Below are 57,671 nucleotides of genomic sequence, written 5' to 3'. Positions count from 1 at the left end.
AATTCATGGGACGAAAAGTCGAAGCAAGAGAAATGAAAATTGCTGCTATCATCGCTTTGTTCCATCCATTCCTGATACTGGTAGGTACCGCATTATCTGCCTACTTCGCAACACACCATCCACAGCTCGCATGGTCCGTTCAACCGGCCAACTGGTTCAACAATCCATCTAATCATGGATTCTCCGAGATGCTGTATGAATATACTTCTTCCTCTGCCAATAACGGCTCCGGCTTTGAAGGTTTAGCAGACAACAATATCTTCTGGAATATTACAACGGGTATAGTAATGATACTCGGTCGTTTTATCCCTATTATCGGACCAGTAGCCATCGCCGGTATACTGGCCAAAAAGAAATATATCCCTGAGTCCGCGGGGACTTTGCAGACAGACACCACCACATTCGGTATCATGACTTACGCAGTCATCATGATCGTTGCGGCACTGGCTTTCTTCCCTGCACTGACGCTCGGTCCTATCGCAGAATATTTCCAGTCATATTGACGCCCTCAGTTATTATCCTATAGCACTATTGAGATTGAAAGTGCCTATCCTGTGAAAACCTTGTTTCGTAAAACTTTGAATTATCATGTCTGAAAATAATCATCAAACTAAACTACTCGAACCCGCTCTGGTAAGCGGCGCCCTGAAACAGGCATTCGTGAAATTGTCTCCGAAGAGCATGTTTCGCAATCCGGTGATGTTCACCGTAGAGATAGGCACCGCTATCATGTTGGCCGTTACGCTATATACTGCTTTTACCGGCGATACTAAGCAAGGTTCTTTCGGATACAATCTGGCAGTATTTATCATCCTGCTGCTGACCCTTCTCTTTGCCAACTTTGCAGAAGCCATCGCGGAAGCGAGAGGTAAGGCACAGGCAGAAAGTCTGCGTAAAACAAGAGAAGAAACACCGGCTAAAAAAGTATTGGCCATCGGTGAGGTATATACCAATGAAATCAAAATTGTTCCCTCTTCACAACTCCGCAAAGGGGACTTCTTTATCTGCGAAGCAGGTGATATGATCCCGATGGATGGAGAGATTATACAGGGGCTGGCTACGATCGATGAATCTGCTATTACCGGTGAATCTGCCCCGGTGATCCGGGAATCTGGTGGAGATAAATCATCTGTCACCGGCGGTACAAAAGTACTGAGCGACAAGATCAAAGTACGTGTAACAACCGATCCCGGCGAAAGCTTTCTGGATAAAATGATCGCACTGGTAGAAGGTGCCAGTCGCCAGAAAACGCCCAACGAAATTGCTTTGACTATCTTACTGGCAAGTTTCACACTGGTCTTCACCATCGTTTGCGTAACCTTAAAGCCCTTTGGTGACTATGCCAACACACCGATCACCATTGCTGCATTTGTGTCATTATTCGTGTGCTTAATACCTACAACTATCGGTGGTCTGCTCAGTGCGATCGGTATCGCCGGAATGGACCGCGCACTGAGAGCCAACGTGATCACCAAAAGTGGTAAAGCTGTAGAAACAGCCGGTGATATCGACACCCTGCTGCTTGACAAAACAGGTACCATCACTATCGGTAACCGTAAGGCGACTCACTTCTGGCCGGCTTATGCAATCGGCAAAAAAGAATTCTTTGAAGCCTGTGCATTAGCTTCTCTGGCAGATGAAACACCCGAGGGCAAATCCATCATCGAACTGGCCGCTGAAAAAGGTATTAAGGCCAATCAGCTGCAAAGCGAAAATGCGACCTTCATCGAGTTTACCGCAGAAACCCGCAGTAGTGGTATCAACCTCGATGGTATCCGTATCCGTAAAGGCGCTTTTGATGCCATCCGTAACATCGTCAGCAAAGCAGGCCACACATTCCCACAGGAAATGGAAGAGAAAGTAAAAGAAATTTCTTCTAATGGTGGTACCCCGCTGGTAGTGAGTCGTAACGAAGAAGTAATCGGTGTGATCGAACTACAGGACATCATCAAACCCGGTATCCGCGAACGCTTCGAGCGCCTGCGCCGTATGGGTGTAAAAACAGTGATGGTAACAGGTGATAACCCACTGACTGCAAAATATATTGCTGAAAAGGCAGGTGTAGATGACTTCATCGCGGAAGCAAAACCGGAGGATAAAATGATCTATATCCGCAAAGAACAGGAAGGCGGTAAACTGGTCGCCATGATGGGTGATGGTACCAATGACGCACCAGCACTGGCACAGGCAGACGTAGGTGTTGCGATGAACAGTGGTACGCAGGCAGCAAAAGAAGCCGGTAACATGGTGGACCTTGACAATGACCCTACCAAACTGATTGAGATCGTGGAAATCGGTAAACAGTTGCTGATGACCCGTGGTACACTCACCACCTTTTCTATCGCAAACGACGTGGCAAAATACTTCGCCATCGTACCAGCGCTCTTCGTAACCGCTATTCCGGCTCTGCAGGGTCTGAACATCATGCACCTTGCTTCTCCGGAAAGTGCTATTCTTTCCGCTGTGATCTTTAATGCAATCATTATTCCTGCATTGATCCCACTGGCACTGAAAGGCGTCGCTTACAAACCTATCGGTGCGAGCGCCCTGTTACGCAGGAACCTGCTGATCTATGGTTTTGGCGGTGTGCTTATACCATTTATCGGTATCAAGATCATCGATCTGTTCCTGTCTCTTTTTATGTAAAATAAGTTCAAAATAATTACCATGAAAAAGTATATCTGGCCTTCTGTAAAACTTTCCATTTTTATGATACTTGTACTCGCCGTACTGTATCCGTCACTGATCGCAGCCATATCCAAAGCAGCACCGGGACAGGGAAAGGGAAAAACAATCTCTGTAAATGGAAAAGTGGTTGGCTATGAAAACATCGGACAAAAATTCACTGATGACAAATACTTTAACGGTCGCCCTTCTGCCGTTGATTATAACGCTGCCGGATCTGCAGGCTCTAACAAAGCGGCCTCTAATCCGGACTACCAGCAACTGGTGCAGGACCGTATCGATACCTTCCTGATACACAATCCGGGTATCAACAAAGAAGACATCCCTGCCGAACTGGTAACAGCTTCAGGTAGTGGCCTTGATCCGGACATCTCTCCTGCCGCTGCAATGATTCAGGTAAAACGTGTCGCAGCAGCACGTCACCTCTCAGAAAACAAGGTCATTACCCTTGTATCTGACCATATCCGCGGCCCATGGCTGGGCATAGCAGGACCAGCAAAAGTAAACGTACTCAAACTTAATATCGCACTCGATACATTAAAATAAACCAACCCGAAATGGACAACGATAGAGTAATAGTCAGAAAGGCGGTGCTCTCCGACTGTAAATACGCCGCTATGATCACGGCAGAAATGGAAGCATCCGCCAAAGTAAGAGGTACCGGCATCAGCAAACGTTCCGTATCCGCTATTATGAAAAAGATAAGGGAGGGAAAAGCCGTTATCGCACTGACAGTAAATAAGATCTGGGTAGGATTCTCTTATATAGAGAGCTGGAGCAACGGCGCATTTGTATCCAACTCAGGTATGATCGTTAATCCGACATTCCGCGGACAGGGAATCGCCTCCCGTATCAAAAGGAGGATATTTCAGTTGTCACGTGAAAAATATCCGGAGGCTAAATTATTCAGCATTACAAGTGGACTGGCCATCATGCGCATGAACAGCAAATTAGGTTTTTTACCAGTCACCTTTAATGAAATAACCCGGGACCCGGAATTCTGGAAAGGATGCAAGAGTTGTGTTAACTTTAATATCCTGCAAAGAAAGGGTGCCAGAACTGCCTCTGTACGGCAATGCTTTATACGCCTCCTGCCGTACAAAAAGAAGAAGAAAAAGAAGGTCTGCTGTTAGCAGCAGGTGCTTACTAAACTTCTTACATGATTGATCTCACCTCTTCCGTACCAGGTATCGGGACACTTTTCTCATGATGAGAAGACACGCCCGGGCCCGGACGGAAAGTGAGTTTTTGAATAATACAGCCAATGAGCGACAAAGACAATAACGCCCAACACTTCCTCGACCTGATCCGTCAATCCAGAAGAGGGAAGTTTAAAATATACATCGGGATGAGCGCCGGTGTAGGCAAGACCTACCGCATGTTGCAGGAGGCCAGAACATTGTTACGCAATGGCGTCGATATCAAAATCGCCTATATCGAAACGCACAACCGTACTGAAACACACGCCCTGCTGGACGGATTACCCCTCATTCCCCGCAGGGAACTTTTCTACAAAGGCAAGGCACTGGAAGAACTGGATATGCAGGCCGTCCTCAATCTCCACCCGGAAGTGGTTGTTATAGACGAACTTGCCCATACCAATATCGAAGGTAGCAAAAACGAAAAACGCTGGCAGGATGTGATGGAAATACTGGAAGCCGGCATCAACGTGATCAGCGCCGTCAATATACAGCATATTGAAGGGCTACAAGAGGAGGTAAAGCACATCACCGGTGTCGATGTGGCTGAACGTATTCCCGATCTCGTGCTGCAACAGGCAGATGAAGTCGTGAATATCGATCTGACGGCAGATGAACTGGTTACCCGGCTCAAAGAAGGTAAGATCTATACCGCGGACAAGATCGCCGTAGCCATGAAAAACTTCTTTCAGCCGGAAAGGATATTACAACTCAGAGAACTGGCCCTGAAAGAAGTAGCCACACAGGTAGAACGTAAAATTGAATCCTCCCTCCCCCGGACCGCACATCCCCGCAATGAACGTTTTCTCGCCTGCGTCAGCAGCAATCATGTAATAGCTAAAAAGGTGATCCGTAAAACCGCCAGACTGGCTGCCTACTATCAGTCCAAATGGTACGTACTCTACGTCCAGACACCCAAAGAAGACGGCGACAAGATCGGTCTTGCAGCACAAAGACACCTGATCAATAACTTCAAACTCGCGATGGAACTGGGTGGAGAAGTCATAAAAGTAAAAAACAGTAATATTGCTAAAAGTATTATGCAGACCGCCGATGAGAAAAAGGTCACTACGATCTGCCTCGGCAAACCTCATTTGAATGTAATGGGTATGCTGCTGAATACAGCCGTTTTCTCCCAGCTGTTAGGTAAGCTGTCAGAATCGGATATTGACATTATAATTCTTTCCTGACATGCGCCTCAAGACGAAATTAAGTATAGGCATCGGATTCTTATTTATAGCAATTCTTATCTCCGGCATACTGGGTATCTACTCCATACACCAGCTGAAAAAAGACGCGCGCCTTATATTAGAAGACAACTACGAAACGCTCGTTTACAGTAACAACATGCTGTCACTGATGGATCGTGTGCCTTTTGATTCAGCGGTACTGCGTGAGTTTAACGACAATCTTGTTAAACAGGAAGCCAATATCACCGAACAGGGAGAAGCCGCGGCCACTGCAGCTGTCAGAAATATCTTCGAACAACTGAAACACGATCCTGATAACGACTCTTTACAAAGTATTATCCGCCGGAAAATATACCAGATCAATACCGCCAATCAGCAAGCCATCTTTCGTAAAAACACCCTTGCCGAAAGTAATGCCAGACGTTTCAGCAATTTCACCATGATCATCTTTGGCTTTCTGGCGCTGATTGCTTTTACGCTGGCTGTGAACTTCCCCGGTATCATCAGCGAGCCGGTAAAGGCGCTTGCTGACGGTATAAAGGCGATTGTAAACAAAGACTATTCTAAAAGGATCCGTATCTCCCAGCACGATGAATTCGGAGAACTGGCACAGGCATTTAACAGCATGGCCGAAAAACTGGATGAATACGAACATAGTAATCTGGCGAAGATAAAATTTGAGAAAAGCCGTATTGATACTATCATTAATCAGATGAATGATGGCATCATCGGACTGGATGAAAACAGGAATCTGCTTTTTCTGAACAAGGTTGCGGAGAAACTACTCGGGCTTCGCGAAGTTGAGATCATGGGGCAATATGCACCTGATATCGCGGTCAACAATGACCTGATGCGTAGTCTCCTGAAAACGGATAGTCCGGCGAAAGAACTAAAGATCTTTGCTGATCAGAAAGAAAGCTATTTTCACCTCGATATACTGAATGTTACCAATAATGAAAAAGTGATCGGTCAGGTGATCGTATTGCGGAATATCACCCCATTCCACGAACTCAATGAAGCGAAAACCAATTTCATTGCCACTATTTCACATGAACTGAAAACACCGATCGCTTCCATCAAAATGAGCGCCCAGCTGCTAACCGATACCCGCGTGGGAGCCGTGAACAGAGAGCAGGAAGAACTGGTAAAAAGTATTACTGATGATGCCAACCGCCTGCTGAAGATCACCAGTGAGTTACTGAATATCAGTCAGGTGGAAACAGGACATATACAATTAAAAATTGAACCCGTATCCCCTGATATCATTATCGACAATGCCACCAATACGGTCAGTGCACTGGCGCAACAAAAGAATATCGCCTTACGCATCCATAATAACACCCACGCATACAAGATCATGACCGATCCGGAGAAAACAGCGTGGGTACTGACTAATTTCCTTACCAATGCTGTCAAATATTCACCTGAGGATGGTGAAATAGAACTGACAACCACTATCCGGAATAACAGCGTTGAATTTTCCGTGGCAGATCATGGCCGGGGTATTGAAGAAAAATACCTGTCAAGGATCTTCGACAGATATTTCAAAGTACCCGGCACACCGGAGAAAGTAGGAACCGGATTAGGGCTATCTATCTCCCGTGAATTTATCGAAGCACAGGGAGGAAATATCTGGGTGGACAGCACACTGGGAGAAGGCAGTACGTTTGGATTTACATTGCCCCTGTTTACTGCAGAATGAAAATAAAGAAGCCACCTCTCCTGAAGAAAGATGGCGCTATAAAAATCCCGGACCGCTTTCGCCATCCGGGAATATAATTGTAGCAAAACCTTCTATTTCAGTGTTGCGATGTCCAGTTTAGGTGCATCTTTCACTTTCTCCGCCATTTCAGCCGGCAGATAGGGTCTGCCACCGGTAGCGGCCACACAGGTACCTGTGAATACGGCGCTTGTCATCACTTTACCATTCATGATAATGGACTGTTTGAAATGCAGTCTTGGCTGACCACCGGCATCTGCATGCAGTTCGCAGGTGACAGTGAATTCGTCATCCTTTTTCAGGGAACGTAAAAACTTCAGGGTATACTGAGACAATACCATGTGCACACCTTTCGCCGCTTCTTCAGCAAAATCAAAACCCAGTACTTCTTTAATATAGTCGTGACGGCACCACTCCATGTAAAAAGGATAGTATAAACCATCCATGATACCCTGCACGTCAATATGTTCCTCTTTTACCTTATAGTTTTTTGAATACTCCATGACTTACTACCGTTTTTATGTGGCCGCAAATATAAGTACTGATCCGTTGATTTCATTCATACTGCCAATCCCCGAAAACGGGGATAGTCGCCTTTACCCTATCAAAATCAATAAAAGCCTTCTCAAAACGAGACGGTTTTGAGGATTGGCATAGCATGTAAAATAAATACAAAACAATAATAACCAATGCTTTAAGAAGAAAGGGACAGCTCAGGCATTTCGTTTGGCTACAGAGGTCCGAACAAAACATCATAACCTTTTGTATGAAAAAGCATGTATTTACGACTGCCTTCATTTGTGCGTCAGCAATGGCAATGGCTCAGGACACCGTTCAACCCGCTTCGAAAGTTCCTTTTGAGGGCATGAATCTGACCTGGGTCAACGGACAAAACAGGCAGTCATCTTCTCCGTTACAACTGAAAGATAAAGACGGAGAAGTTATTCTCACCGGAACAGTACTGACAGACGCGTATTTTAACTACAACTTTGCACGCCCAAAGGACAACACACAAACTATTTCTGCCGCCACCGGCCGTGCCAATGAATTTTCCATTAATCAGGCGAGCATTGGTATAGAAAGTAATTATAAAAATGTGATTGGCCGTCTCTGGTTACAGACCGGCGGTATGACACACATTGTACAGGAGGCCGATGGCTCCGTGACAAGGGGTCGTAATACCGGTACAGGTAACCTGAAATTTATCCGCGAAGCCGCAGCCGGTTACCATTTCAACTACAAGTACGGACTGAATATCGAGGCAGGTATCTTTATGAGTTATATCGGACTGGAAAGCTATGTGCTGCAGGAAAACTGGAGCTATCAGCGTAGTATGGTCTGCGATTTCACACCCTTCTATTTTCAGGGAGCAAGGGTACAATTTTATCCTACCAAAAAATATAAAGTTGAACTGTGGTTGCTGAATGGCTGGCAAACCTATAACAGCTGGAGTAAAAACATCGGATTCGGTAACTCTAACTATTACCGTCCTTCCGAAAACGTACAGCTGGTTGCCAACTTCTACTATGGTAACGATACCCATGTAGCTGGTTCGACATCATTGTCTAAAGTACGTCGCTTCCATCACGACAACAGTATCGTGGCTCGTTACTTTAAAAACCCCGGTTCGAAAGGAATATCGCAGGCTGCATTTAGTCTGAACACCCACTATGGCTTCCAGTCTGGTGATGGTGTAAAGGCAAAAGACAACTATATGACCGGTAGTTCTCTGACCAACCGCATATGGTTCAACAAAAACAAATTAGCGTTGACGATGAGAGGTGACTTTGTGACCAACCCCGGCGGTTATCTGGCATTCGTTCCTGCTGCACCAAGTGCAACACCTAATGCTTATGATCAGGCAATTGCTTCCGGTAAGGATCTCAAAATGACACAACTGAGTGCCACCTTCGACATCATGCCGAACGATTTCGTAACATTCCGTTTCGAATTTGCCCACAGAAATGCCAACGTGCCTTACTTCGCAGGTCACGGTGGTACCACCTCACAGACTGGTTTCACTTCAGATCCGGTAGATCCGACATGGTTACCTGACCTTGTGAAAACAGAAAATCGCCTGATCATGGCTGTAAATTTCAGATTATAATACGTAGCGTTTGCTGTTCTTAAGTGTTAGCTAATCGGCCGGAGTACTTTGTACTTCGGCCTTTCATTTTATGAACCTTACCCATCATCATGTCTAGCTATACAGAGAAAGTGCCTGTCTTTGCTGCACCAGCAGTTTAAGGTTTTTCAATTCCTGTCCGAAGGGATTCATGATCATATGTCTCGTTGACGAAGACGAAGGTGAGAGTATTTTGGTAAGCAGATGATTACAACTGCCCGAAGGGCTACAATCCACATAAAAACAAGGGCCGCTTTCTTCCAGCTGATTCACGGCTGCTGTAAAACGGATCGGTTCCCGCACCGCATCCCAGAAATAAGTGGCATCTACTTTGGAGATTTGTCTGGCCTGCACACCCGAAAAGAAAGTAATAAGGGGCTGTGCAAAACCAACATGACGTAAAGTATTCAGAAACTGATCCCGGGCACTGTCCAATAAAAGGTTATGAAAAGGATACTTTACGGGAAGTACACTATAGGGCAATCCTTTACCATCCAGATATGCCTGTATGGCAATAAGTGCCCCCTGACTCGCTGACAAGGTGAAATGCCCTTCATAGTTAACAGCAATGATCGCTGCATTATCCCGCAACAGAGGAATGCTATCATACATTGCAGGATCGCCAAGAATGGTGATCATCCCACCTTTACAACATTGTTGTTCAATAATACGCGCCTGTTCGATCAGTGCATAAAGCATATCTACAGGACGCACAGCACCACTTACTGCGGCAGCAACTGTTTCTCCGAGATTGCTACCTAATACGCAGTCCGGCCGCATATGCATCTCTTCCTGCAGGTATCTGGCCATGGCATACTGCACCATGAAAATAGCGGGGTTAGTGAATCTGATATCATCAAAGGTGTCTTCACGATGATGGTATTTGTCATAAATATATTCGACAACAGAAGCGCCCATCATTTTACGCACTTCTTTATCAAGGGTTAACAGGGTGTTGCGGAAATGCACATTGGTATTGAACAGTTCAGCGCCCATGTTGTAATACTGGCAACCCTGTCCGGCAAACAGGAAAACAATAGCAGGCATAGTGGGAAATTTGAGCTTTTAAATAGGGCACATAAAATTTTGTGTCTGGCTGCTGATATCCGGGGTTTCCATTTAAGCAATTTTATGGGTTATCAATCACCGGGTTACAAATCTCTTAAGTTATTTCATTGCTTTAAACTGAGGATATCAACTGAAACTAAATTTAATATAATAAAATCAAACAAACAAGTAACTGCGGCGGAATGACGGGTAAATTAACAGCAGGTATTTTAAAACTGCACACTTTTAAATAAAATTGTTTTCATCATGAAAAATGACCGCACTTCACACGTATTTATCTAATGTTGAAAAGTAGCTATTGAGAATGTAAGTGTTAACATTCAGTTAATCTACGAAGGTTATCTTTAACACTCAATGTAATAGTATGATTTTGTCCTTGAGCCCCGCCAAGAGAAAAGAGTTCAACGCTATTTACCATGCCACTCATGGAAGACTATACAATACATTTTTAAAGTTGACCAAAGATGAGACACTTGTAAAAGATATTCTCCAGCAATGTTACCTGAAGCTCTGGGAAAACTGGGAGCAGATTGCCGACAAAACAGACGTATACCCATTACTTTTCACCTATTCGCGTAACATCTTTATTGACGAGTTACGTAAAATAAAAGCCAGAAAGACCTTGTTGCAGCACATCGGGGCAACGGGAGAAAGCAGTGCCAGTTCTGAAGACCATTATATGCTGAAAGAATGTCTGGCTACCGTCAATACTGCGGTAAAACATATGCCGGCAAGAAGAAGAGAAGTATATAAACTGGCCTTGGAAGAAGGCATGAGCAGAAGGAATATTGCCGACCTGTTGTCACTGTCCCCCAATACAATTGACTGTCATTTACAGGAAGCCATGAAGACCATTCGCACCATTGTGAACAGCTAACCAGAGGAAGATCCCTATATTATTATTTTTCTTATTCCATTGCAGGTAGTTTATTACCTGTAGTCCTATTATTTTTCTGCTAAAAAATATTAAATTTGCGTAACAGCTTATAGCCAAATGCTGTGATAAATACGCAAAGAAATGCCGCTACCAGGAATAGCGGCATTTTTTATTCGTTATAGTTAACAGAAGATGAAGGCTTACAATCGTTTTTAAATATAAAAAACAATGCCGCTCTCAGTACCAGCGGCATTGTTATGCTCTTTATCATAAAGCAGGGATAGGTTGCGTTTGCTATCGCTTCAGACCGATCAGTGGTTCAGCACTGATGAAAGTCTGCGATTCGCCACCGGCATTATAAATCTTCATCAGATAGACATTGTTCTCGTCAAACGGGAATATCATGTTTCCCGCGTAGCTATCCACCGGAAGTATGATCTCTCCGGTGCTATGATCAGCAACTTCGAGGAAAAAGATGCCTGCATCCGGCACTTTCAACTCGATGTAATCAGAAGGATTCAGATACTGAACACCTTTCAATTCGCCTAACTGTTTAAAAGACCCGTCATTAAGATCGATATCATAAAAGCGGATGTCAATGACACGTCCTTTCATGGCGCCGGTTGTATCAATATTCAACAGTGCATATTTCCGTGTACCTTCAGCAGGGGCCGTTGTTTCAAGATCAGATCCGGAAAGTATCAATGGTTTGGAATCTCCACCCAGGTCAATTAAAGTAAATTCAACACCGGGACGATCAATATTGATAAGCGTGTCGATCACATAATCTTTCTTTCCTGCTTCCTTTATTTTCAATGCCTGCTTTCCGGTCACTACATATCGGGACAATGCGCTGGCCGAACTGAGACTATCTTCCAGCACACTATCTCCAACTGTGATTTCGTAGAAATGTTCCACGCTGGAAGAAGTAAGTCTGAAAGTAGCATAAGACGGCAGTTCAGGAAGATCGCCACGTTTCTGACAGGCAGAAAAGAAAGCAATTGCCAATAAAAGGAAGAAGATCTTTTTCATTTATTCGTTCATTTAATTTTAAAAACAGGTGCTGCCGTAGCAGCACCTGTAACCTGTATAGTCAATACGTTTACATCAAATAATTAATAAGTAGATGCGTTAGGATGGTAAGAAGCCCAGTTGTCATCCCAACGTGCAGTACCTGCTGCACCGAATGCACCTTTACCAGCACTGGCAGAACCAGCTGTGTAACGGAAATCAGGCGCAGTTAAGTTAAATGGCAGTACCAGACTGATGAAGCTGTTAGCTGTAGCTGCGATGCTGGTTGTGTTACCAGTCCATCCTACCCATGCACCAGTCGGGGTTGGAGATACACCAGCGATAAAGCTGTGTACAAGGCTGTTGCTGAATATGCCATCACCTGCAGTTGAGATGTGGGTAACAGCACCAGCGCCATCAAAGATCACACCTGCTTCATCGTAACCAGCGATTACTGAGTTAGTCAGGTTGAATGAAGAGTTTCTTCTCCAGCGTGCACCGTAGAGCAGGCTGTCTCTTTTTGTGTTGGCACCCAGGATGGTGAAGTTAGACAGTGTAGGACGGGTGATAGGAGTTGCACCTGTACCGCCTGCGTTGTTGTCAGACTCGATACCATTAGGATCTGCAGTTAAAGGAACACCAGGGTGTCTCAGAGACACTGCGTACTGGATGTTACCTACATAACCCAGGTCAAAATCGAATTCATCATCGTTGTTAGCGAATGCCACCAGGTGTTTAGCGTTAACTGTACCTCCGAAAAATTCGAAAGCATCATCAGCGCCAAAAGATACCTGAATGCTGTCCAGTACAGTACCGCTACCAACACCGCCTAAAGTCAGACCGTTGATTTCGTTACCGTTACCCAGGTCACGGCCTGCATACTCGATACGTACGCATTTCAGTGTACCACCATTGTGAGATGAATTAGCACCACCGTAAGTGATAGAATAACCAGCAGGAATTTCAGCTGCCAGGATACCTTCGATCTGAGAACCGTTAGCGTTGGTTGGAGCATCACCCAGGATAATGATACCGCCCCAGTCGCCTGGTTTACGTTGACCAGCTGGTTTGTCAGATGTGAAAACAATAGATGTTGTTGCGTCACCATCCGCGATCAGTTTACCACCTTTGGTAACGATCAGGTAGGAAGTACCGCGTGTAGAATTAGATTTTCCCTTGATGAGGGTGTTTGGCTGTATCAGCAATGTGGCGCCACTCTGTACATAGGTAGGACCGTCAAGGATCCATACTCTGTCATTGGTCAGCGTGAATGTACCGCTGGCAATGGTAGAAGGAATAGTGGCCGGAGGGAAGGTAGTAGGCCATACACGGGTATCAGCGCCTACACCTGCGTTTACTGAACGATCAAACTGACCTTCTTTCTGGTCAATTGCACCTTCCTTTTTGCAGGAAGTAAAGATAGCCGAAGCAGCGATAGCTGCAATAAATACGCGTTTTAACATGAGGTTCCTTTTAAATAATGGTTAATAAACAATCTATATCGAGCTAAACAGGTTTTCAATAATTAAACTCAGAAAGTATAACTGGCGCTTACCGTAAAGTTCCTTCCGTACCAGAACTTACGTCTCAGTTCATCATAGCGGCTGTCATATCTTTTGCCGCTGGGGTCTTCCGGAATGATCAGGTTTCCATACTGGTCAAACTGACCGGGAACTCCTGAAGCGTCGGGCCTCCATATATTCTTGTGGTTATTGTAGTATCTTATTACCGGCTGATTCAGCATGTCTGCCGCATTCAGCTTGATCTCCGCTTTGTTGTTCTTCATAAACCGGTAGCTCAGCTGCAGATCCACTACATCTCTCGCCTTCTCATATTCATTATACTCGTCCAGTTCTGAACCATAGATGATACGCTCCCCTACCCTGTTGTATACCAGATTAAATCCAAGATGACTGCCGGTATAGATCAAACCACCATTGATGATGTAAGGCGCCTGACCAAACAACGGACGATTACGCTTGGCGGGTTGTATAATCTCTTTGTTGTCGTCAACACGTATCCTCACTTCCGCATCATACTCCACCTTTGCATTCAGATATGAGAAGTTACCGGACACATACAGGTTTTTCAGGAACTCAGATGTCTCATTAATGAAGCCTGCCGACTTGCGGAAATTCAGTTCGAAACCCAGATCGGTTGCTGACTTCATATTTACATACTGCATAGCCAGTACGTGGGACGGTATCATAGCTGCTTCCAGCTGTAACTCTATCGGATCCTTGAATTTTTTATAGAATGCGGAGAACGAGATCAGTTCCTGTGGAGATGGATAGAACTCTACGCGCAGGTCCACATTTCTGATAGCCGTCGGATGCAGATCATCACCACTGATCCACGTGTCTTCTTCCGGCTTATAGTATTCAAAGAATGATAATTCTCTCAGGTCAGGTCTTGCTACTGAATGATAATAAGAAGCCCTTACATTGAATTTCGGGGTGATCTCATAAATCAGGTTGACAGACGGTAACCAATCAGTTTTGTCTATTGTCACTACAGTATCTGTCAGACTGATCGTACCATCTCGCTTCGCACGGGTATCCAGTGTCAGAGAACTCATGTAATTCTTTTCTACACGCAGACCACCAGCGAAACGTAACTTTTTAGCGAGATGGCCATCCAACATCAGGTAACCTGCATGCAGACGCTGATATGCATCATAACCATTCGCACGTCCACGATCCTGATTCTCAGAAGCCAGCATGGAAAAATAGATCAGCTTATCATATCCGAAATTTTCTCTGGAATACACATTGTAATAAGGGAGGCCTACCAGCTTCCCCTGCAGGTCAACAGCCCCTGCATCTGGTCTTATGCTAAATTGTTCTGCCTCAAAATCAGCCTTCCTGTAGGTACCCTGATAACCCGCTTTCACTGTTTGCTGCAAACCACCTAATGTAAAGGGTTGAGAACCTTCAGCGCTCCAGGTATATCTGCGCTCTTTCAGGTCAGAGAAGTAAGTACTGGTACGTAGCTGGTTGGCATCATTATACACATATCCGAAGATATCTGCTCCCTGTGCCCTTTCCCCCATCACACGTTTATTATCCGGCTCCTTCCTGTTGGTAAGGGAAATGCTCCATTCCAATTAAACTTGAAACCTTTCTTTCCTGGCGTATGTTCTCCTTCCAGCTTGCTCTGGAAGATGGTATTGTATAATGGAAAATTGGAAAAGGCATCGATATCTGTACCTGAATAAAGGTTTTGTCCTTTGTATAATCTTGTTCTTTCCGTAAACTTCTGGGTGAAGATGCTCTTCATGCCCAATTTGTGTTTGCCAAAAGAATAACCCAGATTCAGCAAACCACTGAGGTTATTTTCGAAGAGATATTCTTTCCCTTCATAATAATGGATCTGAATAGGCGCATGATCGATATAGTCCTGTGCCGTCTGCTGGTTTCTGTAGGTAATAGCAAAGATGCCACCGAAGCGCTTACCATCCTTCAACTGTTTTACCCTGCCGATGTTCAGTTCATAGTCCTGTACAGGTCTTCCGCTAAAACGATACATGGTAAATCTGTTCGGGAATTCCGCACTGATAGCGCCATACTTTTTACGGCTTTCGTCATTACCTCCATAATAACCCTCTGTGATCAGCTTTGCATATTCGCCCGCCTTATAACTAACAGGCAATTTGCGGGAACCATCATCAAAACCCAGATAATCATATTTACCTCTTTCCGGTCCGTAAAAATCTTTACCGGTAGTTTTCGTATTAAAGCCTGTGCCCAGCTTAATACGTACAAAGTTCTCCACCGGAATATCTCTTGTCGTCATATCCACTACCCCACCGGAGAATTCGCCCGGCAAATCAGGTGTAGCCGTTTTATATACCACCACATTATCAATCAAAGCACTAGGTATCACATCAAATGCAAAGTTGCGGGCATTCGGCTCTGTACTTGGTAACAGCGAGCCATTCAGCTGCACGTTATTATAACGATCGCTCAGTCCGCGTACAATCACAAAACGGTTATCCTGTACATTCAATCCGCTTACACGATTCAGCACCTGCGCCACATTATTATCCGGCGTCCGCAGGATCTGCTCTCTCACAATACCGTCAATCGTAGCGGCGCTACTCTTCTGACGGGCGAACATACCTTCAATAGAAGCCTTTCTGTAATCTGCCGTGATCACGACCTCATTCAGTGACTTTGAGGAAGGTTTCATAGATATATCCAGCGGCGTGTTTTCACCAGCTTTTACAGTGATACCCGTAATGCGACGGCTCAGATATGAGATGAAACGAACTTCCATGGTGTATGTACCAGCCGGTATTTCTATATTATAGGTACCGTCCACACTACTCTGCATGCCTTTATTCACTTCGATGATGTGAATAGTAGCTCCCGGCAGCATCTCTCCTTTTTCGTCTATCACACGGCCACTGATCAATCCCGGTTTAGGCTGTGCTACCGCCTGACGGGGAGTCATGCTTATTCTTACCGAGATCTGTCTGTCATCTACATCATATACCAGCGTTGCCTGTTGTTGCAGATCCGTCAGCACTTTACCAAGCGGCTGTTTATTAAATACAGCATGCCTGATACTCGTATTGGCAGCAGCATGTTTATCGTAAGAGAATGTATATCTCGTTTGTTTACCTATTGCCAGCAATACTTCGTCGAGCGTGGCACGTTCCATATTGCAGGTGATCGCATCCCTCAATGCACTGACTCCCTGCTGGGCATAGGTAAATGGCAGGCATAAGGAAATAAATAAGACAGTTAAAAAGAATTTCTTTTTTGTTGTTTCAGATGCGACTTTCAAAGTAAGGAACATAGTTTCGTTTAATTTACCCTTTGGACAATACACTACAGTTAAGGTGCACGAGGTGCCCTTTTTATCTATAAATACCGGAATGTGTTTTTTATGGCCTGATGATATACTTTCCTGCTTTTTCTTCCAGGTGCAGGCCGTGTACAAATAAAATTTTTCTTAACAGCTCAGCCGGCGGTTTCCGCATATAGGTGCCGGTGAGCCTCTTTCCATTCAGGATTGCCGGTTGCCGGCAAACAATATCTACTTTATAGGTTGTAGCTACTCTTTTTAAAACATCTTCCAGTGGCAGATCATTAAATACTATCTGACCGCTAAGCCACTCTTTTGTTGAACCGATATCCGTACTACGTACCTCCATGGAATGCTTCTCAACATCATAACTCATCAGCTGACCGGGTGAAAGAATGTATTTTTCCTTGTCTGCCGATATCTCCACCTTCCCCTGTACAAGTGTGACGCGTATATCATGCTCGTTTTCGTAGTGTTCGATATTGAATGCGGTACCCAATACCACTGTTGTAACATTCCCCGTCTTTACCCGGAAAGGCCGGCCCGGATCTCCTGCTACGTCAAAGAAGGCCTCCCCTGTTACCGTCACCTCACGTTCCCTGTCATTATAGGCGCTTTCATTATAAGAAAGTGCCGCCCGTGCATTCAGCCAGATACTGGTACCGTCCGGCATGCTGACTTTCTTTACTTCCTGTCCGTCGTTGCGCAGCGAAATCCATGCATCCTGTTCCTGTTCTTTCAGTTTCGGTCTGGAGGACCAGAAAGCAATACCGGACACTGCGATCAGGATCGTAATACCTGCGGCTACCTGCCAGCGTTTGATCTTCGACACCATTCCTTTTCTGCTACGGGCATTGATACTACTATGAATATTTTCCAACAGCGACTCACTCACCCTATCCGGCACGTGGCTATCCACCGTCTCTTCCAGTGAGAGGATATGCCTGTGTACTTCCGCTTCATTTCCTTGTTCCAGGTACTTTAAAACCTCATTTTCTTCCTCCGGTGTACACTGTCCATCCAGATATTTTTTTAACAGGTCGCTGTTCATTGATGATGTTTATACATATTAACTACGGATGAGAAAAACAGTTTTACTAGTCCGGACTATCTTTTTTTTATAATTGGAGGAAAAAACCGGCTTCTCGCTTCCGAAGAAGTAAACGAAGGGCGGCCGGGCAATACTTTTCCGGCTATTCTTCCTCCTGCTTTTTCCAGTGCCTGTTCAATCAATACGTCATTTTCATCTCCCAACGCCCGTAATGGCAACCGGGAAAACTCATCCGCCAGTATTCCGGGCGTCAATCCGGCACTGTAATCTCCCTTGCCTGCCGCATTATATAGTTTAAATACCAGCGGATAAAGGGTATAATTGACCTTCGGTGCAGGACGCTGGTCGCTGATGGCAAAACTGGCCATGTCTTTTCCCATGGTCTTCCCACCTATCTGAATGACGGTCATATAAGGTGACAGATTATTCACCAGTAATTCCGCCGCTGAAGCCGTACTGGCAGTTGTCAGGATGATCAGTTTCTCAAGGTTCAGCCGGTACGGCAACAATGCATCAAACGTATATCGCTGGTAAGGAGCGTCATCAAGCGCATCCTGAAAGGTATTTTGAATGATACCACCGTTCCGGTTGGCTTTATAAGTGACGAATTGTTCGTCCGCCTGTACCGGTGCCACTACAGCTCCTATCAGGGCTGCAGACGAGACGTCTCCTCCCGGATTATAACGCAGGTCCAGTATCAGATTACGTATTCCTGCCTGTTTGAGTTTATACAGGGAGTCCAGCAACTGCTGATCAAAACGACCATCAAAGTAATTATAAAAGAGGTATCCGGTATTTGAGGCCTCTGTTGTAAATACCTTTGCCAGATACACCGGCTGCTCCGTAAAATGGGTAGGCGGCAACATAATACCGGCTACTTCCTGTAAAGTCCCGTTTTCGATACGAACAGTCTTCAGGGTCACTCCTTTCCCTTCTTTCAATAGCTGGTGTAAGGCATCGGCAGAAGATGGTGTCAGCTCCCGTCCATTGACAGCGGTAAACATATCTCCTCTTTTCAGCCCCTGTGCAGCAGCAGATCCTCCCGGTACGGCAAGGGTGACAATGCCCACCCAGCGGTCCCCGGCTTCTTTCACCTGCGTAAAGGCATATTCCAGACCGTAATAGGCAAACGAAGAATAGGCCGTTAAAGGATGATCAGGATCCAGCAGATAGGAGAAACGGTCTGCCGGATGCAACAGGCCTGACAGAAACTGACGGGCATCCGGATCCGGGGCAGGACGTGCCGGTAACTGGTCATTCCAGTAATAATATACCCGCATGCTGTCCAGTATCCACTGATTTCCCTCAGAAAGGGGTGTAAGAGGCCCTGTTTCTTCCTTACGGCAGGACAGAGCACCGAGTATCCAGAAAAGCAGTAAAAGACTCCAAAAATGGCTATATTGATGATCCTTCATATACAGGAGCAATTGAATCCCCTTATACTACGTTTGCAAAAACAGATTTTACTAGCGGAGCATGAAAAAAACAACAGGTTCCATAATTTTAACTACAGAATGCGCGATCTTTAATTTATTTGTCAATTACCTTTAACATATGCAGCAGAATTCAAAAATCACCACATTGTTCCTCGATATAGGCGGCGTACTACTGAGCAATGGATGGGACCGGGCCGCCAGAAGAGAAGCAGCAGCCACGTTCTCATTGGATCTTCCCGAACTGGAAGAACGCCATCACCTTACTTTTGACACTTACGAAGAAGGGAAACTAACCCTCGACGAATACCTGAAAAGAACGGTTTTCTACGAACCGCGTACTTTCAGCGAAGAGGAATTCAAGTCGTTTATGTACTCCCGTACGACCCCTATCCCCGAAATGATAGAGCTGGTTTGTAAGATCAAGGAGAAATACGGTGTTAAGATTGCCATTGTCAATAATGAAGGCCGGGAATTGAATGAATACCGTATCCGTCAGTTCGGTATCAACAAATTTGTAGACTTCTTCATTTCCTCCTGCTTTGTTCATTTCAGAAAACCGGATGCAGACATCTGGAAAATAGCACTGGACATCGCCCTTGTGAAACCGGAAGAAGTATTATATGTTGATGACCGTGCCATGTTTGTGTCTGTGGCAGAAGGACTGGGTATTAACGGCCTCCAGCACGTCACTTATGCAGCTACAAAAGAGAATCTGGCGAAGTACGGATTTGTAGTAGAGTAGTTTTGTATTTACCGGGGAACGCCCCACTTTCTGATAGCCCTGTATGACATATTGCGCCGGCAATTGTCATACAGGGCCTTTTAATGTTCAGCCGTTTTGTTCCTGTTCCGGTATTCCGAAGGCGACATGCCCATCAGCTTGGAAAACATCCGGGAAAAATAATATTGATCCTCCACGCCTAGTTTCGCTGCAATCTCCTTCACGGTTGCCACCGAAAACAACAGGTACTGGCAGGCCTTCTGTATTTTCAGATGATTGAAATATTCTATGGGTGAGTAACCGGTTTTCTCTCTGAAAACAGCGGAAAAATGTGACACCGATAAACCCGCATACGCTGAAAACTCCTGTAGCGTGATTAACTTATCCAGCTTCTCCTGCATCATGGTGATGGTCTGACCGATAATATCCTGCCGCTCCTCCTGACCGGCATGATTGAATTGCTCCTCATACAATAGCGAAGAGAGGAAATGATTGAAAATCATGTTTACATAACGCAGGTTATCATCTCCATAGCCCTTCTGCAGATTGATACAGATGTCTTCAAAAAGACGGATCCTGTTCTCATTATAGGTAAGATGCAGTCTGAAGTTTTTGGCCCTTTGAAGGATCAGTCCGACAATATATGCAGCGATCTCTCCCTTGAAATGGATCCAGTATATTGTCCATGGTTCCTGCTCCTCCGACATATATTTATGCGGCGTATTGGCCGGAATAATGACAAACTGCGAAGGCAATATATCCACCCGCTTTTTATCTATCTCAATCCATCCCTTCCCTTCTATACAGTATATAATAATGTGCTGGCTGATACCCGCCGGCCGTTTAATATAATGATACCGCGCTTTAGGATAATACCCGATATCTGTAATGTACAGCTGGCGCGTGATCGGATCCTGGGTCAGGAAATCAGCCGATATTTTTCTGGGCACTACAATCAGTTGCTGCCCCTCAAACCCCTCTCTTTTCTTTAATATCTTTTCCTTCATGACGCTGGAATATTACCCAAGATACAAAAACCAGAAAATAATCCATCATTTTCATAAGATACCCTATTTCCCCGCTTCTCCCCAAGAACGAAATTTGAACTTATAAAAATCAACACAGGAATCCACGTTATCAGCATTACCGACAACGTAACGGTCACTGGTTACAACCATCCACAATTACAAATACAGGTCAGCAATCGATGAATTATTTCGGCAAAATATCACTGGGCAGTCTGCTATGTTGCATGACAGCAGGAGCAGCACAGGCACAGAAAATCAGTATAAAACCGGATAGTACGGTCATATCTAATGCGTATGTCCGCCTGACGGTTCATACCTATAGCGGTTATATTGATTATCAGTTCAGCAACGGCGTACGGCTACAGCATACCGTGGCGACGATAAACGAGACACAGGCCGGGCAATTGTCAAGCACCGACTTTTCCCGGCACCAGTGCAACACAACACCTGTTCAGGATGCGAATGGCCGGGGGATATTACTCCACCTGACCCACCGTGATCCTGCCAAAGCACTACAACTGGAACAACAGATTACCATCTATGAAAAAGCCGCTCACCTGCTGCTGAAAGTACAGGCGACAGGCAATACTACGCTGGAAACGCGTAACATCTCTCCATTAACCATACTCCCGGGGCAACAGAGTTATCTGTCTGTTCCAGGCAGTAATTCCCGCCTCCTCGATGTGCCCTTCGACAATGATAACTGGGTACCGATTGTCACCCGGCAGTGGCCATCTCTGTCTGGCATCAGTTATGAATTCACTTCCATCTACGACCAACAGACCCTTTCCGGTCTGGTAGCCGGTAGTGTCACGCATGACTTCTGGAAAACAGGCATCCGCTACGGAGCGGGAAAAGTAAATGGCCGTATTGATTCCTTTATCGTATATGGTGGCGCAGCTACGCCGGATGATCGTAATCTGCCACCTGCTTATGGTGGTCTTGATGGTACACACGATCATTTCCCACACGGCGCCATGCAGGGCCGGACGGTCTCCTCTCCGCTGATCTTCCTCTCTGCCACAACGGATACCCGTCTGGCATTCACGGCTTACGGAAAAGCTAACGTACAAACAGCCGGAAAAAGTGAATGGAAAGGGAACGCACCGTTCTACTGGAACAGCTTTGGCGTGGAGAATGTATTAGGCTATACAAAGATTATGATGCCGCCAGATGTATTAAAGACATCCGATTTTATAGCATCCATGAGCAATTTCAATAAATATGCGCCGCCGGTGCTTAGTATTGACTCCTATGACCAATCGATTTACACCACTGAAGTATTGGCAGCTATCGGAGAACATGGTCGTAAAAACAGACAGCAGATGGGCTTCTATTTCATCCCCTTTGCCGTATGGACCTGGAAGAACACCGTTGAAACGCAACAACTCTCCGGCACACAAACACCGCTCAGTGAAGTAGTACTACGCGATGGTAACAAACAACCCATCATGTACAAGGAAGGCGATTGGGCTGCTTATGCCATTGACCCTTCCCATCCAGCTACCAGACAATCAATCATACAGCAGCTGCTAAAAGCAAAAGCCATCCATGCCACTTTTATCAAAATTGACTTCCTGACAGCAGGAGCGCTGGAATCCAGTACACGCTACAATAAAGATATCCGTTCGGGAATGCAGGCCTATAGTGAGGGAATGAAGATGTTGCGGTCTCTCGTTGATTCCATCATGGGACCAGATATTTTCCTCACTATGGCCATTTCACCCATGTTCCCGCATCAGTATGCACACACGCGTTTCGTTTCTACCGACGTCTATTCTCATCTGAGAGACGATCAGCCGGGATTCCCACACTATGGCAGTACCGCCGCATCCTTAGCTGCCGGTTCTCATATGTGGTGGATGCAGGGTACTTTATGGCCCTTCACCAACCTGGATGTTGTTGTGATGAAGAACTTCCAGCAAAATCCGGATCTCAGCGAACAGGAGATCAAGGTACGCCTGTATGCCATGATGGTAATGGGTAGTATACTCGGAGATGGTTCTGACCTGCGTCAGCCTGTTGCGGCAGAACGCTTCAGAAAGTTCCTCGATCATCCCGCTCTCTGCGCATGGTTCAGTCATCCTGCCGCCTTCACTCCCATCAGCATGTCTGAGGGTGATACGCAGGACCAGCAGCTTACCTTCTATCATAAGGGAGATACCACCTTGCTGGCAGCATTCAATTTCCTGCAGGATAAACCATTCGAAAGCAGCTGGCAAACCGCCACAGTTTTAAAAGATAAACGAGACTATGAGATCAGGGATTTCCTGAGTAACGCATTGCTGGGTGAGATCCGTAAAGGACAAGCATCCTTTACTCTCAGTATTCCGGCAAAAGATGCATTACTCGTCAAACTGGTTCCACGTAATTAAATGAATAAAACATAAAGAGAGACTATATGGAAGTGACAGTCCGGATTGAAAAAGTATCCATTCCTACCTACAAGACCGGCACACCGGAAAAACATCCGATGTTCCTTGAAAAAAGAGTTTATCAGGGCAGCAGTGGCGTGGTGTATCCACATCCTGTTATCGAGCAGATAGCAGATGAGAAAAGTTCGCAGGAATACAATGCTGTGTTCCTTGAAAATGAGTTCCTCGAGATTATGATCCTGCCGGAACTCGGCGGACGTATCCAAAGGGCATATGATAAGATCAGACAGCGTGATTTTGTGTATTATAATCAGGTGATCAAGCCGGCCCTTGTAGGACTGGCAGGTCCGTGGATCTCTGGTGGTATTGAATTCAACTGGCCGCAGCACCATCGTCCCAGCACCTTCCAGGCAGTAGACTATGCTGTAGAAGAAAATGCAGATGGCAGCAAAACGGTTTGGGTGAATGAAGTAGAAGTAATGTTCCGTACCAAAGGGATGGCAGGTTTTACTCTGTATCCTGACAAAGCATATCTCGAAATAAAAGGTCGTTTATTTAACCGGACAATGTTCCCTCAGACGTTCCTCTGGTGGGCTAACCCGGCAGTAAAAGTAAATGAGCACTATCAGTCAGTATTTCCACCGGATGTATATGCTGTATTCGATCACGGGAAAAGAGATGTATCTGACTTCCCGATCGCTACAGGTACCTATTACAAAGTAGACTATGCACCGGGTACAGATATCTCCCGTTACCATACCATTCCTGTACCAACCTCCTACATGGCCATCCGTTCGGAATACGATTTCATGGGTTGCTATGAACACGATACACAGGCAGGTATGCTACATGTGGCAGACCATCATGTATCCCCGGTAAAAAACAATGGACCTGGGGGAATGGTGACTTCGGTTATGCATGGGATAGAAATCTGACAGATGAAGACGGTCCTTACATCGAACTGATGACAGGCATGTTCACCGATAACCAGCCCGACTTCTCATGGTTACAACCCAATGAAGGCAAAACCTTCGAACAGTATTTCATGCCTTATGCGCAGACCGGCGTAGTGAAAAATGCGACCAAAGAGGCCATGCTGAATATGGAGTGGGAAGGACAGCAATTACATATCAAAATATATGCAACAGCCCTCTATAAAGATGCCAGCGTTCGTATATTACAGGATGGTAAGGAAGTAAAAACATTTGCGGCGGCACTGTCTCCATATGCGCCTTTTCAACTACTTACGACTGTAGCACATCAGTGGTACCAGAACAATGGAAGGTCATCGTTGCAGATCAAAACGGACGTGAACTGGTATCCTGGCAACCAGAGAAACCAGTTACGCATGAAATACCACCGCCTGCATCCGCAGCAAAATTGCCAAAGATATTGAGCAGGTGGAAGACCTTTATCTGAACGGCCATCATCTGGAACAATACCGTCATGCAACTTTCAATCCGGTTGATTACTATGAAGAAGGATTGAGAAGAAGTCCGGGAGACATTCGCTGTAATAACGCGATGGGCTTATTATTGCTGCGTCGCGGACAATTTGCCAAAGCGGAACCTTACTTCAGAATGGCAATCAAACCATGACCAGCCGTAATCCGAATCCTTATGATGGTGAAGTATACTATAACCTTGGTTGTTCTCTCCTCTTACAGGGAAAATCCGCTGAGGCATATGATATCTTCTTCAAAGCCACCTGGAATGACGCATGGCAACATAGCGGCTTCCTGATGCTGGCACGTATCGCAGCCGCCAATGGTAAATGGGATGATGCTTTGTCACTGGTAAAAAAATCACTCGTGCGCAACTACCACAACCATACTGCCCGTCATCTGCAAACGATCATCCTGCGGGAAAAAGGTTTGCAGGAAGATGCAATTGCCTTTGCACAGGAATCATTGCAGATCGATCCGTTTAACTACGGCTGTCTGTTTGAATGGTATCTGCTCAGCAACGACAGCAATGTATTACAACGCATGCGTTCATTGATGCACGGTTCCATCAACAATTATCTTGAATTGTCACTGGACTACGCCTCTGCAGGCGCTTTTGATACTGCGATCACATTGTTGCAATCTTATATCGATACCTACGACAGTGCTTCTCCGCTCCTGTATTATTACATGGGATGGTTTGCCAGTCGTAGTAAATTACCAGAGCAGGCGCTGGGCTTCTATCGTAAAGCAGCTACACAATCCCCTGATTACTGCTTCCCTAACAAAATAGAAGAAGTACTGATCCTGCAGGATGCATTGGCACACAATCCGACCGATGCCAAAGCAGCTTATTATCTGGGTAATCTCTGGTACGATAAACGTCAGTACACGGAAGCCATCGCCTGCTGGGATCAATCCGCCACACTGGACGATACCTATGCTACCGTACACAGGAATCTCTCACTGGCTTATTATAACAAACTACATCAGAAATCGGCTGCCGTCAATGCAATGGAAAAAGCATTTGCGCTGGCGCCGGATGATGCCCGTATACTCATGGAACTGGACCAGCTGTACAAGATTACCGGCCGGTCTTCACAGGAAAGATTGTCTCTGTTGGAAAACAATATGAAGCTGGTGGAAATGAGAGATGATCTGTACCTTGAAAGAGTGACGCTCTATAATAACTTAGGTGAATTTGAGCAGGCACGCAGACTCCTGTCGCAACGCCAATTCCATCCATGGGAAGGCGGTGAAGGAAAGGTGGTAGGGCAATATATCCTTTGCCATACAGCACTGGCAAGAAAGGCGATTGATCAGGAACAATACGAAACTGCGCTTTCTCTCCTGCAGGCACTGGAAAGTTATCCGGAAACCTCGGTGAAGGAAAACTCTACGGCGCACAGGAAAACGACCTTCATTATCTGATGGGTTGTGCTTATGCAGGTCTCGGACAACATGAAACTGCGAAAGAAAAGTTTATGGCCGCTACCCTTGGTATCAGCGAACCGGTACAGGCGATCTATTACAACGATCCGCAGCCTGACAAGATCGTCTATCAGGCGTTGGCCTGGCAGCAGTTGGGACATCCAGAAAAAGCTGCACAGATCTTTGATCGCTTCATACAGTTTGGTAAGGCACATCTGCATGATGAGATCCGCATAGACTATTTTTGCCTTTCCCTGCCGGATATGCTGGTATTTGACATCGACCTGAACCAACGCAACCGTATTCACTGTCTCTATCTGATGGGATTAGGTTATCTTGGTTTACAACAGGAGCAACAAGGCCAACACCATCTCGACGAAGTACTGATGCTGGATGTAAATTCAGGGCGCTACCTTTAATCCATTTACGAGGACTATTCTATGCTAAACATACAAAACCAGACACTCTCCGCTACCCGCTCCACTTATGGAGAGGCTGGCGGAGAGCCGCTGGAGCAGATCATACTTGAAAATGCAGCCATCCGGGTAGAACTCATCAACCTCGGTGCTACCATTACTGCCATCTATGCACCCGACAGAGATGGCCTGCGTAAAAACATTGTAGCGGGTTTCAGTCACCCGGATGCCTACTGGCAAAACCTGGCTTACTTTGGTGCTACCGTAGGCCGTTATGCCAACAGGATAGCCGTGGAAAACTGACGATCGACGGTGTCAACTACCAATTACCAGTCAACAATGACAGTAACCATCTGCATGGTGGTTTTGATGGATTTCATAAAAAGGTCTGGCAGGTGATACAATGCAGTGAAAACGACGAACAGGCCAGCATCACAAATGGCTTATACCAGCCCTGACGAAGAAGAAAGCTATACCGGGACACTCAGTGTGCTGGTCCGTATCTACTCGACCGTCACAACCGGCTGACGATCACCTATACTGCTACCACAGATAAAGCAACACCGGTAAGTCTGACGAACCACTCTTATTTCAATCTGACCGGGTTTGATAATCCGCTTGTCACAAAGCACCTGCTGCGTATCAACGCGGATAATTACACCGAAAAGAACAGCAGCAACACCCTACCGGACAACTACTTCCGGTAGCCGGAACACCGCTTGATTTTCGCATAGTCGTGCGGTGGGTCAATATATTGACCTCCTGCCAGCCGACATGGGTTTTGATCATAACTATGTACTCCGTCCTTATGATGCTGAGAATATTCCTGCTGCAGAACTGGAAGATCCGGAAAGCGGTCGTGTGCTCCGCGTCTTCACCGACCAACCCGGTATACAGCTTTACAGTTCGAACTATTGGGATGGCAGTATTACAGGCCCACAGGGTGTTCCTTATCTTAAGCATGGTGCCGTAGCACTTGAGACACAGGCATTTCCTGATAGTCCGAATCACGCGCAATTTCCTGAAACGATCCTCCGGCCGGGAGACACCTACCGCCGGAAAACGGTCTTCGTTTTTGATGTGCAATAATTTCTTTACTTTAATTTACCGCAGCGATATTCCGTTATGAAACAATCATCATTCAACAGCTCCTACATACTGGGTATTTCTTTTATTTCTGCCCTTGGAGGCTATTTATTTGGCTTTGACTTCGCTGTGATCGCGGGAGCGCTGCCTTTTCTGCAGCAACAGTTCGGACTGGATGCTTATTGGGAGGGATTTGCTACGGGTAGTCTGGCATTAGGAGCGATCGTCGGGTATAGTCGCCGGTACAATGGCTGACAAATACGGCCGTAAAAAGGGCCTTCTCGTGGCTTCTGCTATCTTCGGCATCTCTTCTCTTGCTATGGCGGTTGCCCCTGACAGAAACGTCTTTATCGCCTTCCGTTTCGTAGCTGGTATTGGTGTTGGTATGGCATCCATGCTGTCACCGATGTACATTGCAGAAGTATCTCCTGCGCATCTTCGCGGGCGTATGGTGGCAATCAATCAGCTGACGATCGTTACCGGTATCCTTGTTACCAATATTATCAATTACGGTCTGCGTAATCATGGTGATGATGCATGGCGGTGGATGTTTGGTCTCGGTGTCCTTCCTTCCCTGCTCTTCTTTCTGGGGGCTTTATGGTTACCGGAGAGTCCACGCTGGCTGGTAAAAGCCGGAAGGTCAGCGGAAGCGCGGACGGTGCTGAACCGTATTGGTGGTGATCATTTGCAACTGAGTCTTTGTCTGTTATTCAAATTCTCTGACGGGAATGAACGCGTCAGCTATGGACATATCTTCCGTAAGGCAGTATTGCCTGCGGTTGTAGTGGGTATTATCCTCGCGATCTTCCAGCAATTTTGTGGTATCAATGTGGTGTTTAACTATACACCGCGGATCTTCAAAAGCATTGGTGTATCTCAGGATGGTCAGCTGTTACAGACGGTATTCATTGGAGGTGTCAATCTTGTCTTTACCATTCTGGCGATGTTGCTGGTGGATAAATTGGGTCGGAAGCCTCTGATGTGATTGGTGCTGGTGGTCTGACGGTCCTGTATATTGTTGTTGTGCGGATGTTGTCGGCGGGTTCCGAGCATGTGTCGTGGTATTTGTTGGCGGCTATCGGTACTTATGCGATGTCTCTGGCACCGGTGACCTGGGTGTTGATTGCGGAGATCTTTCCTAATAAGATCAGGAGTGCAGCGACGTCGTTTGCGGTGTTGTGTTTGTGGGCGGCTTACTTTGTGTTGGTGTTTACTTTCCCGATGCTGTTTGATAAGCTGAAAGATGGTACGTTTTATATTTATGCGCGGTGTGTTTAGCGGGGTTTGTGTTTATATGCGGAATGTGCGGGAGACGAAGGGGAAGACGCTCGAAGAGCTGGAAGGTGTGATGATGCATTAACAGACGCTTTTATTTATTGCTGGCTGGCGGAGTTCATTCTGGCCAGCTTTTCTTTTTTTTAGGCTTGCAGTGGTTTCAGACGGCCGGCGAACTGACGCCCGTTAAATGCGTGATTGGGTTTGGGGTGTAGGGTTGGGGCGGCTTTTGCTGTGGTTTCAGATAGCCCGGCGAACTGACGCCCGTTAAGTGCATGATTGAGCTTTGGACAAGGGGTTCAGGGGTGAGGGGTGTTGAGCGGTAGCGGGGTGCAGGGGACGGGCTAGGTTCGCCGGGCCGTCTGAAACCTCCGCTGGAAGCGGTGGTCTATTTATTTATTGGAGGAAGAGGGAATTGTGATTCGAGGTTTTTTCTGTGGGGGTTGGGGGGTGGTTGGGGCGGCTTTTGCTGTGGTTTCAGACGGCCCGGCGAACTGACGCCCGTTAAGTGCATGATTGGGCTTTGGGCAATGGGGTCAGGGTGTTTGAGCGGCAGCTGGGTGCAGGGGACGGGCTAAGGTTCGCCGGACCATCTGAAACTCCGCTGGAAGCGGTGGTCTATTTATTTATTGGCGGAAGAGGGAATTGTGATTCGAGGTTTTTTCTGTGGGATTGGGGGGTGGTTGAGGCGGCTTTTGCTGTGGTTTCAGAGCCCGGCGAAATGACGCCCGTTAAGTGCATGATTGGGCTTGGGCAATGGGGTCAGGGTGAGGGAGTTTGAGCGGTAGCTTGGTGCAGGGTGTTCTGGAAATGTTGGTTTATTGTATGTTGTTTTTCAGGCATGGATCTCCCGGAGATGCGTCATATATGCGACGTGTCCGACCTGTTTTTTGCTGTTACAAGGGGCATTCAGGACAAACTAGCTTAGTACCGTTTTAGCTTCGTTTCGTAATTTGTTATAAACCATTGTGTTCTCGTAGATAAGCCGTAGATAAGCCGTATATAATCCGTATCTATAGGAAGGGCTTATATACGGGTATCTACGGCTTATCTACGGGAAATCTATGAATCATGTTCCTGACACAGTAAAATCCAGATCGAATGAGGGTATAGTCCTGATATAGGTTTACATGAAGCGTATTATAAATAGGAGAAATATGGGGAACATGAAAGGTAATGAAGGTAATGGTAGTGATGGAAGTAATGATAGTGATGGAAATGGTGGAAATGATAGAAGTGATAAGTGATATAAGATGACAGAGATGATTGATATGCCGGAAATGGTTGGCATAGTGGTATATCTGAGGTACTCAGCTGTAATCTTCTTGCTAATTAAAGGGGGCGTTGTTTACTGTACCTGTTCTGGTTTATGGCCAGCTTTTCACCAATCTTCAGGAGCAGATTGTACATATTATTGTAGGTCATAGACTTATCTTTTCTGGCAGATAATGCTGCTTCGAGGTATTGATAATAAGGAAAGGTACTGGGATTACGGCGAGTGCTTTGATAATCAACCTTCTGTGAATGGAGGTATTACCTTCTCCATAAATGAAATAGTCGGCTTCTTTATCGGTAAGATCGGACAGGTGACAATCTACCTGCTCAAGGTTGGTATATTCCTGAAAAAAGGGTCTTGCACAAACTTCATAAAACTGATGCAGATAATTGATAAAATGCATTTTCTCTTCTTCTGTATTCACCGCCAGCATGTAATTCTTCATATTCAGATGGGTATTTTCATCCAGCATCTGACGAAGACAGTTACTCTGAATAGTATGATGCATAAACGAAGAAACCTTCGTTATATCACTCAAGACTTCTTCCACTTTATGAAAGCTGATCTGCACCTGCGGCAGGGCAAACTCTACGAAAGCCTTGTACTGACCTTCTGTATGTGTAGTCTGATAGAGATGAATGATCTCATCCCTGTCTCTCCATTGTCGCTTAAAAATATAGCTGGTCGTAAACCCATCTGATGCGATCTCACAGCTAAAACCGTATTTATTAAATGCATTTTCCAACGAATCTGCGCATGCAACTGCAAGGTTGAAAAACACGATACCATAGCAAGGACTAAAGGACTCTTCATAGGTACATAAGCTTATTACATCAACTATCGCGCATCACCCTGCGCCATCCGACCTGTCCGCAGACATTAAACCTGAACTGAAACATAACGTAAGCGTAAACACTGTCACCATTATTACCAGACACCGCTAACCACACTCCCCTACCTACCAGACAGATCTTTTTCCACTCCCATAAACACTTCAGCCCGAAATAATAGACAGCGTCAACAAATATACGTAGTTTTCATCCACTTATACATGCCTCCCTCAACAATCCCACAAAAAGACCATACGACAACAACTACAGTCTCAGTCACTTATACCAGACATCCGATTCCCCAAACCCAAACGCAGGTAAAACGCCGCACATACAATACATGTAACAAAACACACCCACACCGCACACAACGCACACAACACAACACAACACAACATAACACAACACAACACAGCACAACATAGCACAGCACAGCATAGCGCATGACCATAAATAACCCTATCCAACACCCGCAGTACGCCCTAATACCTCAACCCTCCCTTCCCCAATAGAAACCCGGGAATAAAGCGAAGGCTTTCAGATGGTAAAGCGGACCTTAGCCCGTCCCCTGCAAAAAGCTACCGCCCAACAATGCCCCAACCCACAGCCCATGACCCAAAGCCAAATTATATCCTCAACGGGCACCAGTCCGCGACACCATCTGAAACCGCAGCTTATCCCCGGCATACAACTCAAAACCTCCCAATAAAAACGCAGAGACTAAGACCATCTCCAAAAGCTAAATCATATCCTCAACGGGCACCAGTCCGCGACACCATCTGAAACCGCAGCGTATCCCCCAGCATACAACTCAAAACCTTCCAATAAAAACGCAGTGGCTAAGACGTACGCCGATGCTAAAAACTACAGCGGCCCCGGTATGCCCGAAGCCGCTGTGCCATAAACAAAAACCAATTAAACTATTACTTCCAAACCAGTGTAACCACAGCACCCGGTTGTAATCCATAGTTGACGATATCCCCCTCCTGTACAGAGAAAGTACGCTCTTCCTTAGTCGTGTTAATCACCACCATCACACGCGAACCATCCGCATTCAAAAACGCCACATTCTCCACCCCTTTATCCGCCAGAGCAGAAGAATAAACCCGCTTCGCCCCCGGCCGCACAAATTTGCTAAAATGCGCAATAGCATAATACTCCACATTACGCGTCACACCACCATCTTTAGAATTCACCGTCACCACACCACGACAAGTCATACAACCACGATTCTCTTTACCAGCCCCTGGCTTATTCGTAGTCGGACCATTATTCTCATCCAATGCCATATTCCATAACAAGACATTCTTCGACCAGTTATTCATCGTCCCGATAAACAACTGACGCACCATATACTGCAGGTTATCCGCAAACTCCGGAGACCAGCTGCCACCAGAACACTCCGTAAAATATAAACCCTTCTCAGGATGCGCATCATGTACTTTCGACATCGCACCTACTGCTCCTTCGTAGCAATGAAACGCCGCACCAGCAGTATACTTAGCCATAGCACTATCATCAAGAATAGAGATCGGATACTCCGGACTATTCCAGTTATGATCAAACAACATCACCGATACCTGCTTATTCAATCCTTCTTTTTCCAACACAGGTCCCAGATGATCTTTAATAAAAGCTCCCTGCTCAGGCGCTGTCATTTTCATACTCGGATAAGCAGCTTCATATTGCGGCTCATTCTGCATCGTCAGGGCGGTAATTTTCACCCCTGCTGCTGCAAACGCCTGAATATATTTCACAAAGTAACGCGCGTATACGGCGTAGGCATCCGGACGTAAAGAGCCTCCTTCCAGTTTACCGCTGGTCTTCATCCATCCCGGCGGACTCCACGGACTACCCATGATATGAATATCGGGATTGATACCACTGATCTGCTTTAACACAGGAGCTACATCTTTCTCATCATGAGCGATCGTAAAATGTGCCAGTGAATCATCCCGCTGGCCGGCCGGCATATCATCATAGCTATATGGATCTGTAGAAAAGTCAGACGCACCGATAGACATACGGATATAGTTGATGCCGAGGCCATTTTCTGTGCCGAATAACTCTTCCAGTAAAGCCTGACGCTTTTCGGCGGACATATAATTTTGCATCACATAAGCAGAAGAACCTGTAACAGAAGCGCCAAAGCCTTCTATCTCCTGAAACTGACGCGTAGTATCCATCACGATATTGATAGCGGAAGTATCTTTAGTTTTACCTAAAGCAGCCTGTTTAACAAACAACTGCTGCTGATCAGGCGTTGTCAGATAAACGGCTACAGAATCATGCTGTCCGCCACTACCACTTTGCTGCTGCCCGTTGTTACAAGCAGCCAGAAAGGCCCCAGACAACAAGTGTACACCCATAATTTCTTGTTCATACGTCTATATTTTCTTGTGAAGCTGATTTTTCAGGTAAAAAGAAGGCCCCGTCTCCGTTGAGACGAGACCTTACATTTGTTCGTTAACGCTATCTTATATCCACATTTAATAGCCGGGATTCTGTATCAGATTGGTGTTCTGGTCCATCTCACTCTGCGGAACAGGCCATAATAAGCTCTGCTCTGTCAGGTGATAGCCCAGGTTTACACCTTTTCCATCTGTAACGGCCTGCATTACAGGGATCGCACGATCTGTACGTACGAGGTCCTGCCAGCGGTTACCTTCGAAAGCGAGTTCCAGACGACGCTCTTTCTCAATAGCCAGACGCATGGCTGCCTGATCTGTGATGTTGAGTTGTTTCAGTTTGACACGCTCACGGATCTGTGTAACAATAGTGTTCGCACCAGCTACATCTCCCTGTTCATTCAACGCTTCTGCTTTCAGCAACAGTACATCTGCCAGACGATACATGATAATGTTCTGACTGGCGTCAGTCTTACGCATTTTATAAAAGAAAGGGAAACTATCCAGAGGCAGACGGGCATCACCCCATTTACCATTTACGTTTGCAAAAGTGATCGTTGATCTGAAACGTACGGTATCTTTTTCCAGCTGATAGGCACGGACGAGGTCATTGCTTGGATTACAGAACTTCTTCCAGTCTGTACCCAGGAACATACTGGTACCCCAGTTACCACCCGTATCCCAGCCATCAAAGTTCAGTTCGAAGATGGATTCGGCAGAGTTCTCATGCGCACCATCCCACAGATGATCATATACAGGTAACAGACTGTAACCTAATGCAATTACCTGATTAGTATAGGACTCAACTTCTGCCCAGTTAACCGGCTTTTGAGTAGCGGCTACTTTTGCCAGCAGCGTGTAAACAGCCCCTTTGCTTACATAACCCTTATTTACACCGGAAGTGGGTACCACTTCTACAGCCGCTTTCAGGTCAGCATTGATCTGTGCATAAATACTGTCTACACTTTTACGTGCAGGATACAGCAATGGATATATCTGTTCCAGATTATCAGCAGTGATCGTAGGCAACTCCGTTAATACTAATGGTACATCACCGAAGATCCTTACCAGATCAAAGTAAGCACGTGCGCGGATGAACTGCGCCTCGCCTATGATCTGTGCTTTACGACCCGAACTGAGCGCAGGGTCGGTTACGTTTGGTACGTTTGCGATCAGGGAATTACATGCGGTGATCTGGTTGTAGAGATATCCCCAGTCACGGCTTGCCCATGCATTGGTAGAGAGCATACGGAATTCGTCAATCTCAAAACCGGCAGCGTTGTCCGCACCTGCATAAGCATTATCAGACTGACCTTCGCTTATATTGAAATAATCCAGTACGTAATATTCTGAAGAACCACTACGGAAATAAGAATAACAGCTGGCAAGTGCCGCTTCCGCAGTAGTCGCGTCTTTGATATAAGAACCCGCAGTACCCTGCCCCTGATTACCAACAATAGTGTTGGAAGGAGGTGTCAGATTCAGGTCTTTGTTACATGCACCCAGCGTCAGTGTCGCCAGTGCAGCAGATATAATGAAGAGACGATTCGTTTTTTTCATAACTCAAACGTTTAGAAAGACAGGTTTAAACCGAGGACAAAAGTTCTTGCTACCGGATAAGTACCGTAGTCAATACCAATGTTACACCATTCGCAGGATCACCTGAATAAGCATTCACCTCCGGATCAAAGCCTTTGTATTTGGTAATAGTGAACAGGTTCTGTGCAGTTGCATACACCATCAGACGGCTGATGTGCATCGCGGATAATGCACTCTTCGGCAGATTGTAAGAGAGCGTTGTACTCTTCATACGCAGGAAGGAACCATTTTCCACGAAACGGGAAGAAGTACGGGAATTGGATACGCTGGTATTCGTTGAGCGCGGAATATCAGTAATCTGACCTGGTGTCTTCCAACGGCGTAATACCTCAGTAGATTGGTTCTTACTATCGTACATACCTTCTGTTTCCATACGGGAAGCGTTGAACACTTCATTACCCTGAGAACCCTGAAACAGGAATGACAATGACCAGTTCTTATAAGACAAATTGTTGTTCAGACCATAGGTGAAAGTAGGTTGTGCATTACCGATCACTGTACGGTCGGATGGAGTTACACTACCATCATTGTTCACGTCTTTATAAATCATATCTCCCGTTTTAGGATCAACACCTTCCGCTACATATCCATAAAAAGTACCTAATGGTAGTCCTTTTCTCAAAGTGATGATATAATCTCTGTTCTCCGGTGCTGCATAGTTATATACCTGTGTCAGCTGAAGGTCAGTCAGACGGTTACGATTGAAAGCGATATTAAAATCAGTGCTCCAGCGCAGACCGTCCGTCTTATCAACGTTTACAGATGAGATCAGGAACTCCAGACCTTTGTTCTCCAGTGCACCAGAGTTACGTGCCATGTATTGGTATTCCGCCGATCTTGGGAATGGTACATTTAGCAGCAGATCCTTTGTTTTTTTGAGATAGGCGTCAGCCGAGAACGTCAGACGGGATTCAAAGAGACTCAGATCAATACCGATATTGGTCTGCGTAGTTGTTTCCCATTTCAGATCAGGATTAGGAGCGCCCGGAGGAAGCGTGATACCGGGACCTGACAACGGATCGGTAATTGGCTGACGGGTGAAGTTGTTTAATCCTAATGAAGCATACGGACTCAAGCCTTCTACGTTACCATTTTGGCCCCAGCCTGCTCTTAGTTTCAGGTCATTGATCGCTTTCACATCCTGCATAAATGACTCGGAAGAAATACGCCAGCCGGCAGATACAGAGGGGAAGTAACCCCACTTATGTTTCTTGTCCAGTTTGGAGGAACCATCCGCACGGAAGTTTACTGTCAACAGATATCTACTGTCGTAGTTATACATTACACGCCCCAGATAAGACATCAGGAACCATTGAGATTCGTAAGTGTCACCCGTGATCTGGTTTGCAGCGTTCAGTGTTTTTACAGTTGGATCAGCAGGGAAATCGCGACCTGTCTGATTGCTTACATTATAATTATTCTTTTGAGAAGTTACACCTGCCAGTGCGGAGAGATTGTGTTTCTTCCAGCTCTTGTCGTAATTCAGGGTGTTCTCCCACAGCCATGTCAACGTGTTATAACGTTGAGCAGTAGCATAACCATGGTCAAGGCGACCCGGTGTAGTCATGATATAATCGAGATAGTAATCAGCGCTGTGATTGGCATAGTCAATACCATAATTGGTTCTGAACTTCAAATCTTTGGTAAAGTTGATATCCAATGCAGCGTTACCCAAAATACGATTGTCTTTTGTACCCTGAGTAGGACCTTCGATCGCTGCCAGCGGGTTATCCCAACCGGATTTATGCGGGTTCATGGTGTAGCGCTGATGACCGTTAGCGTCAGTCTCATAAATTCCCATGATCGGAGGCGCATTCAACGCACCCAGAATTACCGCATTACGTCCCGCATTCGCATTATCTTTCACATCTTTGAGATCCACATTGGAGTAGCTGATGTTGGTAGTTAATTTCATCCATGGCTTCAGCTGATTGTCCAGGTTTGCACGGAAAACACGGCGGTTGTACTGCGCAGGTTTTACCATACCATCATCTTTAGTATAAGCACCAGAAATGAAATACTGGGATTTTTCGCTACCACCGGAAGCTGACAACTGATAATTCTGGTTACGGCCTGTACGGAACACTTCATCCAACCAATTGGTAGTTACCGTTGGGGTTATTTCATTGTAACCCATTTCCTTCATCAGGTCATTGTATTGCGCAGCATCCAGTACATCGATCTTCTTACCGATCTTAGACACACCATAATAAGTATTGAAGTTGATCACCGCATCACCGGAACGACCTCTTTTGGTGGTGATCAATACCACACCATTGGATGCTCTCGCACCATAAATAGCGGCACTGGAAGCGTCCTTCAGTACGGTAATCGTTGCGATGTCATTGGTATTCAGATCCCTTGTATCGGTGGTTGGCACTCCGTCGATCACATATAAGGGTTCGTTACCAGCCTGTACGGAAGTAGCACCACGTACTCTTACTGAGAATGCGGCACCCGGTTTACCGGAAGGCTGTGTCACCTGTACACCGGCAGCTTTACCCTGAAGGGCTGCAGCTGTCTGTGTGATGGGACGCTCTGCGATATCTTTGGTATTAACGGCTACTACGGCAGTAGTAACATCTTTCTTTTTCTGTGTACCGTAACCGATAACCACTACTTCGCTCAGATCTGTTTTGGTGTCAGACAGGGTAATGGAGACCTGGGTACGGCCCTCTAATGAAAAATCCTGTGTTTCGTAGCCCACGTAAGATAGTTCAAGGATGGCATTGGAAGGTGCCTGAATGGTGAAGTTACCATCCGGCTGGCTCGCCGTTCCTTTTGCTGTTCCTTTGATCTTGATGGAGACGCCGGGAAGAGAGTTGCCCTGCTTGTCCTGTATGTGTCCCTTTACTGTGACGTCCTGCTGTGCCATAGCAAAACTCCACAGTGCCAACAGCAATGCTGTCAGGAATGTTCCCCTTTTTTTCATAATGTGCTTTGGTTTGTGGATAAGGATAACCCTTGTATCAGTTTTAGATTTTGAACTTAGATAAAAACAATAGCCGGAAATGAGTCACTCATTGTATAGAGCGGGATAGTCGTTTCATAACCTCTCACATAACATGAATCTCCATTTCATAACGATGACCAGGCGTCCTTTCATTTGTATTGCCAGGTTTCATATTGTAAAGATATGGTGAGTTTCACACATGACAATGGAAAATATTTACACAAACAACTGATTATTAAACTATTATATAAAATTTGATACGCTTTAATACCAGAACACTTTTACCTCGGGAAGCCTTGATAATGAAGCATTACAGGCATTTATAAAGGATATATTATATAAATACCCTGATACGCTTCGCTACCTTTCAAAAAAATTGCGTTTTATTTCATTTCAGGCTTCTTCCCTTTCATCCAGCACCAGCAAACTCCAACCCTGCCCATTGGCCTGTTTGAGTTCTTTCTTTCGCTCTTCCATCATTTTGAGGATACGGGTGGCATATGACCAACAGGTACTTTGCCTGATTTCCAGAATCTCTGAGAGTTTATGGGAGGAGATCTTACCCTTGGTAGAGTAAATCAAAAAGGTGAGATAGAAAGCTTTGTTGATCGGAATACGGATATTCTGGTAAATAGTGTACGCTGTTGCTGACTCCTCATAACTGCATTTACTACACCGGCGACTAAATGGCTGATGACCAGCATAATAGTGATCATTACCACATTTACGGCAACGGAACTGCTCCGTCCACTTCAGATCAGCCAGAAAACGCAGACAGCTTTCTTTATCTGGATATATTTTGCTAAACTCCTCGAAATCAAGGGTCGTTGATAATGCCCTCGCTCTGGTTACCTTCTCAACATTTGTCTGCAGCTGACGATTGTCCTGTTCCAACAGGGCATTCATACGCGAGATCTCCTCCGCCTGTGCTTCCAGCAAGGCATTCGTTTTGATCAGTTCTTCATTCTGCGCAGCAATGACATCTCCCTGTTCTGACAACTGTCTGGTTCTTGCCTGTACCTGCGCTTCCAGTTCCTTGTTTTGATTATCCTTCAAACGGGCATTCTCCGTCATCTGTCTGATCATCTGACGGTGTGCCTTATCCCGCTTTTTCTTCAGGAGACGTACCTTATCCCCTACGGCGAAAGAAAGGAAGAACATTTCCAGAATAAAACAGAAACTCAGGCTATAATAGCTGATAATACCGAAATTCAGCCAGGTATAACCCAGCATAATGAAGAATTTCAGCATAAACCCGACAAACAGAAAACTATACCCCAATACAAAAAAACGGGCCGGCCGGTATCCCTTCAGCCAGATATACATACCGGTATGGAATGCCACCGCAAGTGGAATAAGCTCAATAAATTTATAGTTGAACCAATATGGATTGATCAGCAGACAGGCCAGAAAATAGACACAACGGGCAACGATCACTCCCATGATCAGTTTATTCAGGAAAGGCGCCCTCGCCTGCACATGTAAGAGGCTACGGGTAAATAAAAGGGCAAATACACTCATACTGAGCAGCGGCCATGCAAAAGCGTACTGATTCCAGACCGGCGCATTGGGCCAGAGCCATTGATAAGCAATGCCATCTGTACACATTTCATATAGTACTACACTCAGGTTGTACAATACATAATAGAGGTATTGCCGCTGGCGCATGGCGATAAACATAATCAGGTTGTAAAAGCTGAAGATGAATATCATCCCATAGAAAATACCAAAAGTGAGATATTCGCTGAGTGCATAAGACACAAAGCGGTCAATAGACCGGATCACAATAATCACGTCTGCCGTCTGGGCAGAACTGATTCTGAAATAATAGACCGCCTCATCCTGACGGTTATTGTCCAGCGAAAGTTCGAAATTCTTATGATGGAACCAGCGTTGCGCGAATGGGTACTTATCCCCTATCTTTTCCTCCCGATATACCCCGCCGGAGTCGGGCAGCCACGCTGTAATGTCGTCAATGGTCTGGTCAAAGAATTCCAGCAGGTAATATTTATTGGCGGCCGGGTTGTGCCGGATCTTCACCCGGAACCAGACAGGAGCACCCAGCTGCTGATTTTGTGGTGTACTGACATTGCTGGGTTTGAACCGGGCAGACATACTATCACTCCTGACCTGATCGATCGTCAGTTGAGCTCCCGGATCTTCCAGATACTCAATTTCATTGTACGTGAAAATGTGTTCGCGTAACGTGCTGTCTATGTGCACCGCCTGTTGGGAGTAAGCAGCATGACTGAACAGGCCTGCGATCATCAGCAGCAGGTATAGGGCTGTCAGTCGTACTCCCTTTTTGATACTATTCATTCACAATTTCAAAAGTCCGTATTTATACAGCGAATTTACGGGTTTATTGTCCCAGAAAAGCTCGAAATCCTCCAATCCGGCGGCATCGTAACTCTCCATGACCTCCTTCAGTGTATATGTTTTCTGCTGGCGGACAGACAGCTTTTCCAACATATCAGCCAACCAGATCCCCTCCTCTTTATTAACGCTGATACTCGCTTTTTCCTTGCGGTTCTGGAAGGTAAGTGAAGTCACTTCCCAAGAACTGCCCTTTTTTGTTTTGGTGAGGGTCTGTACATCGGGTGTTTTTCCGAGCCATACAATCTTACTGGTCGGTTTGGAAGGTGCATACTGATCTTCCAATAATGCCTTTTCTATATAGTCAGGTGTGATCTTTGTCTTTGGTACTTTGAAATCGAACCATTTCTGCAAAGGATCATCCAGACAAAGACCATGCATAAAGTTCAGCAGGGACTTCTTCAGTCCGTAGGCAAACAGTTCATGCTCTGCCCCCGTCTCATCAATATGTACGATATCATTATTGGCAAAAGCGCCAATCACTTCTGTTTCTTTCTTTACACTGAATTTCTGCGGATCCTGTCCTACCGGACTATGCGCCGTCATAGTGAACTGATGCCAGAAAGCAGATTGCAAGACACCTATCTTGAACATCTGCCGCACCATTTCCAGTGAATCGATGGTTTCCTGCGCAGTCTGTGTCGGGAATCCGTACATCAGATAAGCATGCACCATGATACCCGCATCTGTAAAGTTGCGGTTCACCTGTGCGACCTGTGCAACTGTAATACCTTTCTGAATGAGTTCCAGCAGCCGGTCCGAAGCGACTTCCAGTCCGCCGGAAACAGCAATACAACCAGACGCTTTCAGCAACAGACACAGATCTCTCGTAAAGCTCTTCTCAAAACGCACATTCGTCCACCAGCTCACATTCAGTTTACGCTTCAGGATTTCCAATGCCAGCGCACGCATCAGCGCAGGCGGAGCAGCTTCATCCACGAAGTGAAAACCATTCTGCCCTGTCTGCGCAATGATCTCTTCCATTCTGTCACATAAAAGCTGTGCTGCAATAGGCTCATATAAACGTATGTAATCCAGCGAGATATCACAGAAAGTACACTTACCCCAGTAACACCCGTGCGCCATGGTCAGCTTGTTCCAGCGACCATCACTCCACATACGATGCATCGGATTGACCACTTCTATCGCAGATATGTAACTATCGAGCAGAAAATCGCTGTAGTCAGGCGTGCCGACCTGCGATTGTTTATAGTCAGCACAGCTTTTATCATTCACATAAGTCACCTGATCTTCCACCATGGTGAAAGTACGCTTCAGTTCAGTCAGCTCTTTCTTCCCTTCTATATGCGCTACGAGATTTTCCAGTGGCGCTTCCCCATCATCCAAAGCGATAAAATCATAAAATTCAAATACCCGCGGATCTGAGAGCGAGCGCAGCTCTGTGTTGGCGAAGCCGCCTCCCATAGCAATCTTAACATCCGGATAATTGGCTTTGATCCATTGTCCGCAGCGAAGTGAAGTATAGAGATTCCCCGGGAAAGGCACTGAAATAGCAACCAGCTTGGGCTGGACATTCGCCATGTGCCGGGAAAGGAGATTGATCAGCATCCGGTCGATGAAGGTATACTCCTGTTGGAGGGCCGTATACAATTCATCAAAACTATTCGCGGAGCGGGCCAGCTTTTCCGCGTAGCGGCTAAAACCGAAATGCTCATCCACACATTCCATGATCAGATCGGAAAGATCCTCGAGATACATGGTCGCGAGATGTTTGGCTTTATCCTGTGTACCCATGGAGCCAAAGGCCCAATCCAGATCTTCCAGCTGGGCAAAACGACCGGCTTCCGGCAGGAAGTCGCGTTTGCAGATACGATGTGCAAGTGTTGGATTCTTTCCCTGTAAGAAAAGGATGACGTCGTCAATTGTTTCGATATAGTCTTCCTGCAGGGCAATAATGCGGGTGATATTCCCGGAACGTTCGGCAGACTGACCATTGACCAGCGCAAACAGTTCCTGCAGACCCTGTTTACAGAACAGCGCCAGGGTTACCTCTATGCCGAGGTCGGACTGGAAAGAGGTAATGCCTTTCGTATTTAAAAAGCCTTTCAGATAAGCTGTAGCCGGGTAAGGCGTGTTCAGCTGCGTGAAAGGCGGTGTAATCAGGAAAACGGATGCACCCAAATCAATCTAATTTTGGCTGCAAAATTATCAATAAATAACCGAAGGCGGCAAATTATCAGGATGGACGTTTGCAGCACCTATTGTCTGGACAGCTGTTTACGGATCCTGCTGAGCGATGATTGCGTGATTCCGAGGTAGGAAGCGAGGTAAGATAATGGCACTTTATTAGCCAGATCCGGGAACTTTTCCATGAACATCAGGTATCGGCTGGTGGCATCTTCAGTCAGCATAGGGGCGATCTTCTCCAGTTTCTCAATCATTGCCCTTTCCCTGATTTTAGCAATGATACGGTCCCAGTCCAGAATAGTGGAAGATAACAGCCGCAGGGTATTTTCCGAAAAAATGATCATTTCACAATCTGTAATGGCCTGAATATATTCCGTAGAAGGCATTTTGCTTTCCATGCTATGTATATCAGATATCAGCCTGTTCCCGTCCACAAAGTACCGTGTGATCTCCGTGCCTTTGTTATTGAAATAACACACCCGGAGAATACCGGAGCGGATAAATCCGATCTCCCGGGGTATTCTGCCCGCTTCTGAAAAATACTCATCCCTCTTCAGACGTCGTTCAGTCACATTATCCAGTATCAGCTGTATCTGCTGTTGGTTCAGCTGTCCGTACTGCAGCAGATAATTTATCAGGTCATCCATAATAGTCTGTTTCGAAAACGTTTGTCCGTCAATGTTTTATTGCCGGCTTTACGCTCCAAAGATACACATTCCTCTTCCAGTCAACATTTGTCATTTGGCAAATAACATTTGAATATCTTTGCAGGCGAAATTTTACCTATGAAACAAATTTTTCTATCCATGCTGCTACTGGCAGCGGCCCCTGTTACGGCACAATTAAAAGGCAGTATCGAATACAACCTATGGAGAGCGCAACAGGGCGATACCCTGACCGTTTTCGCAGAAAAGGCTTATATCAGGCAGTCAGCTTCTCCCAAAGCAACCATTCAGGACTCCCTGACTACCGGCCAGACGATCATTGCTGCTAAACTGATTGAAACTGAATTCACCATGAAAGGCATTACAGCGCCATGGTATCAGGTAAAGTATAAAATAGATGGCAAACAGAAAGAGGGCTTTGTCTGGCTCGGACTGATGGCCTTCGGTAGTTATCAGAAAGATAGCGTACAGTTCCTCTATGGTATCGATAAGGTAGTTCCTGCTGAGATTAAAGAAGCAGACCCTAAATATGTCATTCTGGTGAAAGCCCTGAATGCAAAACATGCCCTGCTTGATAAGAAATCAGTCACTGTGGACGGTGGTTCTTTTGCCATCACTGCTGATGCAAAATTACTCGGCGGAATGGGTCTTGATAAGATCAGTACAATTGTTCGTCTTTATTTCAGTGGTGAATCCTGTGGTATACCAGACAACTATATTTACTACGGATGGAACGGATCAAAGCTGCTTGAACTGCCCGGCAAAACCAATATGTTTGATGCCGGCGCCGTAGGACACTCGGAAACACTGTTGTTTCCAAAAGAACCCGGCGGACAGGCGGGTAAAATTATCAGACTCACCGTTGATGAAGAATTCGGAGAAGATGGCGAAACCGTTGCCAAAAGCAAGAGTACCCGCGAAGTTTATATCTGGAACGGAGAGAAAGCGACAAAACAGTAAGCTTAAATCCGTAAATTCAGGTAAAAAAAATGCGACGTCTTACCTGCTCCCTCCTGTTCATTTGCTTTGCTCTTAGCCTTCGCGCACAAACAACGACAGATTCTGTCAAAACAGCTGTCAATCATTTGTTTACCGCTATGCTGCAATCAGATAGTGTCGCCCTGACAAACTGTTTTGCGCCGGGCGCCGTGTTACAGACAGTGGTAAAAGATAAACAAGGGGTCGTAGGCGTTAAGACGGAAGCAATCAGTGAATTTGCATCCAGTATCGGAAAGCTGCCAAAACAGGCAGTTGACGAGCAGATCACTTTCGATGTCGTAAAGATAGACGGTGATCTGGCTATTGCATGGACGCCTTATAAGTTATATTTCAAACAAAAGTTTGCGCATTGCGGCGTGAATTCCTTTCAGCTGGTAAGACTGGCAGAAGGATGGAAGATCCAGTATATTATTGATACACGGCGCAAACAAGGTTGTGAATAAGAAAATGCCCGGGAGCTGACTGAGTCAATTCCCGGGCATTGTTGTTTTTATAATAACTGCTTGTATTTCGGCTGCTCCTCCGCCTCTTATTCAACGGATGATTTCGCATCAGGGCCATAGCTTCACAGGCGCCACTGTATACCACGGAATACCCAATGCCCCTTTATGGATGTTCTTCCTTTCGTTTCTCCCCTATTTCATACCACGGGATGCCCAATCCGCCCTTATGATAATAAATACCTACTTTTTCATTTACATTAAGCTTATCATACAGCGGTGCTTTCACATTTACATAAATCCCTTCAGGCGCATGCTCCCATGGTTCCAGATCAAGATGATAAGACTTAACAAAGTAATGATCTATCGTAAGTATCTTCTTTTTGACGCCTGTTTCATAGTATACTATCGCCGAAGTATCCAGACATCTGTTCAGCACGATCGTCAGGAAAAATCCATTCGCTATAAATAACACCATTAACAATGTCACAGACACATAAAAACGTTTTCTTCGTCTGTTAAAATCGCGGGTACATTCCCACATCATTAATGCAAGGGCAGCTACTATTATAGCAAAGGTTGTCCATACCTCACTATAATCAGTAATCTCTATAAAATACCACCCGCCTAATAGTCCACCTGCTGTAATAAACGAAATAAATGTACTTCCGGGCAAACCGCCGGCGGAATTGTCTATCAACTGTATAAAACCTTTATGACGCAATGTAAGATATAAGGAAACAGGCAGGCAGAAAAAAAGCACCAATCCGAACCATGGGAATGAGGCGTTATAACGCCATGTCATTATAGCTAGTAAACAACTGATAACACCGAGTACACGGAGTTCAATCTTCGCACGTTTTCGTCTGCCGGCACTTTCCTGTTCATCATAATGCTCTGTTACTTCACTGTATATTGCTATTTCCTCCATATGGTTGATATCCGGGTACCGGCCGGATAACCATTGCTCGAGTTCACTTACGCCCTGCATGTATTTAGACATATAAATACGTTTGCCCGTATTGGGTATTATCCAGATCCCATTGCCATCTGCCTTATACCCCTTTACATTGCTTAATAGTATCTCCCTGTTGATCAGGCGGGACTCTTTACGGATACTATATTTATCCAGTACCACTCTCTCCTCCAATTGTAAAAAAGCGCAGATGATCAGTACTATCGGAATAGCACAAACCGGCCACAGATAAATCAGGGGAATATCTACCTTAGGATCATAAAACGGGCCTAGCGCTATCGCTACAAATGTAAATAACAGAATAGCCAGCAGAAAATACATCAGGGTCTTAAGGCCGCGGGATAACGCAAACACTTTCATAACAGTACAGGCGATTGTCTTAGTCGCTGTAAATATATGTTGAGAAATCCATCCGATGAAACGTTTTATGTTATCTTCTGTGTACGATTTCAAACCAGAGGATGCCCGGGGCATTATTCACCCTGCAACATCTTCATCACCTTCCACAAATGCTCGCATTGCTCCAGCTCTTTTACGGGTGAGAGATCCAGTACTGACTGCCGGATATGATTCAGGACCTGCAGATCTGGTTGCGTACCGGCCGGCAATATAGCCATACAGGCCAGTGCTGTTTTTAATACGGTTGCTTTCACCCGGATACTGTGCGGGGAATACCTTGCAGGATGCAGGTGCACATAACGGCCCGGTTCGATGCCATGTAGTAATATCCAGCGGGAGGTGTCGGAGAGCGTAATTTCTATATAACCGCCACTGGCTTTTAAACGTTGCAGATACCCTGCTTCATCTGACAGTCCTGTAGCGTTTAGCTGACCGGTCACTTCGTGAAAGACGTCCGGCAGATCCAGTACACCATAATAGATATCCATCTGGGAGTTACCCAATACCTTTAGCCGTTCAGGTAAAGTATGCGGTGTTACGTCCATTAACTGCCGGCGTATAAATCCCCGGTGATGTTTCAGGGCATTGAACAGGATATTGTCTGCTTTTATCAATGGTGCAACTGGATTCATCATAAAATAAAAAAAAACGTCACAAAAATATGTGACGTTTTTCCCAATATACAATTTCTTGTACATCTATCGCCAACCGCCCCCGAGGGAACGGTAAAGATCTACTACAGCGTAGAGCTGATCTCTTCTGAGATTGCTGACTTCCAGTTCACTCTGCAGTACATTACTTTGCGCGATGATCACTTCCAGATAACTGGCGCGACCGCTCTCAAACAGCTGGCTGGCATTGTTTACCGCCTGATGGAGCGTCTGCACTTTATTAGAAGCGATATCATATTGCGATTTGAGCTTTTCTATTTTCACCAATGCATCTGCCACCTCTCCTGTCGCTTCCAGTACGTTCTGACGGAAACGGAGCACGGATTGTTCTCTCTCTATCTTCGCCACTTCAAACTGTGTCTTCAGATTTTTACGGTCAAACAGTGGTTGTGCAATCGCACCTGTTGCCAATCCAAAGAGGGAGGTTGGAATCTGAAACCAGTCGCTGAATTTTACCGCATTGACACCACCGCTGGCTGTGATCACCAGAGATGGATACATGTTAGCCTTTGCTACACCTACCCTTGCATTTGCGATGTTCAGGGCGAGTTCGCTACGTTTTACATCCGGACGACGGCTCAGCAGATCAGAAGGGATACCGGCTGACAGTTTTTCTGTCAATGGATATTCATTCAGTCTGGTATGCCTTTCTATCGCTGCTGGCAATTCTCCTGACAGGATACGGAGGGCATTTTCCTGTACAGCCATGTCCTGCTCGATCTGTGGGATCAGCTGGGCAGCTGTGAGCTGCTGCGCTTCTGCCTGTTGTACAGCCACGAGGGTGACCTGTCCGGCGTCATACTGTAAGCGGATAATACGCAGGGTGCTATCGTTCAGTTTCAGGTTATTCTGTGCCACTGCCAGCTGTTCATCCAGCATCAGCAGATTATAGAACGCCTTTGAAACGGTAGACACGATATCTGTCTGCAACAGCTTCCGGGATTCGTCTGTCTGCAGGTAAGCAGCCAGCGCTTCTTTCTTCTGGTTCTTAATCTTACCCCAGATATCCGCTTCCCATGCAAACTGGATATTGGCGTTATAGTCTTCCAGATGTTGCGTACCGAGGAACTGACTCAGACTGATACCATTCAAACTGTTATCGGAAGGACGGGTAGTACCTGCGGTAACGTTCAGTTTTGCGGACGGAAGATTCAGCAGTTTAGCCTGTCTCATCTGCAATCTGGCAGCTTCCACACTCAGGATGGCGGCCTGCATATCATAGTTCTTTTTGATAGCGTTATCGATCAGTGCTTTCAGGGTGGCATCTGTAAAGAAGTTCTCCCATGGAAGATCTGCGATGGTGGTGGAATCAGCTGTTGCACTGTTTCTGAATGCAACAGGTAACTCGGGTTGAGGCGCCGGCGTATCTTTCGACACTTTACATGCCTCCAGTAGACCGGCACTCAACAAACCTATAAGGAAATATTTATTTATCTGTGCTTTCATACTAATTCCGGTTTAGCGACTTTCGCCTGTTCATTGTTTATCACGGCAGTGGGCGTACCACTCACTTTTTCCTGCAGGTACTGGAACATCACGAAGAGTACAGGGATGACAAACAATCCGAGTATTACTCCGCTCACCATACCACCCGCAGCACCGATACTGATAGAGTGGTTACCGATAGCAGATGGACCGTTGTCGCTCATCATCGGTATCAATCCCACTACGAAGGCAAGGGAAGTCATCAGGATAGGACGTAATCTCAGTCTCGCCGCTTCAATCGCAGCAAATACCAGGTTCTTACCAGCCTTTCTTCTTTGTGAAGCATATTCCACGATCAGGATAGCGTTTTTCGCCAGCAATCCGATCAGCATCACCAATGCTACCTGTACGTAGATGTTGTTGGAGATGTCTGTGAAACGGATAGACAGGAATACACCGAGAATACCTGTAGGGATAGAAAGGATCACCGCCAGTGGCAGGATGTAGCTTTCATATTGTGCTGCCAGCAGGAAGTATACAAACAGCAGACAGAGTGAGAAGATGATCACAGATTGTCCGCTGGAGGAAATTTCCTCTCTGGTCATACCGGAGAACTCATAAGAATAACCGGTAGGCAGGTATTGCTCACCCACTTCCTGTACTGCCTTGATCGCATCACCGGAGCTATAACCCGGTTTCGCAATCACGTTCAGACCGATAGAGTTGAACAGGTTATAACGAGAAGTTGTTTCAGGACCAAATACACGTTTCAGGGTTACCAGTGACTTCACAGGTACCATTTCACCCAGTCTGTTTTTCACAAAAATACCTTCCATGGAAACAGGTGCTGCACGTTCATCTTTTTCTGCCTGCATCATTACCCTGTAGTATTTACCAAAGCGGTTGAAATCACCCGCCTGACTACTACCAAAGTAAGCGCCCATTGTCTGTAACAGGTCTTTTACGTTTACATTCAGCTGTTCTGCTTTTTCCGCTTCTACTTCCATTTCGTATTGTGGATAGTCTGCACGGAAGGAAGTGAATGCAAATGCTATTTCAGGACGTTTCATCAGTTCACCGATAAAGCCCATCGCGATACCACTGAATTTATCCAGTTTACCACTTGTCTTATCCTGCAATACAACATCTAATGCATCTACGTTACTGAAACCCGGTACTGTCGGGAAGGTGAATACGAAGAAACTACCATCTTTGATAGTAGCCAGTTTACCTCTGACCTGATCCATGATAGCGTTGATGTCTTTTATCTCACCTCTCTCCTTTGCTGGTTTCAGCAGGATGAAGGCCACACCCGCGGAAGGGCTGGAAGACTGTGTCAGGATGTTGAAACCAGACAGTCCCATGAGTGCACTTTTAGATGGCAGATCTCCCAGTGTTTTCTCTACATCCTTGATCATGGTCGTCGTTCTGTCCAGAGACGCACCCGCAGGCATAGACATGGAGATTGCAATAAAGCCCTGGTCTTCGGATGGAATAAATCCAGTTGGGGTTTTCCTCACCAGGTAAATTGTTGAAACAATGACGATGATCAGGCCGGCAATACTTACCCATTTATGACGGATCAGGAAACGCAGGCTGTTCACATACTTGCCCGTCATGCGGTCAAAACCTCTGTTAAATCCGGCAAAGAATTTCTCTTTAAAGGTTGCTTTATGCGTGTTATCATGCGCACCATGATGTGTTTCTTTCAGGAAGAGTGCTGCCAGTGCAGGGCTCAGTGTCAATGCGTTCACCGCAGAGATCACGATGGCAATAGCCAGTGTGAAGGCGAACTGACGATAGAACACACCGGTAGAACCTTCCATGAAACCTACAGGCAGGAACACCGCTGACATAACGAGTGTGATGGAAACGATCGCACCACTGATCTCACTCATCGCAGACACGGTTGCTGCTTTCGGAGGCAGGTGTTTCTTTTCCATTTTCGAGTGTACCGCTTCCACGACGACGATAGCGTCATCCACCACGATACCGATAGCCAGTACCAATGCGAACAATGTCAGCAGGTTGATAGAGAAGCCCAGCAGTGATATGAAGAAGAAGGTACCTACAATCGCAACGGGTACAGCGATAGCAGGGATCAGAGTGGATCTGAAGTCCTGAAGGAATATAAATACCACAACGAACACCAGAATAAACGCCTCGATCAGCGTGTGTTTAACCTGCTCTATAGATAGGTCAAGCGTATCTTTTGTATTATAAAGGATCAGGTATTTAACTCCCTTGGGGAAGTCTTTGGATGCCTTTTCCATGAATTTCATGATAGCGATCTGGATCTCGTTGGAGTTAGATCCTGCCAGCTGGAAAGAGGCAATGTTCACACCCGGCTTTCCGTTTACACGGGTATAGTTACCGTAGGTATATGCACCGAATTCTACTCTGGCTACATCTTTCAGACGCAGGAAGGAACCGTCACCATTGGATTTGATCACGATATTCTCGTAGTCTTCCGGTTTGGTGAGTTTACCTTTATACTTGATCACATATTCAAAAGACTCTGCACTGCTTTCACCGAATTTACCGGGAGCGGCTTCCAGACTTTTATCCTGAATAGCGGCCATCACTTCTTTTGGTGCAAGATTATAAGCGGCCATCTGTTTAGGATTCAGCCACACCCTCATGGAATAATCTTTATTACCACCAAAGATGAGTGCCTGACCTACACCGGGAATCCTTTTGATATCCGGAATGATGTTGATCTGTGCATAGTTGGCCAGAAAAGTCTGGTCGTATACTTTCGGATCTTCGGAGTACATGTCTACCACCATCAGCAAACTATTCTGCTGTTTAGCGGTGGTTACACCCGCCTGTACTACTTCAGCCGGCAGCTGGGCTGTTGCCTGTGCCACCCTGTTCTGTACGTTTACGGCTGCCTGGTCAGGGTCAGTACCCAGTTTAAAATATACGGAGATCACCAGTGAACCATCGTTACTGGCAGTGGAGTTCATGTAGATCATGTTCTCCACCCCGTTGATGGCCTCTTCGAGTGAAGGAGCCACAGAACGCAGAATCGTTTCTGCGTTGGCGCCCGGATACAGTGCGGTTACCTGTACTGCGGGAGGAGCGATATCAGGGAATTTCTGGAGGGGAAGCTTCCACAAGCCCAGAACACCCAGTATCACCATTATGATAGAGATCACCGTTGCTAAAACGGGTCTTTGAATGAATTTCTGCAACATAAATTTTTATTTTAGGAGGAAGGACTGCATGTAACGATCAGCTCTGTGGTGCTGCTGGTTTAGCCTTCTCCGGTTTGATTTCCATACCCTCTTTCAGACGGTCAACACCAGATACAACGATTCTGTCTCCGGATTTTACGCCCTCACTTACCAGATACTGATTGCCAGTGCTACCGGTTACGGTGATGGCCTGACGAACAGTTTTGTTATCCTTATCTAAAGTGTATACGAAAATCCTATCCTGTATTTCGATAGTAGCAGCCTGCGGTACGAGGATCGCGGACTTATATTCACGCAGTAATCTTACTTTACCGGTATTACCTGTACGGATGGTACCTTTTGCGTTAGGGAATACAGCACGCAGTGTGATAGCGCCTGTGTTCTTCTCAAACTGTCCGTCGATCATATCTACTCTACCTTTTTCTTCATAGATATGATTGTCTGCCAGTACCAATATTGCCGGTGGCAGGTTTTTCAGTTTCTCTTCCAGTGTAGAACCTGCGTAATTGTCTTTAAAGCTGAAGAAATCGCCTTCACTCAGAGAGAAGTAAGCGTAGATCTCATGCACGTCAGACAGTTTAGTCAGAGGCTCAGGATCGCTCAGGGAAATCAGTGCACCTGCTTTCTTTGGAATGCGGCCGATATAGCCACTTACCGGAGCGGTTACATTCGTATAGCCCAGATTGATAGCAGCAGATGCCACCATTGCTTTCGCCTGTTCTACATTAGCGGTAGCTACTTCATGTGCAGTTTTAGCGGTACGCAGCTGCATATCAGACACCACTTTGTTATTCACCAGCGGTGTTACCTTGTCTATTTCCAGCTGAGCGTTCAGCACAGATGCTTCTGCTGCGTGTAAAGCTGCTTTGGCATTGTTGAGCTGTTCGCGGTAGCGGTGTTCGTCTATCTTAAATAAAGGTTGACCTGCTTTCACATAAGCGCCTTCATCTACATATACTTTTTCCAGGTAACCATCTACCTGTGAACGGATCTCTACATTTACCTTACCTTCAAGTGATGCGGTATAATCATTCTCTGTGTTCGCATCAGCTGCGCCGATCGTTACCACTTCCGCCGGAGTAGCAGCAGGGGCTTCGTTGTGCGCAGAGGAAGACTTACAGCTGTACAGGCCTACGAGGACTGTCAGGACAAGCATGCTCCGAATTAATACATCTTTTTTCATGTTTATGTTTGTTGAGTGTAATTGACAAAAAGTTTCCCCGGTTGCATAGCTGACTATGCAAGCAGACATGAACAGTAAATACATGTAATACCCTGGTCAATGCGAGGGATGCATTGATTACAGTGCGTTGTTGTTGTTGAAGGTAAAGCGAGCGTTCACACAACGATCGTCGGCGGATCGTGTGGATAATACGAATCAGTGAAAGTTTTGTCGTACGAACAGTAAGATGGTATATACCATCTGGATACGACAATCATAAAAAGTACCTGTTCACGGTCCTTTCGGGCAGATAAGAAAGCGTACGTGCCTTCTGCTGCGGTTGATTTCTTTTTTATCTTGTTACCATCATTTCTGACGGCAACAGATTTCCTAACATTGTTAAAGGTACGTTCTGAAACGATCGTTTCAAAATTTGCGCAAAAAAAAGCGAAATTTTAAAATGGACTTTTCAAATGTAACTTGGTATATCCTGCCATCTTCTTTACAAGATGGGCATCTTTAAACTGGAGATATGATTGTTTCCAGCCACAAAAGCCATTGAATATAATATGTGCCAGTACAACAGGATCCTTGTCATCTGACAGTTCTCCCTGTTCTTTTGCTCTTCTCAGCAGATCGGTAAAAATACCGATGGTTCTGTCACTGGCTGTTTTGATCACCCGGCGTACTTCGTCATCATCTCCTGCCAGCTCAAAGGATGATTTCATCCCCATACAACATTTGCAGTCGTAAACGATACCGGCCACATACACATCTATAATCTTTTCCATTGTTTCCAACGGAGACAGTTCCTTTAAGGTCAGGACCGACTCATAGTCCTTTGCCGCCAGATAACCGTAAGTCCGCAGACATTCCAGAAAAAGGTTATGTTTATCGCCGAAAGAGTTATAAAGACTGCTCCTGTTGATCTGCATAGCCTCCACCAGATCCTGCATGGAAGTGGCATTGTAGCCCTTCTCCCAAAACACGTCCAGCGCTTTCGCTATCTTTTCCTCAGGAATAAAATCTTTATCTCTGGCCATAACGGGAACAAAGTTACATTCTGAAACGATCGTTTCAAAATATTTTTTTCTTTGTCCCCGCAAGATGGCATGAACATGTTATCTGAAACGTACTGAGAATCCGACATTTATCACATAGTCAGCAAAGGCGGCATCGCCATTCACCTTATTGGCGGGCGTACTTCTGGCTTTGTCTGTGTTGCTCTGCGTCCTGTCCCTGCGTAAAGCGATGGGCACTCCCGCAAAGACGTTCATCTTCTTAAATGCATAGGAAACGTTGGGTTCAAGGGAAATCACGTAGCCCGGGCGGCGGAAATCACCGCTGCCACCGATCAGGTCGTTGACCGGAATCCCTTCCAGTCGGACGCCTAAAGCGGCGCTAAAACCCTTCGTCATATAATTCACCCCTGCCCGCGCCATATATTGGTCAGGCACACTGCAAATGGCCTCATTGGCCAATGCCGGGGTCAGTGTTTCCCTATAGGTACGCACGCCATTCTGTTCCCTCGGGTTGCTCAGGTAATAGAAATTACCATATACACCGAAATGCCGGGAAAAATACTGATAAAGGTTCAGTTCTGCGGTAATACCGGTACCCCCATCTCCCAGCTGAATAGACTGGTCAACGGTACGCAGTTGTTTACTGCCATTGGGCCCTACGTTATACCAGTAGTCCTGATAGTCATAGTCGCCGGTAGCAAATTTAATCCCCAGCCCTGCCTGTATATTTCCCTTTTTATGTTTCTCAGGGTCCAGCAGCCAGCGGTATACCGCAATACGCATATCGCCCAGACCATAGGAATGCATACTATGCCGCTGGTTATAATTATTCACCCCATTGATCAGACCATGCTCATACAAGGAGGATCTGGCATTTGCCAGTAAAGGTACATCCAGCATAACGCTCCAGCGGCTGTTGATAAGACGCGTCAGCGTCAGGTCAATGGCCGTCTGATGATTAATCACTTCTGTGCCATTCAGCACTCTCTCTTTCTGTTCTTCGGAACCCTTGAAATGTTTGTAAGATTTAAAATACCTCGCACCCATACTGAAGATCCATTTGTCTGAGCGATCTTCATCCGGATGAGTGATTGTACAGGTAGCCGGCCCGTTACCGCGTAAAGCGACACATCCCTGTGCCTGAACGCGTGAAATCATAGCTGTACAGATAACTGACAGGAAAGCAGCTGATAAAATTCTGTTCATAGACTGTTCTATTTACGTTTAGAGAGGACATAAATTCATTGTTCAATAGTCACTTCATTGTTCAGATAGCAGAGTGGAATACGTCACTGTTCACATAACAAAAACAAAAGGTATAGTGTACTTAATAACTCTAATGTGTGATCCTGGTTGAATGCTGTACTAATACTCACAGAAATTTAGACAATAATCGTGATATAAGGAAATATATTTTCCCCATCCAATCGCAGTCTTTTATCATAATATTGCTGTAAATATTGCCTTCCCAATTACAATAAAGCAAGGATATGAATCGTCTACCTATAAAACAGGGTCTGACTATAGTCATCCTTCGTTAATGTTACGTTGAAAACGTAGCATCAACGAAGGATGACTATAGTATAAAAGGTATCAGACACCGGTTTCTTATGTACCAATACAGGGGTTATCCATGCAATATCAGTCAATACAACCAAACAGTATGCTCCGGGAGCAGGTAGGGCACTTCTGGGTCACCGAAGGAGAGATTCCCGCGGGTCAATCCATAACATTCCGTTCAATGGTAGATGCTTATCCGGGGATGATATTTATAGAGGACCCTGCTGCCTTTTTTACCGGACAACATAGCGCTAAAAAACAGCATATCTTCCTGCATGGCGCCAGTACTTTCTGTTTTGAGAAAAACTGCAGGGAAATGTAAAAATCATCAGCGTACATTTCAGGCCGACTGCTATCTCTGCTTTATTCGGCATCGCCGGACATGAACTGGCCAATAATGTGACCGATCTGGATAGCATCTGTAAGAATCATCTGAGCGAGCAACTCCTGCACGCAGATAGCACGACTGAAAGAATTGCCCTGCTGAATGATTTCCTGACGGAACAATGCCTGCAGCATCAGCAGGTGAATACAGAGAAAACGAGATATGCACTACAGCTATTGCAGGAAGGAGATACAACCTTATCACTCCAACAACTACAACAGCAACTGCATATTACAGAACGCTCACTGGAACGCCTTTTCCGGGAGCAGATCGGACTTTCTCCCAAACTCATTTCCCGGATCACCCGCTTTCAGAAAACCCTCCATGCACTGAGTCAACCGGATGCTGATAGTCTGGCCGCCATCGCCTATAAATACGACTACTCCGACCAATCACATTTCATCCGCGAGTTCAAAACATTCTCCGGCACTACCCCACAACAATTCCGGCAACAGGCAGGTATCGGCGTAGAGAATTTCGTAGAATGGCATGACTAAAATTGTCGGTTTTATACTATACCTCCCCTTCCCCGCACAATAACTTTGCCTTGCTAATCTGATAACAAAGAGACTACACATGGCAAAAGTATTATTGCTGAGCATTCCTTCACATGGACATATGAATCCGACGCTGGGACTTGCAGGCGCATTGGTTAAACACGAGAAGAAGTAACCTTTTTCAGTTCAGAGAATTCAGGAAACCGGTGGAAGCGACCGGCGCCACTTTTATCTGTTAAAAGAAGACCTCAATATCTTCAAATTTACACAAGGACAGGCTGCTGCTGCCTCCGGGAAAAAGAAACCTGCTGCTAAACCGGGCTTTATCAACGCCTTACTGCAACCAGAGCGTTTTGTCGATCAGCTCATGGAACAGATCAAAGACATGCAGTTTGATTATCTGGTTCATTCTGCCGCCTACCCCTATGCCAGTGTTATCGCACAGGCACTGAAAATACCGGCGGTTTCTTCTTTCGCTGTTTTTGCCACTATGAAGGATTTTGAAAAAATGCGAAAGGGTAAAACATGGACACCGGCCAACCTGATTCCTTTCAAATGGAAGCTCCGTTTGCTGTACCTGCTTTTCTACCGTAAAAATTCGGTAAAGTACGCAGGTATTTACAGGACAATATAAAGTGCGGGTATCCACAGATCTGCTTAGTCACTTCTTTAACAAAAGCGAATTGAATATCATTTATACCTCACGTTATTTTATCAGGATATCAGCCACTATGACGACAGCTTTATCTTCATCGGCGCACCTGTATACAAAAAAAATATCAGGTAGATTTTCCTTTTGAAAAACTGGAAGGTAAAAAGGTATTGTATATCTCTCTTGGTACTGTTTTCGGCAATTACGCTGCAGGCGTATACGAAGTCTTTTTAAAGCATTCGCAGATATGGACATCACTGTGGTAATGACAGCATACGGGGTCGATCTGTCGAAGATGACAATACCGGATAATTTCATTGTACGTGATTATGTACCACAATCAGCTATACTGGAACGGAGTTCGGCTGCCATTACACATGCGGGTATGAATAGTATTGGCGACCTGTTATACGCGAATGTTCCGTTTGTATCTATTCCTATGGGTGCAGATCAGTTTTTCCTTGCGGAGAGAGCCGGGGAACTGGGCGCCACCATTGTACTGGACGTCCATACAATGACGCCGGAAGCGCTGAGGGCAGCCACAGAAAAAGTCATGACTGATAAAAGTTATGTTGTCAATAGTCGTAAGATCAGTGATTCTTTCCGCGAAGCGGGCGGATATGAAAAGGGGTGGAAGAGATATTCCGCTGGAAGAAAACAAAAGGAATCTGGTCATAAAAGAAAGCCCGGGAAAATCAGATTCCCGGGCTTTCTTTTTAGAAGTTGAAAAGACAGGTAAGTCCGCCGATATGAGGTTTGTGTGAAGTCACACCTTTCATATAGAAAGTGTTGATCTCAATATTATGCCGTTTTTTCCACCCACCGCGATACGTAAACCGATATTGCCGGCAGGTCCCACTGTGCTGGTAGTCTTGTAAGGGTCTACATATTCCACCCAGTCATAATAAGTATCGGGAAATTTCTGTTCTACAGTACCAACATTATACGCAAATCCGGCACCTACAAAAAAGCCCATCCGGCTCTGGCAACCCGCAGCAGATCCCGCGCCGATATTGAAATTGACCATTAGCGCACATTCACCATAAACAGGTCACCATAGGAATAATCACCGTATAAT

48 protein-coding genes and 2 pseudogenes (1 of these 50 running past the window's edge) are annotated in these 57,671 nt (G+C 45.8%); 26 read left to right on the top strand and 24 right to left on the bottom strand.

The features are described from left to right. The 6 genes from kdpA to FEF09_RS23310 all read left to right on the top strand — a co-directional run. A protein-coding gene (gene kdpA / locus FEF09_RS23335; RefSeq protein WP_146307343.1) for a potassium-transporting ATPase subunit KdpA crosses the window boundary here: on the top strand, nucleotides 1–503 show its final stretch. Its footprint begins 1,210 nt before the window's first position; only the last 503 of its 1,713 coding nucleotides appear in the window; the start codon falls outside the window, past its left edge; the stop codon is at nucleotides 501–503. A gap of 85 nt (nucleotides 504–588) precedes the next feature. Continuing rightward, nucleotides 589–2,646, top strand: a complete 2,058-nt coding sequence (gene kdpB / locus FEF09_RS23330; protein WP_146307342.1) for a potassium-transporting ATPase subunit KdpB — start codon at nucleotides 589–591, stop codon at nucleotides 2,644–2,646. Between the two features lie 21 nt (nucleotides 2,647–2,667). Then, nucleotides 2,668–3,231 (top strand): K(+)-transporting ATPase subunit C, encoded by a 564-nt coding sequence (locus tag FEF09_RS23325; RefSeq protein WP_146307341.1) that lies wholly within the window; start codon nucleotides 2,668–2,670, stop codon nucleotides 3,229–3,231. 11 nt (nucleotides 3,232–3,242) lie between these two features. Then, nucleotides 3,243–3,818 (top strand): N-acetyltransferase, encoded by a 576-nt coding sequence (locus FEF09_RS23320; RefSeq protein WP_261387700.1) that lies wholly within the window; start codon nucleotides 3,243–3,245, stop codon nucleotides 3,816–3,818. 131 nt (nucleotides 3,819–3,949) lie between these two features. Further along, nucleotides 3,950–5,074, top strand: coding sequence for a sensor protein KdpD (locus tag FEF09_RS23315; RefSeq protein ID WP_146307340.1), 1,125 nt, complete (start codon nucleotides 3,950–3,952; stop codon nucleotides 5,072–5,074). A 1-nt stretch (nucleotide 5,075) separates the two neighbouring features. Next, on the top strand, nucleotides 5,076–6,776 hold the full coding sequence (locus tag FEF09_RS23310) for an ATP-binding protein (RefSeq protein ID WP_146307339.1): 1,701 nt from the start codon (nucleotides 5,076–5,078) through the stop codon (nucleotides 6,774–6,776). 92 nt (nucleotides 6,777–6,868) lie between these two features. On the opposite strand, the gene FEF09_RS23305 is transcribed toward FEF09_RS23310, so the two are convergent. After that, nucleotides 6,869–7,297, bottom strand: coding sequence for a thioesterase family protein (locus FEF09_RS23305; protein ID WP_146307338.1), 429 nt, complete (start codon nucleotides 7,295–7,297; stop codon nucleotides 6,869–6,871). A gap of 263 nt (nucleotides 7,298–7,560) precedes the next feature. Here FEF09_RS23305 and FEF09_RS23300 point away from each other — a divergent pair, with 263 nt between their 5' ends. Then, nucleotides 7,561–8,901: an outer membrane beta-barrel protein gene (locus FEF09_RS23300; RefSeq protein ID WP_146307337.1), complete on the top strand. Its 1,341-nt coding sequence runs from the start codon at nucleotides 7,561–7,563 to the stop codon at nucleotides 8,899–8,901. A 93-nt stretch (nucleotides 8,902–8,994) separates the two neighbouring features. On the opposite strand, the gene FEF09_RS23295 is transcribed toward FEF09_RS23300, so the two are convergent. Continuing rightward, on the bottom strand, nucleotides 8,995–9,966 hold the full coding sequence (locus FEF09_RS23295) for an acyltransferase domain-containing protein (protein WP_146307336.1): 972 nt from the start codon (nucleotides 9,964–9,966) through the stop codon (nucleotides 8,995–8,997). A gap of 385 nt (nucleotides 9,967–10,351) precedes the next feature. Between FEF09_RS23295 and FEF09_RS23290 the strand changes: the two genes are divergently transcribed. Continuing rightward, entirely contained in the window at nucleotides 10,352–10,864 is a 513-nt protein-coding gene (locus FEF09_RS23290) for an RNA polymerase sigma factor (RefSeq protein ID WP_146307335.1), read from the top strand. Between the two features lie 294 nt (nucleotides 10,865–11,158). Here the strand turns inward: FEF09_RS23290 and FEF09_RS23285 are convergent, their stop codons facing one another. From FEF09_RS23285 to FEF09_RS23260, 6 genes are all read right to left on the bottom strand, one after another. Beyond that, on the bottom strand, nucleotides 11,159–11,896 hold the full coding sequence (locus tag FEF09_RS23285; RefSeq protein WP_146307334.1) for a hypothetical protein: 738 nt from the start codon (nucleotides 11,894–11,896) through the stop codon (nucleotides 11,159–11,161). 83 nt (nucleotides 11,897–11,979) lie between these two features. Continuing rightward, nucleotides 11,980–13,338, bottom strand: coding sequence for a hypothetical protein (locus FEF09_RS23280; protein ID WP_146307333.1), 1,359 nt, complete (start codon nucleotides 13,336–13,338; stop codon nucleotides 11,980–11,982). A 68-nt stretch (nucleotides 13,339–13,406) separates the two neighbouring features. Then, nucleotides 13,407–14,981 carry a TonB-dependent receptor domain-containing protein gene (locus FEF09_RS23275; protein WP_146307332.1) on the bottom strand — a complete coding sequence of 525 codons (1,575 nt, stop codon included), beginning with the start codon at nucleotides 14,979–14,981 and terminating at the stop codon, nucleotides 13,407–13,409. Then, the gene (locus tag FEF09_RS23270) at nucleotides 14,927–16,678 is read right to left on the bottom strand and encodes a TonB-dependent receptor (protein ID WP_146307331.1); all 1,752 of its coding nucleotides are present in this window, start codon (nucleotides 16,676–16,678) and stop codon (nucleotides 14,927–14,929) included. Before FEF09_RS23270 ends, FEF09_RS23275 begins: the two co-directional genes overlap by 55 nt. An 88-nt stretch (nucleotides 16,679–16,766) precedes the next feature. Next, on the bottom strand, nucleotides 16,767–17,738 hold the full coding sequence (locus tag FEF09_RS23265) for a FecR domain-containing protein (protein WP_146307330.1): 972 nt from the start codon (nucleotides 17,736–17,738) through the stop codon (nucleotides 16,767–16,769). 56 nt (nucleotides 17,739–17,794) lie between these two features. Next, on the bottom strand, nucleotides 17,795–19,153 hold the full coding sequence (locus FEF09_RS23260) for a S41 family peptidase (RefSeq protein WP_146307329.1): 1,359 nt from the start codon (nucleotides 19,151–19,153) through the stop codon (nucleotides 17,795–17,797). 139 nt (nucleotides 19,154–19,292) lie between these two features. Here FEF09_RS23260 and FEF09_RS23255 point away from each other — a divergent pair, with 139 nt between their 5' ends. Continuing rightward, nucleotides 19,293–19,916, top strand: coding sequence for an HAD family hydrolase (locus FEF09_RS23255; protein WP_146307328.1), 624 nt, complete (start codon nucleotides 19,293–19,295; stop codon nucleotides 19,914–19,916). Nucleotides 19,917–19,996: 80 nt separating this feature from the next. On the opposite strand, the gene FEF09_RS23250 is transcribed toward FEF09_RS23255, so the two are convergent. Next, complete coding sequence (locus tag FEF09_RS23250; RefSeq protein WP_146307327.1) at nucleotides 19,997–20,902, bottom strand: AraC family transcriptional regulator; 906 nt, start codon at nucleotides 20,900–20,902, stop codon at nucleotides 19,997–19,999. A gap of 200 nt (nucleotides 20,903–21,102) precedes the next feature. On the opposite strand from FEF09_RS23250, the gene FEF09_RS23245 reads away from it, so the two are divergent. From FEF09_RS23245 to FEF09_RS33495, 11 genes and pseudogenes are all read left to right on the top strand, one after another. Next, complete coding sequence (locus FEF09_RS23245; protein ID WP_146307326.1) at nucleotides 21,103–23,298, top strand: hypothetical protein; 2,196 nt, start codon at nucleotides 21,103–21,105, stop codon at nucleotides 23,296–23,298. 26 nt (nucleotides 23,299–23,324) lie between these two features. Next, nucleotides 23,325–24,244 (top strand): annotated as a pseudogene (locus FEF09_RS30900) (DUF5107 domain-containing protein); the annotation flags it as partial. A gap of 18 nt (nucleotides 24,245–24,262) precedes the next feature. Next, the gene (locus tag FEF09_RS33520) at nucleotides 24,263–24,694 is read left to right on the top strand and encodes a hypothetical protein (protein ID WP_409994880.1); all 432 of its coding nucleotides are present in this window, start codon (nucleotides 24,263–24,265) and stop codon (nucleotides 24,692–24,694) included. A gap of 4 nt (nucleotides 24,695–24,698) precedes the next feature. Next, nucleotides 24,699–24,896, top strand: a complete 198-nt coding sequence (locus FEF09_RS30895) for a hypothetical protein (RefSeq protein WP_186774481.1) — start codon at nucleotides 24,699–24,701, stop codon at nucleotides 24,894–24,896. Beyond that, nucleotides 24,893–26,173: a tetratricopeptide repeat protein gene (locus tag FEF09_RS30890; protein ID WP_186774480.1), complete on the top strand. Its 1,281-nt coding sequence runs from the start codon at nucleotides 24,893–24,895 to the stop codon at nucleotides 26,171–26,173. The genes FEF09_RS30895 and FEF09_RS30890 overlap by 4 nt, the downstream gene beginning before the upstream one ends. Continuing rightward, nucleotides 26,173–26,592, top strand: a complete 420-nt coding sequence (locus tag FEF09_RS30885) for a hypothetical protein (protein WP_186774479.1) — start codon at nucleotides 26,173–26,175, stop codon at nucleotides 26,590–26,592. Before FEF09_RS30890 ends, FEF09_RS30885 begins: the two co-directional genes overlap by 1 nt. A gap of 21 nt (nucleotides 26,593–26,613) precedes the next feature. After that, nucleotides 26,614–27,296, top strand: a pseudogene (locus tag FEF09_RS34935) (hypothetical protein). 34 nt (nucleotides 27,297–27,330) lie between these two features. Next, complete coding sequence (locus FEF09_RS33510) at nucleotides 27,331–27,678, top strand: hypothetical protein (protein WP_261387697.1); 348 nt, start codon at nucleotides 27,331–27,333, stop codon at nucleotides 27,676–27,678. 36 nt (nucleotides 27,679–27,714) lie between these two features. After that, nucleotides 27,715–27,930: a hypothetical protein gene (locus FEF09_RS33505; RefSeq protein WP_261387696.1), complete on the top strand. Its 216-nt coding sequence runs from the start codon at nucleotides 27,715–27,717 to the stop codon at nucleotides 27,928–27,930. Continuing rightward, nucleotides 27,923–28,660 (top strand): MFS transporter, encoded by a 738-nt coding sequence (locus FEF09_RS33500; protein WP_261387695.1) that lies wholly within the window; start codon nucleotides 27,923–27,925, stop codon nucleotides 28,658–28,660. The genes FEF09_RS33505 and FEF09_RS33500 overlap by 8 nt, the downstream gene beginning before the upstream one ends. After that, nucleotides 28,657–28,953, top strand: a complete 297-nt coding sequence (locus FEF09_RS33495) for an MFS transporter (protein WP_261387694.1) — start codon at nucleotides 28,657–28,659, stop codon at nucleotides 28,951–28,953. Before FEF09_RS33500 ends, FEF09_RS33495 begins: the two co-directional genes overlap by 4 nt. Before the next feature lie 1,418 nt (nucleotides 28,954–30,371). Here FEF09_RS33495 and FEF09_RS23225 read toward each other — a convergent pair. The 7 genes from FEF09_RS23225 to FEF09_RS23195 all read right to left on the bottom strand — a co-directional run bounded on the left by FEF09_RS23225 (nucleotide 30,372) and on the right by FEF09_RS23195 (nucleotide 43,187). After that, nucleotides 30,372–30,971 carry a hypothetical protein gene (locus FEF09_RS23225; protein WP_146307325.1) on the bottom strand — a complete coding sequence of 200 codons (600 nt, stop codon included), beginning with the start codon at nucleotides 30,969–30,971 and terminating at the stop codon, nucleotides 30,372–30,374. A 1,008-nt stretch (nucleotides 30,972–31,979) separates the two neighbouring features. Next, entirely contained in the window at nucleotides 31,980–33,425 is a 1,446-nt protein-coding gene (locus tag FEF09_RS23220; protein WP_146307324.1) for a glycoside hydrolase family 30 protein, read from the bottom strand. Nucleotides 33,426–33,545: 120 nt separating this feature from the next. After that, a complete protein-coding gene (locus FEF09_RS23215; RefSeq protein WP_146307323.1) occupies nucleotides 33,546–35,024 on the bottom strand; it encodes a RagB/SusD family nutrient uptake outer membrane protein in 1,479 nt (492 codons plus the stop codon). 49 nt (nucleotides 35,025–35,073) lie between these two features. Next, nucleotides 35,074–37,995, bottom strand: a complete 2,922-nt coding sequence (locus FEF09_RS23210; RefSeq protein WP_222597085.1) for a SusC/RagA family TonB-linked outer membrane protein — start codon at nucleotides 37,993–37,995, stop codon at nucleotides 35,074–35,076. 414 nt (nucleotides 37,996–38,409) lie between these two features. Next, entirely contained in the window at nucleotides 38,410–40,335 is a 1,926-nt protein-coding gene (locus FEF09_RS23205) for a 7TM diverse intracellular signaling domain-containing protein (RefSeq protein ID WP_146307322.1), read from the bottom strand. Further along, on the bottom strand, nucleotides 40,336–42,534 hold the full coding sequence (locus FEF09_RS23200; RefSeq protein ID WP_146307321.1) for a B12-binding domain-containing radical SAM protein: 2,199 nt from the start codon (nucleotides 42,532–42,534) through the stop codon (nucleotides 40,336–40,338). 77 nt (nucleotides 42,535–42,611) lie between these two features. Further along, nucleotides 42,612–43,187 (bottom strand): Crp/Fnr family transcriptional regulator, encoded by a 576-nt coding sequence (locus FEF09_RS23195; RefSeq protein ID WP_146307320.1) that lies wholly within the window; start codon nucleotides 43,185–43,187, stop codon nucleotides 42,612–42,614. Nucleotides 43,188–43,325: 138 nt separating this feature from the next. On the opposite strand from FEF09_RS23195, the gene FEF09_RS23190 reads away from it, so the two are divergent. Together FEF09_RS23190 and FEF09_RS23185 are read left to right on the top strand one after the other, a co-directional pair. Then, complete coding sequence (locus FEF09_RS23190; RefSeq protein WP_146307319.1) at nucleotides 43,326–44,165, top strand: hypothetical protein; 840 nt, start codon at nucleotides 43,326–43,328, stop codon at nucleotides 44,163–44,165. A gap of 29 nt (nucleotides 44,166–44,194) precedes the next feature. Continuing rightward, nucleotides 44,195–44,647 carry a hypothetical protein gene (locus FEF09_RS23185; protein WP_146307318.1) on the top strand — a complete coding sequence of 151 codons (453 nt, stop codon included), beginning with the start codon at nucleotides 44,195–44,197 and terminating at the stop codon, nucleotides 44,645–44,647. Nucleotides 44,648–44,810: 163 nt separating this feature from the next. Here FEF09_RS23185 and FEF09_RS23180 read toward each other — a convergent pair whose 3' ends face one another. From FEF09_RS23180 to FEF09_RS23150, 7 genes are all read right to left on the bottom strand, one after another. Further along, the gene (locus FEF09_RS23180) at nucleotides 44,811–45,980 is read right to left on the bottom strand and encodes a hypothetical protein (RefSeq protein WP_146307317.1); all 1,170 of its coding nucleotides are present in this window, start codon (nucleotides 45,978–45,980) and stop codon (nucleotides 44,811–44,813) included. Nucleotides 45,981–46,093: 113 nt separating this feature from the next. Continuing rightward, nucleotides 46,094–46,654, bottom strand: coding sequence for a hypothetical protein (locus FEF09_RS23175; RefSeq protein ID WP_146307316.1), 561 nt, complete (start codon nucleotides 46,652–46,654; stop codon nucleotides 46,094–46,096). 63 nt (nucleotides 46,655–46,717) lie between these two features. After that, nucleotides 46,718–48,136, bottom strand: a complete 1,419-nt coding sequence (locus FEF09_RS23170; RefSeq protein WP_146307315.1) for an efflux transporter outer membrane subunit — start codon at nucleotides 48,134–48,136, stop codon at nucleotides 46,718–46,720. Next, complete coding sequence (locus FEF09_RS23165) at nucleotides 48,133–51,315, bottom strand: efflux RND transporter permease subunit (RefSeq protein WP_146307314.1); 3,183 nt, start codon at nucleotides 51,313–51,315, stop codon at nucleotides 48,133–48,135. Before FEF09_RS23165 ends, FEF09_RS23170 begins: the two co-directional genes overlap by 4 nt. 37 nt (nucleotides 51,316–51,352) lie before the next feature. Next, entirely contained in the window at nucleotides 51,353–52,471 is a 1,119-nt protein-coding gene (locus FEF09_RS23160) for an efflux RND transporter periplasmic adaptor subunit (RefSeq protein ID WP_261387693.1), read from the bottom strand. Between the two features lie 461 nt (nucleotides 52,472–52,932). Then, entirely contained in the window at nucleotides 52,933–53,520 is a 588-nt protein-coding gene (locus FEF09_RS23155) for a TetR/AcrR family transcriptional regulator (protein ID WP_146307312.1), read from the bottom strand. Nucleotides 53,521–53,598: 78 nt separating this feature from the next. Next, the gene (locus FEF09_RS23150; protein WP_146307311.1) at nucleotides 53,599–54,705 is read right to left on the bottom strand and encodes a hypothetical protein; all 1,107 of its coding nucleotides are present in this window, start codon (nucleotides 54,703–54,705) and stop codon (nucleotides 53,599–53,601) included. 427 nt (nucleotides 54,706–55,132) lie between these two features. Between FEF09_RS23150 and FEF09_RS23145 the strand changes: the two genes are divergently transcribed. The 4 genes from FEF09_RS23145 (at nucleotide 55,133) to FEF09_RS31750 (ending at nucleotide 57,320) form a co-directional block, all read left to right on the top strand. Further along, the gene (locus tag FEF09_RS23145; protein ID WP_146307310.1) at nucleotides 55,133–55,381 is read left to right on the top strand and encodes a DUF6597 domain-containing transcriptional factor; all 249 of its coding nucleotides are present in this window, start codon (nucleotides 55,133–55,135) and stop codon (nucleotides 55,379–55,381) included. Nucleotides 55,382–55,458: 77 nt separating this feature from the next. Continuing rightward, a complete protein-coding gene (locus tag FEF09_RS23140) occupies nucleotides 55,459–55,941 on the top strand; it encodes a helix-turn-helix domain-containing protein (protein ID WP_186774478.1) in 483 nt (160 codons plus the stop codon). 367 nt (nucleotides 55,942–56,308) lie between these two features. Then, entirely contained in the window at nucleotides 56,309–56,575 is a 267-nt protein-coding gene (locus FEF09_RS31755; RefSeq protein ID WP_222597084.1) for a hypothetical protein, read from the top strand. 187 nt (nucleotides 56,576–56,762) lie between these two features. Then, entirely contained in the window at nucleotides 56,763–57,320 is a 558-nt protein-coding gene (locus tag FEF09_RS31750) for a nucleotide disphospho-sugar-binding domain-containing protein (protein ID WP_315898182.1), read from the top strand. A gap of 48 nt (nucleotides 57,321–57,368) precedes the next feature. Here the strand turns inward: FEF09_RS31750 and FEF09_RS23130 are convergent, their stop codons facing one another. Then, entirely contained in the window at nucleotides 57,369–57,620 is a 252-nt protein-coding gene (locus tag FEF09_RS23130) for a hypothetical protein (protein ID WP_146307308.1), read from the bottom strand. Nucleotides 57,621–57,671 lie beyond the last annotated feature (51 nt).

It is taken from the genome of Chitinophaga pinensis, from assembly GCF_007896845.1.
GTDB lineage: Bacteria > Bacteroidota > Bacteroidia > Chitinophagales > Chitinophagaceae > Chitinophaga > Chitinophaga pinensis_C.
This window is presented reverse-complemented; position numbering and strand designations above follow the sequence as displayed.

Bases quoted from the DNA above. Each gene is read 5' to 3' on its own strand.
- kdpB (WP_146307342.1), top strand. From the start codon at position 589: ATGTCTGAAAATAATCATCAAACTAAACTACTCGAACCCGCTCTGGTA.
- FEF09_RS23325 (WP_146307341.1), top strand. From the start codon at position 2,668: ATGAAAAAGTATATCTGGCCTTCTGTAAAACTTTCCATTTTTATGATA.
- FEF09_RS23320 (WP_261387700.1), top strand. From the start codon at position 3,243: ATGGACAACGATAGAGTAATAGTCAGAAAGGCGGTGCTCTCCGACTGT.
- FEF09_RS23315 (WP_146307340.1), top strand. From the start codon at position 3,950: ATGAGCGACAAAGACAATAACGCCCAACACTTCCTCGACCTGATCCGT.
- FEF09_RS23310 (WP_146307339.1), top strand. From the start codon at position 5,076: ATGCGCCTCAAGACGAAATTAAGTATAGGCATCGGATTCTTATTTATA.
- FEF09_RS23305 (WP_146307338.1), bottom strand. From the start codon at position 7,297: ATGGAGTATTCAAAAAACTATAAGGTAAAAGAGGAACATATTGACGTG.
- FEF09_RS23300 (WP_146307337.1), top strand. From the start codon at position 7,561: ATGAAAAAGCATGTATTTACGACTGCCTTCATTTGTGCGTCAGCAATG.
- FEF09_RS23295 (WP_146307336.1), bottom strand. From the start codon at position 9,966: ATGCCTGCTATTGTTTTCCTGTTTGCCGGACAGGGTTGCCAGTATTAC.
- FEF09_RS23290 (WP_146307335.1), top strand. From the start codon at position 10,352: ATGATTTTGTCCTTGAGCCCCGCCAAGAGAAAAGAGTTCAACGCTATT.
- FEF09_RS23285 (WP_146307334.1), bottom strand. From the start codon at position 11,896: ATGAAAAAGATCTTCTTCCTTTTATTGGCAATTGCTTTCTTTTCTGCC.
- FEF09_RS23280 (WP_146307333.1), bottom strand. From the start codon at position 13,338: ATGTTAAAACGCGTATTTATTGCAGCTATCGCTGCTTCGGCTATCTTT.
- FEF09_RS23270 (WP_146307331.1), bottom strand. From the start codon at position 16,678: ATGTTCCTTACTTTGAAAGTCGCATCTGAAACAACAAAAAAGAAATTC.
- FEF09_RS23265 (WP_146307330.1), bottom strand. From the start codon at position 17,738: ATGAACAGCGACCTGTTAAAAAAATATCTGGATGGACAGTGTACACCG.
- FEF09_RS23260 (WP_146307329.1), bottom strand. From the start codon at position 19,153: ATGAAGGATCATCAATATAGCCATTTTTGGAGTCTTTTACTGCTTTTC.
- FEF09_RS23255 (WP_146307328.1), top strand. From the start codon at position 19,293: ATGCAGCAGAATTCAAAAATCACCACATTGTTCCTCGATATAGGCGGC.
- FEF09_RS23250 (WP_146307327.1), bottom strand. From the start codon at position 20,902: ATGAAGGAAAAGATATTAAAGAAAAGAGAGGGGTTTGAGGGGCAGCAA.
- FEF09_RS23245 (WP_146307326.1), top strand. From the start codon at position 21,103: ATGAATTATTTCGGCAAAATATCACTGGGCAGTCTGCTATGTTGCATG.
- FEF09_RS33520 (WP_409994880.1), top strand. From the start codon at position 24,263: ATGACAGGCATGTTCACCGATAACCAGCCCGACTTCTCATGGTTACAA.
- FEF09_RS30890 (WP_186774480.1), top strand. From the start codon at position 24,893: ATGACCAGCCGTAATCCGAATCCTTATGATGGTGAAGTATACTATAAC.
- FEF09_RS30885 (WP_186774479.1), top strand. From the start codon at position 26,173: ATGGGTTGTGCTTATGCAGGTCTCGGACAACATGAAACTGCGAAAGAA.
- FEF09_RS33505 (WP_261387696.1), top strand. From the start codon at position 27,715: ATGAAACAATCATCATTCAACAGCTCCTACATACTGGGTATTTCTTTT.
- FEF09_RS33500 (WP_261387695.1), top strand. From the start codon at position 27,923: ATGGCTGACAAATACGGCCGTAAAAAGGGCCTTCTCGTGGCTTCTGCT.
- FEF09_RS23220 (WP_146307324.1), bottom strand. From the start codon at position 33,425: ATGGGTGTACACTTGTTGTCTGGGGCCTTTCTGGCTGCTTGTAACAAC.
- FEF09_RS23215 (WP_146307323.1), bottom strand. From the start codon at position 35,024: ATGAAAAAAACGAATCGTCTCTTCATTATATCTGCTGCACTGGCGACA.
- FEF09_RS23210 (WP_222597085.1), bottom strand. From the start codon at position 37,995: ATGAAAAAAAGGGGAACATTCCTGACAGCATTGCTGTTGGCACTGTGG.
- FEF09_RS23205 (WP_146307322.1), bottom strand. From the start codon at position 40,335: ATGAATAGTATCAAAAAGGGAGTACGACTGACAGCCCTATACCTGCTG.
- FEF09_RS23195 (WP_146307320.1), bottom strand. From the start codon at position 43,187: ATGGATGACCTGATAAATTATCTGCTGCAGTACGGACAGCTGAACCAA.
- FEF09_RS23190 (WP_146307319.1), top strand. From the start codon at position 43,326: ATGAAACAAATTTTTCTATCCATGCTGCTACTGGCAGCGGCCCCTGTT.
- FEF09_RS23185 (WP_146307318.1), top strand. From the start codon at position 44,195: ATGCGACGTCTTACCTGCTCCCTCCTGTTCATTTGCTTTGCTCTTAGC.
- FEF09_RS23180 (WP_146307317.1), bottom strand. From the start codon at position 45,980: ATGAAAGTGTTTGCGTTATCCCGCGGCCTTAAGACCCTGATGTATTTT.
- FEF09_RS23175 (WP_146307316.1), bottom strand. From the start codon at position 46,654: ATGATGAATCCAGTTGCACCATTGATAAAAGCAGACAATATCCTGTTC.
- FEF09_RS23170 (WP_146307315.1), bottom strand. From the start codon at position 48,136: ATGAAAGCACAGATAAATAAATATTTCCTTATAGGTTTGTTGAGTGCC.
- FEF09_RS23165 (WP_146307314.1), bottom strand. From the start codon at position 51,315: ATGTTGCAGAAATTCATTCAAAGACCCGTTTTAGCAACGGTGATCTCT.
- FEF09_RS23160 (WP_261387693.1), bottom strand. From the start codon at position 52,471: ATGCTTGTCCTGACAGTCCTCGTAGGCCTGTACAGCTGTAAGTCTTCC.
- FEF09_RS23155 (WP_146307312.1), bottom strand. From the start codon at position 53,520: ATGGCCAGAGATAAAGATTTTATTCCTGAGGAAAAGATAGCGAAAGCG.
- FEF09_RS23150 (WP_146307311.1), bottom strand. From the start codon at position 54,705: ATGAACAGAATTTTATCAGCTGCTTTCCTGTCAGTTATCTGTACAGCT.
- FEF09_RS23145 (WP_146307310.1), top strand. From the start codon at position 55,133: ATGCAATATCAGTCAATACAACCAAACAGTATGCTCCGGGAGCAGGTA.
- FEF09_RS31755 (WP_222597084.1), top strand. From the start codon at position 56,309: ATGGAACAGATCAAAGACATGCAGTTTGATTATCTGGTTCATTCTGCC.
- FEF09_RS23130 (WP_146307308.1), bottom strand. From the start codon at position 57,620: ATGGTCAATTTCAATATCGGCGCGGGATCTGCTGCGGGTTGCCAGAGC.